The following is a 57671-nucleotide window of genomic DNA, read 5'->3' on the forward strand; positions in this document are numbered from 1 at the left end:
AACGATCATAAATGAATTGGTTCTATCTCATCATCGCAGGTTTATTTGAAGTAGGTTTTGCCACCTGCCTTGGAAAAGCTAAAGAAACCTCAGGAAGTCTCGCTTTTTGGTGGATGGTAGGATTTTTTGTTTGTCTCTCCATTAGTATGTCTCTGCTGTACAAGGCGACTCAAACTTTACCTATTGGCACTGCTTATGCCGTGTGGACGGGAATCGGCGCTTGCGGAACAGTATTGATCGGGATATTCCTTTTTAAGGAACCTGTGCATTTTTGGCGTTTGTTCTTCCTTTTTACCCTCATCGCATCGATCGTGGGGTTAAAATTTGTTTCAGCTTAAGCTATGGCTGTATCTCCTTTTTTGACGCTCGTAAGATGGCCTAACCTGTTGATGATCCTTCTTACCCAGGTGCTGGTAAAATATTTCCTTTTTGAACCCTTTGGAATAGCTACTGTTCTTTCCCATCTGGAATTTGCACTCCTGGTAATTTCCATGATGAGCCTGGCGGCTGCAGGAAATATCATAAATGATATTCATGACACGGTTGCAGATAAGATCAATAAACCGCACAAGCTTATCATCGGCACCACAATATCTGAGAAAACAGCCTGGAACTGGTTCATGGTCCTGAACATTATAGGTGTGGGAATCGGCTTTTATCTTAGTAATATTGTTGGAAAACCTTCTTTTGTAGCTTTGTTTATTCTGCCTTCAGCATTTCTGTATTTTTATGCGACCCAAATCAAAGGCACCCTGCTCGTGGGGAATCTTGTGGTGAGTATCATGGTAGCTATGATCATCGTAATGGTAGGTATCTTTGATCTCGTACCGGCAATTACCCCACAAAATTTACAGACGCAAAAAGTGATGTTTTCCATCCTCATTGACTATGCAGTTTTTGCCTTCCTGGTCAATTTTATAAGGGAAATGGTTAAAGATCAGGAAGATATAACAGGAGATTATAACGCCGGCTATAATACGCTTCCGGTTCTACTGGGGCGAAAAAGGACAAACATGATCATCTTTGCTGTTACCCTACTGCCGCTCGCGGGGGTTCTTTATTATATATATACGTACCTTTATGAAAGTCAGCCGGCGATGCTATATGTCTTGTTGCTGGTCATGGGACCTTTACTCTACTTCCTTGTGAGACTTACAGGAGCAGAGACCAAAAGGGATTTTCATAAACTGAGTCACATCCTCAAATTCGTTCTTGCTGCCGGAATTCTTTCTATTGGCCTTTATAAATTTGTATTGCTATAAGTATGCTACAGGAAAAATTAAAAGATCATCATATCATTCTTGCTTCAGGTTCTCCCAGGAGACAACAATTCTTCCGGGACCTGGGACTGGATTTTGAAATTAGACTAAAACCCATCGAAGAGAAATTTCCGTCGGAATTGAGAGGCGTAGAGATCACAAATTATCTTGCTGAATTAAAAGCAGCTGCTTTTGAAGGTGAACTTTCCACAGACGATATCTTAGTCACCAGCGACACTATTGTATGGCATGGAGGAAGAGCACTGGAAAAACCTGCAGACCCTGCACAGGCCCTTCAAATGCTAAAAGAACTTTCAGGTAAAACCCATGAGGTCATTACTTCCGTTTGTTTCATGACTTCAGAAAAGCTGCGCACTGTTCATGCTATTACCCGCGTCACTTTCAGCAGGCTTGAAGAAGATGAAATTCAGTTTTACATCGACAATTTCAGGCCGTTTGACAAAGCCGGAGCATATGGAATTCAGGAATGGATTGGCCTCATTGGGGTAGAACATATTGAAGGCAGTTATTTCAATGTTGTAGGGCTTCCCACCCATTTGGTATACCAAACATTAAGGGAAATTGCAGAATAAAACCTGAACCGAAGAACTATTCCTGCTGTAAAAATTATCTTTGTAAAAATTTAATTCCGGAATGACCGAACTGTTTCTTCTTAATAAAAATCAGATCCTTACTACCCTTGCCATAATGCTGGTACTATGGATCTTCCAGTTTATTCTTAAAAAAACAGCCAATCGTGTGGGCCACAACAGCGGGATCCACGTCACCCGTACCCGGTTGATGTTTAAGTATATCAACGTTTTGGTGACCATTCTGGCTATTTTCCTGCTCTCTCTCACCTGGGGTTATAATGCACAGGAGCTGGCACTCATCTTTTCTTCGGTCTTTGCGATAATTGGAGTTGCCATGTTCGCCATTTGGTCCATTCTTAGTAATATAACAGCCGGAATCATTCTTTTCTTCTCCTTTCCATACAAGATTGGAAGCCGCATTAAAATTCATGACAAGGATCTGCCAATAGAAGCAGTGATCGAGGATATAAAGGCCTTTCACCTGCACCTTCGCACGCTTGAAGGGGAATTGATCACTTATCCCAACAACCTTATTTTGCAAAAAGCGGTCTCTCTTATTGAAAAAGAATACCATGCCGATGAAGGGAAAGATGCCCTGTAACTTTGAATAGATAGGAATCTTGCTATATTTGAAAGCTTATCAAAAGAAAATCCTATGCGGAAGCTTTTTTGCCATATTCTCATACTTGTCACCACCCTTGCATATGCTCAAAAACCTGAAAAATTAAGTTCTTCTGAAATCTATTCAGAAATTGAAAAACTTAATTTCCTGGGTTCGGTTTTGTATATAGCGGCTCATCCCGATGATGAGAACACCAGGCTTATCTCCTATTTTAGCAACGAACTTAATGCCCGTACCGCCTATCTTTCTCTGACCCGCGGAGATGGGGGACAAAACCTTATAGGCCCTCAACTAAGGGAACTGTTGGGAGTAATTCGGACACAAGAGTTGCTCGCGGCCAGAAAAATTGATGGTGGCGAACAATTCTTCACCCGCGCAAATGATTTTGGCTACAGTAAAACGCCAGAGGAAACCCTCTCTATCTGGAATGAAGAGGAAGTTCTAAAGGATGTGGTGCGGGCGGTAAGGAAATTCAAACCCGATGTGATCATCAATCGGTTCGATGCAAATTCTGCCGGGGAAACTCACGGTCATCATACCTCATCGGCCATTTTAAGCAGCCGCGCATTTGATCTTGCCGGTGAAAAAGATAAATTTCCGCAACTTGCTGAGGAGTTGGGAACCTGGCAGCCAAAAAAGCTATTTTTCAACACCTCGCCCTGGTTCTATGAATCTCAGGAAGCCTTTGACGCGGCAGATAAATCAGGATTTGTAACTTTTGACACTGGTGTGTATTTTCCGTTAATGGGAATGTCAAACACCGAGATCGCCTCTCTAAGCCGCAGCCAGCATCAATCCCAGGGTTTTGGCAGCACCGGAACCCGCGGTAGTGCTGCCGAATATATTCAGCTGCTTAAGGGAGACCATCCAATGAACAATAATGATGTCTTCCACGGAATAAATACCGAATGGAGCCGCATCAAAGGCGGAAAGGAAATTGGAAAGTTGCTTCAAAAGGTACAGGAAAACTTCGATTTTAAGGATCCAGCCGCCAGTGTACCTCAATTAGTGAATGCATATCAATTGATCCTGAAGCTCGAAGATCAACACTGGAAAAAGGTAAAGTCCCAACAGATCAAAGATATCATCGCTGCTTCTCTTGGCTTATATCTGGAAGCGATTACCGGCTCTCCCCTGGCAACTCCGGGAGAGGTGATTAAACTGGACCTGGAAGCAATAAACCGTAGTGATATAAATGCAGAATTAGTTGCCGTAAAGATCTTTCCTGTAGAAAAGAATTTACCGGTAGATCTCAGCCTGGCCAACAATACCCCTTGCTTAAATAGTGTGGAGTACAAAATCCCCAAAAAAGTGGATTTTACAAGCCCTTATTGGCTCAACGAGCCGGGAAGCCTGGGGATGTACAAAGTTGAAAATTCAGAAAACATCGGTCTTCCTGAAACTCCGCGGGAGCTCAAGGCAGAATTTCGCATCAGGATCAATGGTGTGGAAATTCCTTTTCAACGGGAACTAAAGTACAAATACAACGATCCGGTTACCGGGGAAACCTATCTTCCGTTTGAGATAGTGCCGGCGCTTTCGGTCACAACTGAAGCCGATGTGCTGGTATTCGCCGATAATGCTCCCAAAACAATTCCGGTAACCATAAAGGCCATGAAGGACGGAATTTCCGGAACTCTGTTCCCGGGGAAACTGAACGGCTGGAAAATAACTCCGGAAAAACACCTTTTTGACAGTCTTCAAAAAGGAGAAGAAAAGACCTTCTATTTTGAAGTTTTTCCGCCTGAAGCTCAGGATACCTATATCTTCCATCCGGTTGCCCAGGTAGCAGGAGAAAAATATGATAAAACTGTGATGCAGATGGCTTACAGCCACATTCCGCTGCAAACTCTTGTGCTTCCCAATGAGACCCGTCTGGTAAAACTGGATATCCAAAAAAGAGGAAATCTAATAGGTTATATCCAGGGCGCCGGTGATGCGGTTCCACAGGGATTGTTGCAAATGGGCTATGAAGTGGAAAATATTGATTTGGAGAATATTTCCGCAGGAGCTCTTGAGAAATTCGATGCAGTGGTGATTGGAATAAGGGCGTACAATACCCTGGATATTCTAAAGTACAAACAGCCGGCTTTATTCGAATATGTCAATCGCGGCGGAAATCTCGTTATCCAGTACAACACCAGCCGGGGACTTGTCACTGACGAGCTTGCCCCATATAACCTGAAGCTGTCCCGTGACCGTGTTACAGATGAGCATTCAAAAATCACATTTTTGGCACCCGATCATCCGGTGCTTCATTACCCAAATAAAATTACCGCCAAAGATTTTGAAGGATGGGTGCAGGAACGGGGATTGTATTTTCCAGATGAATGGGCAAAGGAATTCACTCCTATTCTGGCGATGAACGACAAAGGAGAAACTCCAAAAAAGGGAAGTTTATTGATCGCTCCCTACGGAAAAGGAAATTATATTTACACCGGCTTAAGCTTTTTCAGGGAATTCCCTGCCGGGGTGCCGGGAGCTTTCAGGCTTTTTGCGAACATCCTTTCGCTGGGAAAAGAAACACCTTCCGCCGCTACAAACAATTCTAAATAATGGAACCTCCCAAGAAATATCAATGGAAAAGGTCTTACACGGCAGTTCTTATTGCCAATGCCGTTTACATCGTACTGTTCTATGTGCTAATGACAATCTTTTCCTGATATGCAATTACTCGACTGGATCGTACTGGCAGGAACTTTAGCTTTTATTGTAAGTTACGGAGTATGGAAAACCCGCGGCAGCAGGAATGTGCAGGATTATATTCGCGGAGGGAATGAAGCCAGGTGGTGGACGGTAGGATTGTCTGTCATGGCTACCCAGGCCAGTGCTATTACTTTCCTCTCTACTCCCGGCCAGGCTTTTCATGACGGAATGGGGTTCGTACAATTCTACTTTGGTTTACCCATTGCAATGATCATCATCTGCATGGTATTTATACCCATTTATTACCGGCTGGAGGTTTATACAGCCTACGAATACCTTGAATCCCGGTTTGATCTGAAAACCCGTACCCTTACTGCCTTTCTTTTTCTTATTCAGCGCGGGCTGGCTGCCGGAATTACCATCTTTGCCCCCGCTATTATTCTTTCGGCAGTACTGGGGTGGAATCTTACAACACTCAATATTATTATAGGAGTGCTGGTGACCATCTACACAGTTTCCGGCGGAACAAAGGCTGTGAACATCACTCAAAAACAGCAAATGGCGGTGATATTTTTTGGAATGGTGGTGGCGCTTCTGCTTATCATCCAATATCTGCCGGAAGAGATCAGCTTCACAAAAGCCCTGGAAATAGCCGGTGCCAGCGGAAAATTAGACATTATCGACTTTTCATTTGATCTTGATAACCGATATACCTTTTGGAGCGGATTGATTGGCGGGACTTTCCTCGCTCTCTCCTACTTTGGAACAGATCAAAGTCAGGTGCAGCGGTATCTTTCCGGAAAATCTGTGAAGCAGAGTCAATTGGGCCTCATCTTTAACGGGCTCCTTAAAGTTCCCATGCAGTTCTTTATTCTGCTGGTTGGGGTGATGGTTTTTGTGTTCTACCAGTTCAATTATTCCCCGCTTAACTTTAATCCCGCGGCAACCACTGCAGTGGAGAATTCTGAAATGGCTTCGGAATATAAGGCTTTGCAGCAGGAACTGGAGGACATCCAGGATCAAAAACAGGAAAAAAGTCTGGCTTATGCTAACGCCGGAAAATTTGCAGACAACGACCGAGACAGCTTTAAAAATGATCTTATTAAATTAAATGAAGCCGAACTCGCTACCCGCGCCCAGGCTTCAGAAATTATTTCGCAGGCAGATGCTACCGTAGAGACCAACGACAAGGATTATGTGTTCATTCATTTTATACTAAATAACCTTCCGCGGGGGCTAATAGGTCTATTGCTGGCGGTAATCCTTTCTGCAGCCATGTCTTCCACCGCCTCAGAATTGAATGCCCTGGCTTCTACCACCGTGATCGATCTTTACAAAAGAAACATAACAGGGGAGCGTTCGGAAAAGCATTTTGTAAAAGCGTCGAAATGGTTTACCCTGCTATGGGGATTAATAGCCATTGCAGTGGCCAGTATAGCCGATCTTTTTGATAACCTAATTCAACTCGTGAACATCATAGGTTCGATCTTCTACGGAAATGTATTGGGAATCTTTTTGCTCGCTTTCTTTATAAAGTTTGTAAAGAGCACTGCAGTTTTTATAGCCGCCATTATTACTCAAAGCATTATCATCAGCGTTTATTTTATGGACCTCCTGCCCTATCTATGGCTTAACCTGCTGGGTTGTGCTTTGGTAATAGGACTTGCTATGCTCTTCCAGATGTTTATGACTTCAGAACCTGACAGAATTGAAGCTGAATGAAACGGGAGAAGATAAAATGGGGAATTATTGGTCCGGGAAAAATCGCCCGCAAATTTGCAATTAGCCTAAAATTTGTAGAAGACGCTGAATTATATGCAATTGCCAGTAGAAATCCTGAAAGAGCAGCAGCTTTTGCAGAAGAAATGGGTACTATAAAATCCTATTCTTCTTATGAGACCATGCTGGAGGACCCTGCTATAGACATTATATATGTTGCTACTCCACATAGCTTTCATCATCCTCATACCCTGCTTTGCCTGAACGCGGGTAAACCGGTTCTATGTGAGAAACCTTTTGCCTTGAACCGGCAGGAAGTGGAAGAAATGATCCTTACATCCCATAAGAGAAATGTGTTTCTAATGGAAGCTATGTGGACCATTTTCCTGCCTCACATAGGGTACGTAAAGGAAATTATTGATTCCGGAAAATTCGGAAAAGTAAAGACCCTAAAAGCAGATTTTGGATTCGATACTCCTTTTGATGCAGAAGGCAGGCTCTTTTTGAAGAGTTTAGGAGGAGGAAGTCTTATGGATATAGGAATATATCCTGTATTCCTGGCGCTTCACCTGTTGGGAACCCCCAAGAAAATAAAGGCCACCGCCAAATTAGGTAAAACCGGAATAGACGAGCATTGTGACATCATCTTTAAATATTCCGGAGATACCACGGCACTTCTGCACAGCAGTATAATTGAAAAGACGCCAACGCTAGCCGTAATTGAGCTCGAAGCAGCCAGTATTAAAATTAGTCCAAATTGGTACGAACCTACTGCCGTATCCATCACTTCAAAAAAAGGAACTGAAACTAAGGTATTTGAGGCTGCATCTTTTGGTTATGAGTTTGAGGCAAGACATGTGCAGGAAATGCTAAGGCAGAATAAAACTGAAAGTGAGATAATGAGCTTTGATAAAAGCCTGGAGCTCATCTCCATACTTGACAAAATCAGGAAGCAAATTGGGCTTGAGTTCTAAAGAAAAAAGCGGCTAAAAAAGCCGCTTTTGACATAGTATTAAATGTTTGGGATTACATAGCACCCCACTCTTTCAAAGAGTCACGGTTCATCTTTACGTAATCCTTATTTCCGGCCTTTTCGGCGGCTGCTAAAGAAAGTTTTGCTGTTTCAATAGCTTCTTTTTTCATACCCAGATCTGCCTGGATAAGGGATTTCTTCCGTAGCACCCAAAAAGGAGCATTTTTGCCCTGCATTTCTAAAGCTTTATTGATCCATTCCAAGGCTTGTTTATTATCTTTTTTTGCATCATGATAATAAGTTGCAGCTGCGAAATAATCTGCGGCAGTTGGACCATTCATCACTCTATTGATGCTTGCCAGCGCCTGCTCATCTGTTGGCACTTCAAATTTTAAGGTTGCGACAGTGTCTTCCCAAATAAAATTAAGAGCTGCAGAGTCATTTTTAAGTTCGTCAATTAAAATGGTAAAAGTTTCCATTGGCATAGGCATCTCCTGTACCTGTGCAGTGGCTTTAAGAGCAACTTTGTTCTCATCCCATTGCTGTGGAAGCCCCCAGTTATTAGTGTCTTTATAGAAGATCACTTCCCACTTGTCTTTGTTGGGAATAGTAAAAATCGCATAAGAACCGGGTTCAAGTTCTTTACCTTCAATAGTAACTTTGGTGTCAAAAGCAATAGTGGTATTGTTGTTGGCTCCTGTACGCCATTTTTCGCCGTAGGGCACAAGATTTCCAAAAATGGTTCGCCCTCTCATGCCGGGGCGGGAATATTTTAAGGTAACATTGGTAAGGCCTACCTCCTGTTCAATGGTGGTAGAGGGACTTGGCTGTGGCACTTCGATCTGCGCCGAAGCAGCCCCGGAAATAAGTCCTGCAAAAAGGAATAAGATGATTTTTTTCATATTTTTTAGGTTAGTTTTCCCAAAGATAGAGAATTTCAGCATTAGCACTTTAGCAAAACAACCTTCCGGAATACGATTTTTCGAGAGAGTCACATTTAATAAGAAAAAGGAAGTAGGTCCTTATTATTTTTCCGCAGAAAGGATCTTTCTTGCCTCTTCAAGATCTTCGGGCGTATCTATACCCACACCTTTCACCGTGGTCTCCACCATTTTGATGTTCTTTCCGTATTCGAGATAACGGATGCATTCGATCTTTTCGGTTGCTTCCAGCTTCAGCATGGGCAGGCGGTAAAAATCCAGTAGAGCCTGTTTCCGGAAGGCATAAATTCCGATGTGTTTGTACCAGGTGACGCCTGTATTTTCATCCCGTGGGTATGGAATGGGAGATCTCGAAAAATAAAGGGCAAAATCTTCCTTATTGGTGATCACCTTTACATTATTAGGATTTTCAATATCCTTCTTTTCCTTAAGCGGCGCTTTTAATGAAGCCAGATCGATCCTGTTCGCGTCTTTTCCGCGGAAGACATTCAGCAGTAAAGAAAGGCTCTCGGTATCGATCATGGGCTCGTCACCCTGCACGTTCACCACAATATCTACTTTCATATTTTCGACGGCCTCGGCAATACGGTCACTGCCGCATTCGTGCTCCTTTTTGCTCATGATGGCATTTCCGCCGTTTTTAGTGATTTCAGAATAGATCACATCGCTGTCTGTAACCACATAAACCTCCTGAAAAAGGCCGGTATTCTTTGCCGCCTCATAAGTACGTAAAATGACAGTTTTGCCATGCAGGTCCTGCATTAATTTACCCGGAAAGCGTGTTGCGGCGTATCGTGCCGGGATCATAGCGATTATTTTAAGCGGCGTCTTTTCCAAAGCTGTAGTTTTAAAGATGTTGTAAAAATACCATTTTTGACTAGTCTGCCGGAGCAAAAAAGTCATCCTTGAACCCAATCAAATATAGTTTTTCCTGCGCCCGGGTAACTGCCGTATACAGCCAGCGCAGGTAATCCCTGTCTATTCCATTTGGGAGGTATGGCTGTTCCACAAAAACAGTATTCCATTGCCCACCCTGGGATTTATGGCAGGTCATGGCATAGGAAAATTTTATCTGTAAGGCGTTGAAATATTTGTTGTTCTTCACCTGCAGGAATTTCTTGTATTTAGTTCGCTCTTCTTCATAATCTTTCATCACTTCCTGGTACAGGCGGTTCGATTCTTCATAAGTAAGTGAAGGGTTATTGCTTTCCAAAGTATCCAGCAAGACCACCGTCTCTATGGGCTGCATATTTGGATAATCTACCATTTGAGCCTTTATTTCAGCAAACCTGAAACCGTAGAGTTCTTTTATTGCAAAGATCTCCAACACTTTTATAATATCCCCGTTGGCAATGAATCCTGCTTCGCTGTTTGGCTTTACCCAAAAGTAGTTGTTCTTCACTACCATAAGATAATCTCCCGAAGAGATCTCCTCTTCCTGAAAAAGGATCCGGTTCCTTATCTGTTGGTTATACAGATTTGCCCTTTTATTAGATCTTACGATAATAGTAGTATCCTCATGACCCAGGTTGCGGTAGGAATCTTCAATAGCTTCCATGATCTCATAGCCATCTACCAGCCTTATCACATCCTTTTTCTGGCTCAGCTCAAAACTGAAGGATTCATAGAACTCTTCTCTAAGTGCCTCTCTTATTAAGGTAGCATTATGCAAAATGTCACTTTCCTCACTTTGTCTTACTACTTCATCAAGTTCAATGTGCGTGACCTCCTTAAAATAATTATTCCGAAGCTTCTGTTCTTCCAGTGCCGGACTCACCTCCAGTTTTACCGGCGGCAGCTGAGCCGTGTCTCCTATTAATATTAGCTTGCAGTTGTGGCCGGAGTAAACGTATTCAATAAGGTCGTCGAGCAGAGAGCCATTCTCGAACATTTGAGCATCATTATTTACATCGGGGATCATGGAAGCTTCATCAACAATGAAGATGCTGTTTCGGTGTTTATTAGGTTGCAGTACAAAACTCACTCCGGCACCCGACTTTTTCTTGGGGAAATAGATCTTTTTATGGATGGTAAAGGCCTCCCTTCCGGAGTAATTAGCGATCACCTTTGCTGCGCGGCCTGTTGGTGCCAAAAGGATCCCACTTTTCTTTACCTGCCACAGGTTTTTTACAAGAGCACTTATTATTGTAGTCTTTCCTGTACCCGCAAATCCCTTAAGTAAAAAAAGAGAATCCTTATCTTCATTTACTACGAAGGAGGCAAGTTGTTGCAGTGCAATATCCTGTTTAACTTTTGCTTCAAATTTTAGGTCCTTAAGTAACAGGTTGTAAAAAGTTGCAACATTCATTTTCTCCATAAGCGATTTCCTCTAAGCCCAAAGATAACAAGGTTTTTTTCGGAAGAATCTTTTGTGAATAAAAAAAAATTGTAGATTTGCGTGGAACACTTAAATAAATCTTAATCTGCACCCACATGAAACTTGTAATTCAGTTAGTTCTTTGGATCGTAATTATCTTCCTTGGATATCTGGTTTTTAATTCAATTTATGAGCCTATTAAATTTAATGAAGTTAAGGAGGCAAGATATGCCAAAGTGATTAACAACCTCAAAGACATAAGGGATGCAGAACTTGCTCACCGTACTGTTACCGGAAAATTTGAAGGAGATTGGGACAAGCTGGTACGTTTCTTAGATACCGCTCAGTTCACCCTTACCCAAAGAAGAGATACTACAGTAATGGATGAGGAATATCGTAAGACCTATGGGGTAGATCGCAGAGTGGAGATTGTAGTGATCGACACCCTTGGATATAAATCTATCAAAGATTCTCTTTTCCAGGGAACAGATCGTTATAAGACCATGATGAACGTCCCGATACAAGGTGTTGACCAGAAATTCGAATTAAAAGCAGGTACTGTAAGTAAGAATGATACTCAAATCCCTGTATTTGAAGCTAAAATTCCAAAGGCTGTTGTGCTTTACGATCAGGACAAGGATCTTGTGAACCAGGCAGAAGAAATAGTTGGAGTTGACGAAGTTCCCGGACCATACATTTCTGTAGGTTCTATGGAAGAAGTTAAAACCAGCGGTAACTGGCCACTCAAGTATGGTGACGCCGAATAAGGAAATCGAAACTCAAAATATAAAGTTGTCCATTCAGGTTAGCCTGAATGGACTTTCTTTTTGCGCTCTATCCCGGGAAGAAAAGAGGATCGTATTTTTTAAAGATCTGCTCTTCCCGCGGAAGCTTAATCCGCAGCAGGTGCTTCAACAGATCGAAAAGATCTATGACGAAGAAGCCTTTTTAAAGGAGCAACAGGCAGAGGTTATCGTCTTATTTTCCAATGAACTTTACAGTCTTGTGCCTCAAGTTTATTTTAACGAAGAGAACGCTTCAGAATACCTTAAATACAACACCAGGATCCTGGAGACAGATTATGTGGCGCAGGATGAACTGGCTGAAGGTAAAATGGTCAATGTTTATATTCCGTACACCAACATCAACAACTTCTTTTTTGACAGGTATGGAGAATTTGAATATAGACATACCGTAAGTGTCCTGGCAGAAGAATTCCTGATCCAGAACCGGTTCCAGACCGAAGGCACCCGGGTATACCTCAATTGTTTCCCGGGAGGTTATGACCTGCTGGTCTTCCAAAAAGGGCAATTATTACTCGCTAATACTTTCAAATGTAGTACTAAGGAAGACTTTATCTACTACCTGTTGTTTACGGCTGAACAGCTGGACCTGGATCCTTCCCGTTTTGAATTGATCCTGCTTGGAAGGATCAAAGAACATTCAGATTATTATGATATCGCCTACACCTATGTTAAGGAGATAAAATTCCTGAACACTTCTTTTGGATACATTTTTTCAACCAGTGAGGAGCCCCCAAAAGGCTATATGCATTATTCACTTTTTAAAGTTCTGGTATGAGAATAGTTTCAGGAATACACAAAGGGAAAAGGATCACAGCTCCCAAGAAACTTCCGGTAAGACCTACTACAGATTTTGCCAAGGAAGCCCTTTTCAACATCCTCAATAATCAATATCACTTTTCAGCATTAAAGGTAATCGACCTTTTTAGCGGCACAGGCAATATCGCCTATGAATTTGCCTCGCGGGGAGCGCAGGAGATCATAGCTGTTGATGCACATTTTGAATGCGTCAAGTTCATCAATAAAATTTCCGAGGAGATGAATATGCCCATTCGTACTGTCAAAAGTGACGCTTTTAAATTCCTGAATGCTACAGGAGAAACAGCACATATTATTTTTGCCGATCCTCCATATAATTTTGAAGTAGATGTGCTTAAGGACCTGGCGGAAATTACCTTCTCCCGAAACCTGTTGGAAGACGGTGGCTCTTTGATCATCGAACATTCCAAAAAGATCGACCTTTCTCACCTGCCACATTTTTCTGAAGTGAGGAAGTACGGAAATTCTGTTTTCAGTTTTTTTGTATAAATTAGAGGATGGCAAGACCCCTTAAGACACTGGAACTGGAATTCACAGTCCTGGAATTCTTTGATAACTACGTCATCTCCCAGCCCCGGGAAGGAGAACTTCTTGCAGGCAAACAGGTTGCAGCCCTTGTAGAGGTTTGTTCTGATTTTTATGCTGAAAAGAACTTTGTCTATCTCTCTTACCGGGTCAACGATTACAATGTCAATCCTACAATCTACCTTAATCTTAATGAAGTACGCAATCTTGCAGGAATAGGTGTGGTAAGCCGTAAACCCTCATCCTTGAATATGGCTAGTTTTGAAAAGAGATTTTGTAAAATACCCTATGAGATCTTTCTTGATCTTGATAAAGCCCTATTGTGGACACAAGAGGTAATAGAAGAAAAGAATAAAAAAGCAGACCTGTAAGCCGGATTCTGTTCTCCAAAAGGAGCCCTTATCATTTATCTGAAACTTTTGTTACCAAAAGCCTTTAGCTGCCTACCCTCCGGCAACGGACGGGCAATCCTTAACAGCCGGTATACATGGCATTGCACCGCATAGAGTTTACCTGATTTCACTACAGCATTACCTGTACATCCTTTCTGTTGCACTGGTCCTGACCCTGATTTGCATCAGTGCCGGTGGGTGTTACCCACTATGCTGCCCTATGGTGTCCGGACTTTCCTCCACCCCGCGCTCCCGATTGTAACGGGACGGGGCAGCGATAAGGCGGTCTGCTTGCTGCAAAGATACATTTATAATGCCATTTTTGAGAGGGGTAAAATCAAGGAAAATATCATGAGTGTCAACAGGTTTTTGTGGATAAAAACACCGGGAATTACTCCGGCATCGGTTTTGTATTTTTATATTTGTCTTCTAAAGCATTTCAATGGAACATTTTGTAGTATCGGCGAGGAAATACCGCCCTCAAACTTTTAAAGACGTTGTGGGCCAGCAGGCTATCACGAACACGCTACTCAATGCCATTGAACATAATCACCTGGCCCAGGCCCTTCTTTTTACAGGTCCCAGAGGAGTTGGAAAGACCACCTGTGCCCGAATTCTGGCAAAAAAGATCAACCAGGACGGGGAACAGGATCCCAATGAAGATTTTGCTTTCAACATCTTTGAACTTGATGCCGCCTCTAATAACTCGGTTGATGATATAAGGAACCTTATCGACCAGGTTCGTATCCCGCCACAGGTTGGAAAGTATAAGGTCTATATTATTGATGAGGTGCACATGTTGTCTCAGGCTGCTTTTAATGCATTTTTAAAGACCCTGGAAGAGCCGCCAAAGCATGCGATCTTCATTCTTGCGACTACAGAGAAGCATAAGATCATCCCAACTATTCTTTCACGTTGCCAGATCTTCGATTTCAAGAGAATCACGGTAAAGGATGCTAAGGAGTATCTTGGCTATATAGCACAGCAGGAAGGTGTGGAAGCCGACGATGACGCCCTGCACATCATTGCTCAAAAGGCCGATGGTGCGATGAGGGACGCGCTTTCGATCTATGACAGGGTAGTAAGTTTTAGCGGAAAGAATCTTACAAGACAGGCAGTGACCGAAAATCTGAATGTACTTGATTATGATACCTATATCACTGCTACAGATCTCATCCTGAAAAATGATATTCCGCAGCTGCTTTTGCTGTTTAACGAGATCCTGTCTCACGGCTTTGACGGTCATCATTTTATAGCAGGACTAGCCTCCCACTTCAGGGACCTGCTGGTTTGTAAAGATCCCAAGACCATCAATCTTTTAGAAGTAGGCGATAACACCAAAGCCTTATATTACAAGCAGTCACAGCAAGCTTCTTCAGAATTTCTACTGAAGGGAATTGAACTCGCCAACGAATGCGACCTTCAATACAAAAGCAGCCGCAACCAAAGGCTTTTAGTAGAGCTGTGCCTGATGCAACTGGCTTCGGTCACTTTTGGTGACGAAAAAAAAAAGGATAACGCATATATAATTCCGCCAAATCATTTTACCGGGGCTCCTATTCCTGCGCCGGCTCTTAAGCTTTCGCCAAAGGAAAAGGAGGTCATCGTAAACAATGAATATGCCGAGGGAGATTCAGCCGCCCCGGCAGAGGCGCAACTTCCTAAACCTTCTGAAAAACCCGAGGACTGCACCCCGGCAGCTTCAGAACCTGCCCCCCAGGAAATAACAAAAAATGAGGAAGCTTCAGCAAAAGAATCAGTTGAGGAAAACACTTCAGATGGAAGAACAGCTTCGGTGGAAAATGACGCTTCAATAGAAGAAGGAAAATCTGCTTCAGAAGAAATTTCCACAGAAGAAATTTCCGCTGAAAATTTTCCGCAGAAGACACAGCCCTCGAATTCCCCTTCCGCAGAAACAAAACCTGAAGAAGACTCTGATGTCCTGACGGAAATTACCACTAAAAAGATCTCGGGTCTTTCGCTAAAGAGCATTCAGCAAAAAAAGGCTTTGGAAGCTCAAAAACGGGAAGCAAAGATCGAGGAGGAAGTGGTGAAAAACGGGAAATTTACCGAGGAACAAATGCAGGCAGCCTGGCAGGAATATACCGAAGAGCAGAATGAAAAAGGTGAAAAGATCCTTGCTTCTATCATGCAAACCGATACCCCGGCTCTAATTGGAAAAAATATTTGTGTTGAGTTGCCAAATGAAACCATGAAACTGGAGCTGGAAAAGGTACAGTATCATTTGATGGGCTTTCTTAAGGAAAAACTTCAAAATACCCACATTCAGCTGAAAGTAACGGTAAATGAAAAGGCAGAGAAAAAATTTGCCTTTACGCCTATTGAAAAATTTGAAAAATTAAGGGAGAAAAATCCTCTAATTGAAAAGCTACGTTCAACTTTTGATCTGGATATATAATGTTAGGTTTAAAATTACCCACAGACCCGCGATGGGTGAATATTGTAGAAAAAAATATTGAGGAGATCCTTACAGATCATGCGTTTTGTGAACAAAAGGCAGCTTCTACGGCTATTTCTTTTATAGTAACTTATCCTGAATATTCTGACCTGGTCACCGAAATGACTGCCCTTGCCAGAGAGGAAATGGCACATTTCAAGATGGTACATGACAGGATCCTGGAGCGGGGATTACAACTTGGCCGCGACAGGCGTGATGATTACGTGGTTAAATTGATGACCTTTTTCCCAAAGGGTGGCAGCAGGCTTACTAACCTCATTCACCGACTGCTATATGCAGCTTTGATCGAGGCACGTAGCTGTGAACGCTTTAGGCTGCTTTCTGAAAATCTTGAAGACAAGGAACTTGCTGAATTCTACCGGAGCCTCATGGTAAGTGAAGCCAATCATTACACAATGTTCCTCAACTTTGCCCGCAAATACGGGGACAGGAAAGAGGTGGATCAAAAATGGCAAAACTTACTCGCATTTGAGGCAGAGATCATGAAAGATCTTGGCACTTCAGAAACTATTCACGGGTAGCAGCTTCCAAAGTTTCCTGGTACAGCGACTTAATAATACCATCTGAAAGTCCGATTTTGGGCACATATATCCTGCGCGCCCTTGTCCATTTCATAGCAGACAGGTAAATCTTTGCAGCGGGCACAATTACGTCTGCCCTATCCTGGTTAAGATTAAGTTCTGTGATACGCTCTTCATAAGTAAAAGATTGCAGCAACTGATAGTAGGAACTCAGGTAAAGAAAACTGAGAGGTTTTCCATTTGCCTTACCGCTGCTCTTGAAAATGTTATTGATGTTTCCACCTGATCCTATAAGATCGATCTTGCTGTAGTTCCTGGTCACCTTTTTGATCCATGTCTCTGTTTCCTCCCACACTTCAGGAGGGACCATATCTTCCAGCAATCTCACTGTCCCCAATTTAAAGGACCGAGATGCAACGGTTTTTCCGGAAGAGTACAGAGTAAACTCAGTACTACCACCACCCACGTCTACGTAGAGATAGGTTTTATCGGTTTGAATGAGTGCATGCAAATCGGTCGCGGCGATAATTGCAGCCTCATCATTCCCGTCAATAATGTTGATCTTTACTCCTGTTTTTTCTTCAATGACGGCAGCAACTTCATCTCCATTATGTGATTCTCTCATGGCAGAAGTTGCACAGGCTTTGTATTTTTCGATCTTGTGTGACTTCATGAGTAGTTTAAATGCCTGCATGGTGTCGATCATGCGCACTATATTTTCTTCAGAAATTCTTTTGGTAAGAAAAACATCTGCTCCCAAACGAATGGGCACCCTCACCAGGGAAGTCTTTTTAAAGATTGGCTCCCTGTCCTCCTGTTCTGTTATGGTCATGATCAAAAGCCTCACGGCATTAGATCCAATATCTATAGCTGCATATTTCTTTTGAACGATCAAACCTTTTCTTTTTCTAATTCTAACTTATTCATGTAGTAATCATAAAGTGCGAACTGCGAGCGTAATGGTGGCTTGTTATTGCGCCTGTATGCATTATCCTGTTTGGCAGAGATCACCCTCGCCTTCACATTATCACTCCAGCAGATCTCAAAGGTCTCCATTAATTCCTTCTGAATGCTGCTGTCATAAATTGGACAGGTAATCTCGACACGGTAATCCATGTTCCGAGTCATCCAATCTGCTGAAGAGATATACACCTTAGGTTTCCCTTCATTTTCAAAAATGTAAATTCTTGGATGTTCCAGGTACTTATCGACTATACTTATTACCTGTATATTTTCACTCATACCTTCCACTCCCGGGACCAAACAACAAATCCCTCGGACTATCAGTTTCATCTTCACTCCTGCTCTGCTGGCTTCGTAAAGCTTGTCAATAAGGGAATAATCTGAAAGGCTGTTAAGCTTCAGCCGAATTCCTGAAGGTTTTCCTGCCTTAGCGTTATCAATTTCGGTTTGGACCAATTTTATCAGTCCGGCGCGGGTGTAGTGAGGAGAAACGATCAAATGTTTGTAGCGACTCACCTTATAGTTCACTTCAAAGAAATCAAAGACTTTATTAACCTCTTTCAAAATATTTTGATCACTTGTGAACAAGGTAAGATCCGAGTAAACCCGTGCTGTAGATTCATTAAGATTCCCTGTACTTACGAAGCCATACCGTACCAGTTTTTCATTTTCCTGTCGCTCTATTACACAGGCTTTGGAATGAACCTTAAGCCCTTTCACTCCAAAAATGAGGTTTACTCCTTCCTGCTGCATTTGCTCTGCGTAATTGATATTGGCCACCTCATCAAAACGGGCTCGTAATTCTATTTGCACGGTTACTTTTTTTCCATTTTTCACCGCATTAATAAGGGAACTGGCAATATGAGAGACCTTTGCTAACCTGTAAATTGTAATTTTTATTGACTTCACTGCCGGGTCCAGGGCAGCTTCTCTAAGGAATTTTACTGTATAGGAAAATGTTTGATAAGGCGTGTGCAGTAAATAATCCTTTTTGGCGAGCTCTTTAAAAAGGCTTCCCTGAAGGATCATTCCGGGAATTGGCAGGGGTTCATAAACCTTATACTGCAGTTCTTCGCTTCCCAGGCTTGGGAAATTCATATAATCCCTACGGTTATGGTACCGGCCACCGGGGATGATACTGTCTGTAGCATCAATTCCCATCTTGCTCATCAAATACTGCAGCGTATCCTGCTCAATATTCATATCATAGACAAATCTTACAGGCTCGCCTTCTATTCTTTCTTTAACACTGGCAGAGATTTTCTCAATAAAGGATTTACTAAGGTCACTGTCTATATCCAGCTCGGCATCCCTGGTAATTTTGATCATATGAGCAGTAACGCTTTCATATTCAAAAATGTTGAAAATGGAATGAAGATGGTACCTAATTAGATCATCAAGAAGGATCACGTATTGCTTCTCCCCTTCCTTAGGCAAAACCACAAATCTTTCAATGCTCCTCGGAATCTCAATCAGAACATATTTCTTTTCCTTTATTTGCCGGTTAACCACCCTTTTATTTTCCTTTTTTGGAGCCGCATCTTTCATCACCATTTTCACGGCCAGGTAAGCGGCGCTATCCTTGAGACGGGGTAGTTCGTCCAGATCATTCAGCACAATGGTCACCAATGCGGGACTTACCTTTTGAAGAAAGAAATTCTTTAAAAAAGCCTGCTGATGTTTCTTTACCTGTTTTTCATTAATGATAAAAATATTATGCTCCTTCAATTTATTCTGAATGCTGTCCAGGATCTTTAAGCTCTCACTCTGCTGGTCAATAACAATTTGGGTGATCTCTTCTAACAACTTATTGGCTTTGATCCCCCCCAGCACACTTTTTCCTCCTTTTCCTGCCATGTCAATTCGCTTAATGGTGGCATAGCGCACTTTAAAGAACTCATCCAGGTTGTTTGAAAATATCCCGAGGAATCTGAGCCTTTCAATAAGGGGGACAGTTTTATCTGCCGCTTCCTGTAATACCCGCGCATTGAACTGCAGCCAGCTTAGCTCCCTGTTGATGTACCGGTTGTTCTCCATTATTTTAAATTCTTCGGAAATAAATACAGCAGCGTTTTCCCATTTTTGAGACCTTTCCAGCTGTTGGTTTCGAATTCTATCATTGTTAGGCCGGTTGTAGGGATGTTATCAAAATCCTGATCTCCCAATCTGTTCACAACTGAAGTCATTGAAGGATTATGACCAAATATCATTAATGTCTGTATGTCATCATTACAACTTTCAATGACCTTTAGAAGTTGGCTGCCATTAAAAGTGTATAAATCATCTTTAACTTCAAATCGGCTGTCGGGAATATTCAATCCTTCTTTAAAAAGTTTCGCAGTTGTTAATGCTCTTACTGCATAGCTGCTCCAGATGGTCATTTGATCATCTTTAAAACCGGAGAAGGCTTTGATCACCAGGTCTGCATCTTTATAAGCTCTCTTTTTTAAGGGACGTTCATCATCGGGCAGATCCTCTTTCCAGGAGGATTTACCGTGCCTTACCAGGATTAATTTCTTCATAGTTATGGTGCTAACCGGTCCATTTTCCATCCTGAATCTTCTTTGCAATAGTAGATCCTGTCGTGAAGCCTGCTGGGTCTGCCCTGCCAGAATTCAAATTGTGATGGAATGACCTTATATCCTCCCCAATATACGGGTTTTGGAATTTCTTTTCCTTCGAACTCCTTTTCAAGTGACCGCATTTTCTCCTCCAGATATTCCCTGGAAGGTATGATCGAGCTTTGAGCGGAAGCCCAAGCGCCCAATTGGCTGCCTCTGGGTCGGGATCTAAAATAATCCACAGACTCCTCTTCAGAAGTCTTTTGAGCCATTCCCTTTATTAAAACCTGTCGCTCGGAGTCTGGCCAAAAGAAAGATAAACATACCCGTGGATCTTTTGCTATGGCCTGAGCCTTTTCAGATTCATAGTTCGTATAAAAAACGAAACCTTCTGTGTCGTATTCCTTTAATAAGACTACTCGGGTCTTTGGAAAGCCATCTAGCCCGATTGTAGAAAGGTTCATGGTATTTATCTCCTCCACCTCCCTGCTTTCTTCTACTGCTTTCAACCAGGTGTGGAATAAATCGAAAGGATCCTGCGGAATTTCCTCTTCCAGAAGCTCATGTTTCTGATAGAGTTTACGGTAATCGTGAAGCTTATTTTTCATCTAGCCAATTTACAAAATCCTGATCTCAATGCGATAAAAAAACCTGTCTGTCTCCAACAAAATTTTGTAAGAAATCGGAAGATGATTATTAAGGCCTTATGGTCCTGATTAACAGAATTAACCAACAAAACGGGCAATAAAACTTAATAAAAATTTAAGACCAAAATTCTCACATTTTTCACGCTTTCAATCAGTAAAAATTAATTCATAGAAGCTGATAAATATCATTTTTTCTCTTGTATAATTTACTGTTTGTGTGTCGTTTGTCCGTAAAACCCCACACTACATCTAAAAGATTTGAAATTTCTTTTTTTAACAGGAAATCGCTTTAATTTTACCTCAGAATAAGATTGAAAAATGCCCCAAATTGATCTGATTTACCCCCCCAACGAATCAGAAAAATTGTAAGAAAAAATTGAGCATACATTCGCTTTGTCCTTCCCTAGAGGATGATTTGAACTTAACCGCAAACCAACGAATAAAACATAAAAAAAGTAACCCAACAGGAATTGATTCATTGAATCAATGCCCAAGTAGGTCACAATAATTCAAACATTACGACTATGATTTGGAAAACTACTCTAACTAAAATTTTCCTGCCTGCCGAAAACGTGAAAAAAGAATTTCACGCTCTTCCTCTTTTGGAGAATTCCGGAAATGCATTGACAAGGTTGACCCTTGTAATGGCATTTCTTTTTTTCGCGCCTCTTGTTGCTCAGGCTCAAAACTCCGGCAGCAATGGAAACAATGTGAACACCATTATTACCGGGGATGATTGCATCGACTTTGGAGAAAAAATTCCCCAGGACCAGGTAGTTTGTGCTACAGATGTGGTTAATGGAGTGGCAGGAGCTTATATTGATTGGATCACTCCTAACATTTCTCAATCCTGTACGGGATCTGATAATGCTGGAAGTTTCCAAATGCAGTTTGAACTTAACGAATCCCTTCTGGCAAAAGATTGCTGGAATTTCACTTTTGTACAACGCGTGGGAATCAATGGTGGTTATGTGAAACTATTTTCAAGCAATAACAACAATGCAGATAATGGAAATAAATCGGTAATTACTACACCTTATCTGGTAGTGGAAGCTGGTTCTAAGACTACTATCCAGTTAGAATATGGAGATGGAGATTATAATTTACAGTTATTTCTCGTTCCTGAAAATGGTACTCCTATCCCAAGTGGCGATCCACAGCAAGTGGATCATTCCGGTGTTTATGAATTTACCATTGGACAAACGGGAGTTTATAGACTTCAATATGTATTTACATACACTGGTACCAGACCTCCTAAGGCTAACACAGGAGACACAATTATTGCTATTCAGGGTATTTTATACGACACCGGATGTAGCGGAGGTGTGGATTTTGTAGTTACAGGACCTGAAAAGGGTTTCTATCCTGTAGGTTCTCATGATCTCGAATATGTTGCCACCTATACTGCACCGGATGGGGTTACACAACAAACCAAAACCCTGAGCTTTAATGTTACAGTGGTTGGTGTGGATGCTCCTGTAAGTTCAGGCAATATAACTGAATGTGAAGCTTCTCCTTTACAAACCTTAGATGCGAACAATGCCTTAGGTTCGACTACTGGAATTACCTGGTATACTGCAGCGACTGAAGGAACTGTTGTAGAAGATCCAATATTAAATGCTATAGGTGAGGTAACCTACTATGCGGAATATAACGACGGAACTTGCGCAAGCCTGGAAAGAACTCCTGTAAAACTTACCATTTTAGAGAACCCTGTTGCCGCGATCGAGAACAATAACGGACTTGCTCTTAGCTGTAATGTTCCTTCAACTACCCTTACGGCTACCGGCGGAACAAGTTACTTATGGTCTACCGGAGAGACTACTCCCTCAATAACCGTGAGCACGGCGGGAACTTTCACTGTGACTGTAACAGGTGCTAACGGATGTACGAGCACGGCTTCAGTAACTACAACTTTAGATAATACTCAGCCAGCTGCTGCGATCAGCAATAATAACGGACTTGCACTTAGCTGTAATGTTCCTTCCACTACCCTTACTGCTACTGGCGGAACAAGCTACTCCTGGTCTACCGGAGAAACTACTCCTTCAATAACCGTAAGCGCAGCAGGAACTTTTACTGTCACTGTAACGGGTGCTAACGGATGTACCAGTACTGCTTCAGTAACTACAACTCTTGATAACACGCTTCCGGATGCAGAAATCAGCAGCGATAACGGAACTTTACTGACTTGTGCCAATCCATCAACTACGTTTACTGCTACAGGCGGAACCAGCTATTCATGGTCGAACGGATCTGAGGAAGTGAGCACTAGTGCTACTTTAGAAGTGAACACTGCAGGAACTTTCACTGTGACTGTAACGGGTGCCAACGGATGTACCAGCACGGCTTCAGTAACTACAACTCTTGATAATACCCAACCAACTGCTGCCATCAGCAGCAATAACGGAACTGAACTGACTTGTGCCAATCCTTCAACTACTTTTACTGCTACGGGCGGAACCAGCTACACATGGTCTACCGGAGAATCTACTCCGTCTATAACCGTAAATGTTGCAGGAACTTTTACTGTGACTGTAACAGGTGCTAACGGATGTACCAGCACGGCTTCTGTAACTACAACTCTGGATAATACTCAACCAACTGCGGCAATCAGCAACAGTAACGGACTTGCCCTTAATTGTAATGTTCCTTCAACTACGCTAACTGCTACAGGAGGAACAAGCTACTCATGGTCGAACGGATCTGAGGAAGTGAGCACTAGTGCTACTTTAGAAGTGAGCACCGCAGGAACTTTTACTGTTACTGTAACGGGTGCTAATGGATGTACCAGTACTGCCTCAGTAACTACAACTCTTGATAATACTCAGCCAACTGCTGCTATCAGCAGCGATAATGGTATTGCATTGACTTGTGCCAATCCTTCAACCACACTTACTGCTACAGGCGGAACAAGCTACTCATGGTCTACCGGAGAGACTACTCCATCTATAACCGTGAGCACTGCAGGAACTTTTACTGTGACTGTAACAGGTGCTAACGGATGTACCAGCACGGCTTCAGTAACTACCACTCTTGATAGTACACTGCCAACTGCTGCCATCAGCAACAATAACGGAACTGCACTGACTTGTACCACTCCTTCAACTACTTTTACTGCTACAGGCGGAACCAGTTACTTATGGTCTACCGGAGAGACTACTCCTTCTATAACCGTAAGTACTGCGGGAACTTTCACAGTGACTGTAACAGGTGCCAACGGATGTACCAGCACGGCTTCAGTAACTACAACTCTAGATAATACTCAGCCAACTGCTGAGATCAGCAACAATAACGGACTTGCACTTAGCTGTAATAATCCTTCAACTACGCTTAATGCTACGGGCGGAACCAGTTACTTATGGTCTACCGGAGAGACTACTCCTTCAATAATCGTTAGCACTGCGGGAACTTTTACTGTGACTGTAACGGGTGCCAATGGATGTACCAGCACCTCCTCAGTAACTACAACTTTAGACAATACTCAGCCAGTGGCTGCGATCAGCAACAATAACGGACTTTCACTTAGCTGTAATGTACCTTCAACCACGCTTACTGCTACAGGCGGAACAAGCTACTCCTGGTCTACCGGAGCAACTACGCCATCTATTGCGGTAAGCACTGCAGGAATTTTCACAGTAACTGTAACAGGTACTAACGGATGTATTGACACTGAAACAGTGGAGGTTCTGTTTATTGAAGATACTACCGCTCCTGAGTCCATTACGCTTGCTGATGTTACAGGGGAATGTTCTGCAACAGTGATTGCTCCTACTACTACAGACAATTGTGCCGGAACTATCACTGCTACTACCGATGCTCCCCTTACTTATAACGAGCAAGGTGAGTACACAGTAACCTGGACTTTCAATGATGGAAACGGAAACATTACATCTGTTGATCAAAAAGTAATTGTAAAAGACACCAATGCTCCTGAAGCTATCACTCTTGCTGATGTAACAGGGGAATGTGAAGCTTCTGTTGTTGCTCCAACAACTACAGACAACTGTGCCGGAACGATTACTGCAACCACTGAAGATGCTCTTACCTATAACGGGCAGGGAGAATATATGGTTACCTGGATTTTCAATGACGGGAATGGGAATACTACTTCTGTCGACCAGAAGGTAATTGTAAAGGACACTACCGCTCCTGAAGCTATTACTCTTCAAACCGTCACCGGAAACTGTGAGGTAACTGTAACTGCTCCATCCACTAATGACAACTGCTCCGGAACTATTACCGGAACTACCTCCGACCCTCTTACCTATACCGAGCTTGGAAATTACGAAATCACATGGACCTTTGATGATGGTAACGGCAATACCACCACTGCAACTCAGCAGGTAGTTGTTGAAAACAATACTGCTCCCGTTGCACCGGTTCTTGAAGATGCCGTTGCAGAATGTGAAATCACTGTACCCGTACCTTCAACTACAAATGCCTGTACCGGTGAGACTATTCAGGCAACAACCAACGCTCCTCTGACTTATAGTGAACAGGGAGAATATTTCATCACCTGGACGTTTGACGATGAAGATGGAAATGTTGTAAGCAGCGTTCAGAAAGTTATCGTAAAAGACAATACTGCTCCCGAAAGCATCACTCTTGCTGATGTAACAGGTGAATGTTCTGCAACTGTGACTGCTCCAACAACTACAGACAATTGTGCGGGAACAATCACTGCAACTACTGAAGATGCACTTACTTATACTGAGCAGGGTGAATATGTAGTTACCTGGACCTTCAATGATGGAAACGGAAACATCACTACTGTTGATCAGAATGTGATCGTAAAAGATACTACTGCCCCTCAAGCAATCACTCTGGCTGATGTCACCGGTGAATGTTCTGCAACTGTGATTGCTCCTACAACTACAGACAATTGTGCCGGAACTATCACTGCCACTACTGAAGATGCTCTGACTTATACTGAGCAGGGTGAATACGTGATTACCTGGACCTTCAACGATGGAAATGGCAACATCACTACTGTAGATCAGAATGTGATCGTAAAAGATTCTACTGCTCCTGAAGCCATCACTCTGGCTGATGTAACTGGTGAATGTTCTGCAACTGTTGTTGCTCCAACAACTACAGACAACTGTGCCGAAACAATCACTGCAACTACTGATGACGCACTGACTTACACTGAGCAGGGTGAATACGTGGTTACCTGGACCTTCAATGATGGAAATGGAAACATCACTACTGTGGATCAAAATGTGATCGTAAAAGACACTACAGCTCCTGAAGCCATCACTTTGGCTGATGTAACAGGTGAATGTGAAGCTACTGTGACTGCACCAACAACTACAGACAGTTGTGCCGGAACAATCACAGCAACTACTAATGATGCACTGACTTATACTGAGCAGGGTGAATATGTTGTTACCTGGACTTTCAATGATGGAAACGGAAATATCACTACTGTTGATCAAAACGTGATCGTAAAAGACACTACCGCGCCTGAAGCTATTACTTTAGCCGATGTAACCGGTAATTGTGAAGTGACTGTGACCGCTCCTACAACCACAGACAACTGTGCAGGAACAATTACAGGTACTACTAATGATCCTCTTACTTACTCCGAACTGGGAACTTACCAGATCACCTGGACCTTCAATGATGGCAATGGAAATACCACCACTGCAAGACAACAAGTGATTGTAAGTAATAACACAGCTCCGGTTGCACCAATACTGGCAGACGCTGTATCTCAGTGTGAGATCACCATCCCTGCCCCAACGACTACAAATGCCTGTACAGGAGAAACCATTACCGGAACAACTAACGATGCAGTTTCATACTCTGAACAGGGTAACTATACAATTAGCTGGACCTTTGACGACGGAGATGGAAATGTTGTTAGCAGCACCCAGAATGTAATTATAAATGATACTACTGCTCCTGAAGCCATTACTCTTGCTGATGTAACACTTGAATGTTCTGCAACTGTAACTGCTCCAACAACTACAGACAATTGTGCCGGAACTATTACTGCAACTACTGATGCTCCTCTTACTTATACTGAGCAGGGTGAATACGTAGTTACCTGGACCTTCAATGATGGAAACGGAAACATCACTACTGTAGATCAAAAAGTGATCGTAAATGACACTACTGCTCCTGAAATTATTACTCTTGCTGATGTAACCGGGGAATGTTCTGCAACTGTGACTGCTCCAACAACTACAGACAATTGTGCGGGAACCATCACTGCAACTACTGATGCTCCTCTTACTTATACTGAGCAGGGTGAATACGTAGTTACCTGGACTTTCAATGATGGAAACGGAAACATTACTACAGTAGAGCAAAATGTGATCGTAAAAGACACTACTGCTCCTGAAGCGATTACTCTTGCTGATGTAACAGGAGAATGTGAAGCTACTGTTGTTGCTCCAACAACTACCGACAATTGTGCCGGAACTATTACTGCAACTACTGAAGATGCACTTACTTATAACGAGCAGGGAGAATATGTGGTAACATGGACCTTTAACGATGGGAATGGAAATGTTACTACTGTAGAGCAAAATGTGATCGTAAAAGATACTACTGCTCCTGATGCAATCACTCTTGCTGATGTTACCGGTGAATGTGAAGCAACTGTAACTGCTCCTACAACTACTGACAATTGTGCCGGAACAATCACTGCAACTACTGAAGATGCACTAACTTATACTGAGCAGGGTAAATACGTTGTTACCTGGACTTTCAATGATGGAAACGGTAACATGACTAGTGTAGATCAGAATGTGATCGTAAAAGATACTACTGCTCCTGATGCTATCACTCTTGCTGATGTAACAGGAGAATGTTCTGCAACAGTGACTGCTCCAACAACTATAGACAATTGTGCCGGAACAATCACTGCAACTACTGATGATGCACTGACTTATACTGAGCAGGGAGAGTATGTGGTTACCTGGACCTTCAATGATGGAAACGGAAACATTACTACTGTAGAGCAAAACGTGATCGTAAAAGACACTACCGCTCCTGATGCAATCACTCTTGCTGATGTAACAGGAGAATGTGAAGCTACTGTTGTTGCTCCAACAACTACGGACAATTGTGCCGGAACGATCACTGCAACTACCGATGTTCCTCTTACTTATACTGAGCAGGGTGAATATGTAGTTATCTGGACCTTCAATGATGGAAACGGTAACATCACTACTGTTAATCAAAAGGTGATCGTAAAAGACACTACCGCTCCTGATGCTATCACTCTTGCTGAGGTAACAGGAGAATGTGAAGCTACTGTTGTTGCTCCAACAACTACAGACAATTGTGCCGGAACGATCACTGCAACTACCGATGCTCCTCTTACTTATACTGAACAGGGAGAGTATGTGGTTACCTGGACCTTCAATGATGGAAACGGAAACATTACTACTGTTGAGCAAAACGTGATCGTAAAAGACACTACCGCTCCTGATGCTATCTCTCTTGCTGATGTAACAGGAGAATGTGAAGCTACTGTTGTTGCTCCAACAACTACAGACAATTGTGCCGGAACTATCACAGCAACTACTAATGATGCACTGACTTACACTGAGAAGGGTGAATACATGGTTACCTGGACTTTCAATGATGGAAACGGAAACATCACTACTGCTGATCAAAAGGTGACTATAACAGGAATAGAAAAACCAGCACTAGGACAAATCATCCAGCCTTCATGTGCGAATCCATCCGGTTCCTTCAGCATCACTGCTGTGGCCGGAATGACCTACAGCTTAAATGGAGGTGAGTTTGGACCTGCTACAACTTTTGAAGGACTTTCGTCCGGAACATATACAGTGACTGCAAAAAGCGCACAGGGATGTATTTCCGAAGCAGTTTCAGTAACCATTAATGAAACTCCCGATGCTCCGGCAGCTCCGGTAGTTGAAGAACTGATGCAGGCAACTTGCGAAGATCCTTCAGGATTCCTGGTACTGACAATTGTAGAAGGTGTTAGTTTCACCCTTACTGATGCAAATGGAAATACCTTCACAGATGAAGATGCCGATGGAATATTTGAAGATCTTACTCCGGGAAGTTACTCCGTAACCGCACAGAATGCCGATGGATGTGTGTCAAATGCAATTACAGTTACCATTGAGGAGCCTCAGGGGAATGTTTCTATAACTAATCCTACCAGCCCAATATGTGATGATGCAGAAGAAATGTTTGACCTTAACAGCCTGCTAAGCGCAGATACTTCGGCCGGTACATGGGTGGATACAGATCAAACAGGAGCGCTTTCAGGAAGCATGCTTAATCCAGACATGGCAGCCGGTTTCTACACCTTCACTTATGTTGTGGAAGGAGCCTGTCCATCAAGTACAGAGGTTACTATTGAGATCGAAGACTGTGGGGAAGAACTTCCATGTCAAATTTCAGATATCAGGAACAGCATTTCTAAAGTTGTAACTCCAAATAATGATCAAATCAATGACAAATTTGAAGTAGGAATCGGGATTGACTGTGGATTTACTTACACCTTAAAAGTATTCAACCGTTGGGGGAATGAAGTTTTCAGCTCAAACAACTACAGTGATGAATGGGATGGAAACTCCAGCAATTCTGTAACGGGAGATCAACTACCATCAGGAACCTACTTCTATATTGTTGAAATTAAACAAAGTGGCTTTGAACCAATCCAGGGTTACATCTATCTAGGAACAAAATAATTTAATGAACATGAAAAAAATCTACCCAATAATAATCCTTCTGTTTATTAGTGTATGTGCCAATGCGCAACAGCTGCCCCAGTTTACGCAATACATGTACAACACCATTTCCATCAATCCGGCATATGCGGGGAACCGCGACGCAATTTCGGTGGTAGGATTACACAGGAGTCAGTGGGCAGGAATTGACGGTGCTCCCGAAACGCAAACATTATCCATTCATTCTCCTTTACGGAATGAAAAGATAGGTTTGGGAGTCTCTGTGATTAATGACCAAATAGGTTATGAAAATTACACTTATGCTTATGCAGATTTTTCATACACTATTGACCTTAGCCCTTCCACTACCCTATCGATGGGTTTAAAAGGGGGTATGAGTTATTATAACCTGGAAGAAGAGTTAATGACCAATGTTCCCAACAATGATCCTTTTTTCAATGGGGATACTTTTAATCGCTGGACACCTAATTTTGGTGCGGGATTATTCCTTTCTTCACAGGATTGGTATGTTGGTCTTTCTGCTCCAAAGTTCATCAATAATGACAATAATGACCAGGAAGGCAGCGAATATGTGGCTTTGGAACAGGTTCATTATTATTTGACGGGAGGTTATGTTTTTGACCTTAGTGACAATGTAAAACTAAGGCCCACTACCCTTTTTAAAATGACCAATGGAGCACCGCTTTCCGTAGATGTTTCAGGAACGGTGATCTTCAACGAAAAACTATATCTGGGTGCAAACTATCGTTTTGATGATGCTATTGGAGGATTTGTTGATTTCCAGGTCCTTCCAAGTTTTAGAGTTGGATACGGCTATGAATATTCGGTTTCAGACTTGCAACCTTATACTTCCGGCTCACACGAGATCCTGTTGATCTATGAACTTAGATTAGGAAATACTAAATACAAATCCCCAAGGTTCTTCTAATAAAAAATTAAGGATTATGAACAAAAATTACTTATTTATACTGTTGCTCATTTTTCCGGCCATTCTTTTTGCGCAATCGTCGAAACAGAAAAAAGCCGATCGTTATTATGACAACTTTGCCTACACAAAGGCTATTGAGGAATATAAAGACCTGCTGGAGGACGAATACAATACTGCTTACAATCAGCAGCAACTGGCAAACAGCTACTACAAGTTAAGAGATCCCGAAAATGCAGTGACTTATTATGCTATGGTGGTGGAGCAACCCGAAATTTCTCCTGAAGTTTACTACAATTACGCTCAAATGTTGCGCGGTGTTAGGGAATATGAAAAGTCCAGGGAATGGTTGAAGAAATACCAGGAAGAAGCCCGCAATCCGCAGGGAGTGGAGCAACTGCTGAAGTCTGATGAAATTGCCGTCTACGACGGACTGGAAAGCTTCAGGGTAAACCCCGCACCTTTCAACTCGCAGTTTAGTGACTTCGGAAGTTTTGAGAACAACGGCACCATTTACTTTACTTCCGCCAGAGGTGAAGCTGATACAAAAACTAAAATTTACGACTGGACCGGGGAGCCATTTTTAGATATCTATAAAACTACCACTGCAAGCACCAATGTTACCCCTGTTGAAGGCGATGTAAATACGGTACGCCATGAAGGTCCTGTAACACTTTCTGCCGACGGGCGAACCATGTATTTTACCCGGAACAATTACCTGAAGCGGGATGGAAAAAAAGATGATGAGGGTGTAAACCACCTCAAGATCTATAAAGCATCTCTTGAAAACGGCGAATGGACTAACATAGAAGAGTTACCTTTTAGCAACAACGAATACTCTGTAGGACATCCAAGCCTTTCAGCAGATGGTAAAACGCTTTATTTTGTTTCTGAAGCTCCCGGAGGAATGGGTGGGTCTGACATATATAAAGTTAGTGTTGAAAATGGCACTTTTGGAACCCCTCAAAATTTAGGAGCACCTATTAATACTCCCGGAAATGAGGTCTTTCCATTTATAGCTGAAAACGGGAATTTCTACTTCTCTTCAGACGGTCATAAAGGCTACGGATTACTGGATGTTTTTGTGGTTACTGCTGATGCACCCGGAAAAGTTCAGAATTTGGGAGAGCCGGTGAACAGCAATATGGATGACTTTTCCTTTTCCTATTCCGGAAATGATAATTCCAAAGGTTTTGTTTCATCAAATCGTGAAGGAGGTCAGGGAAATGATGACATTTACCAATTAAACATTCTTGCTCCTCTTGTCCTTAAAGGAAAGGTAACAGATTCTATTAACGACAAGCCAATAGCAAATGCATCTTTAAGGTTGTTGGGAGAAGACGGTCGCCAGATCGCATTTTTGGAAACCGATTCATTAGGAAATTATCAAACAGTAGTTGCCAGGGACAAAAATTTAGCTCTGGAAGCAAAGCACATCAAGTACAACACAAAAAATGAGCAGGTAAGTACTGCCAACATGGATGACAGGAAAGAGTTTGTTTATGACATTGAACTCTCTCCAATCAATGACGTGGAATACCTGGCTGAGATCAATAAGATCTATTTTGATTTTGACAAATCGAATATCCGTCCGGATGCTGCACAGGAACTTGATAAGCTGGTAAATTTAATGGCCAACGAATATCCTGAGCTTGTGATAGAAATTGGATCCCATACAGATCGCAGAGGTTCTGCAGAATACAACCGCCGCTTAGCTGAAAGAAGAGCTCAGGCAACACGGGATTACCTTGTAGAAAACGGAATAGCCGCAGAAAGGATTGTAACCTATAAAGGGTATGGAGAAGAGCAGCCGGAAGTGAAATGCACCAATTGTAACGAACAACAACATCAGCTTAACAGAAGATCCATTTTCAAGGTAGTTAAAATGGAATAAAGAACCCTACATTACTAACCAACCCGGGAGAGGAGGCTTTTTGAGCCTCCTTTCTTTTTGCCCTTTTTTGAAGATGCAGGGCTTAGAATTCAAGTCTTACTTTCTAATGAAGATAAGGGTGACATAGGTCTTATCCTCTGCCTGGATAGCCGAAATTCCGAAATGTGTATTTTCCTCTTCCATGATCTTTTTGTGGTGAGGACTATTCAACCAGGCCTTAAAGAATGCTTCGGAAGTTCTATAACCTTGAGCCACATTTTCTCCCATTGCCTTTGCTCCTACCTGCTCTTTTAAAGCTTTAAGCCGGCTTCCAAAATTGTGATGGCAAATTTCCTTAGCTCCTGCCATATGAAGACTATGAAGTTGCGCCTGTTGAGAGATCTCCTGGAGCCGACCCAATTCGGCCATTCCATGATCTTTTCTATAATTATTTACCAGGCCCAACAGTTCCACCTCGAGTAGAGAGTACTCTGAAACAGGCGGTAAGAATGAATCCTCTTCAATCGCATCTTCTGAACAAGCCATTAAATAACAGAAGATGATTAAAATTAACAGCAGCCTTCCTCTAGAGATAAATATTCCAACCTTCCCGCTCATTACCGCACCATTGAGAATCAACAATAAACCAAGCCCCGAAAAGGGTTAGTTAAAATTTGATAAAGGGGAAAAAATGGGGAAGAGAGCCTTTTATTAGCTCCTCCTGAAGATAATGCTAAAAGATTAAATGGCAGCCCGACATTGCAATTTTTAACTTAATAAGCTTAATAAGGACCAAATAAAAAGAGGCTTATAAAAGCCTCTTTTTAACCTTAAATAATTATGAAAAAAGTGGAATTCCTAATTGATTATTTCTTTACAAAAATGTTAGTGAAATATAATTTTCCATCACTACTCTCTTTTACCGATATTCCAAAATGAGTATGATCGCCTTCTAAATTCTTCCGGTGGCCGTCGCTCTTGATCCAGGCATTTACTACAGCATCGGCTGTACGGTAGCCGGCAGCAACATTTTCACTAACTGCTTTTGCATTAACAGATTTTACTAGTGCTTCATAGCGGCTTCCGAAGAAGTCATGGCAAATCTCATTATTTTCGATCATGTGCCGGTTATGAGCAGCTGCCTGTACAGAGCTTTCATCTAAAAATTGAAGTTGGGACAATCCCTTATCGGAGCGATATTCATTTACAAGTTCCAGAATATCGAGTTCAATATTAGTGTATGCGACAGGAGGAGTGGGGGCAGTAAGATTGGCTGTATCGAAGTCCTCAATACTATCTTTCGAACAAGATGTAAGAGAAAACGCACAAATTGCCATCATCCACACAAGGGAAGTAAAGTTCTTCATAATGTCGGTCAGTAGGTTTGGGATAGGAAAAGTAGTAATTATTTCCGATAAACAAACAATATAATCGATGAACGACACACTTTAAATAAAATTTAACATATTTTATGCTCTCTTCCTACGAAAAGTGGCCAAAATTATAGATAGATTAATGGTAATTATGTACGACGAACGGTAATTTAAAAATTGAATGACTTTCCGTCATCTGCCAGTTGGACGGGAGAAAATATTTTTTCAGCTTCAGCCTTAAAAGGGAGAATCGTCTCATAACGTGTAGAGAAGTGGCCAAGTACAAGATGTTCCACGCTTGCTTCTCTGGCAATTGCGGCTGCTTCCCTGGCGGTAGAATGGCCTGTTGGAGCAGCGAGGTATGCGTGCTCCTCAAGAAAGGTGGCTTCGTGGTAGAGGGCGGTAACCTTATGCAGTTGATCAACCATTCCGGGATGATATGCGGTATCACTGCAAAAAGCATAACTTTTAGGAGGATCGGGATCTGCGGTAAGTTTTTCATTCGGAATTACATTACCATCAGCAAGTACTGCATCTTTACCCTTTTTGATTCCCTTATAATATGCCACATCAATGTCATACTTCTCTACTTCTTCCATTAGCAACTTTCTTGGCTTAGGCTGCTCCCTAAAAAGATAACCATTGCAATAGATGCGATGTTTAAGAGGTATGGTCTCTACGGTAACTTTTCTGGTGGTTAAAATTACTTCGGGTTCATGGGAAGACAATTCGTGAAAATAAAGAGGATAACCGGTCCATGAATTAGAAAATTTTAGCTGCAGGGTTATGATCTCTTTTATTCCTTTGGGCCCATAGATGTGCAATTCCGTCTTTCGGTTAAGCAGCATAAAAGTGGAGATAAGCCCAATCAATCCGTAGAAATGGTCACCATGTAAATGGGAGATAAAGATATGTTTGATCTTACCGAACTTAACTTTGTTCCGGCGCAGCTCTACCTGGGTACCTTCCCCGCAATCAATAAGCAAAACTTCATTATTGATCTCCAGGACCTGAGAGGTAGGATTGGTAAAAGTACGCGGAGTGGCGGCATAGCAGCCAAGAACAGTAAGCTTCATCTATCTCTCATTTTTAGAAGAAGATCTGTTTTAAAAGCCCAGGTCTCTTTCTATTTCTTCCATTTGAATTATATCCCCGGCCTCCTCGAGGGTAGGAACCACAATTAGTTCTTCGGGCACCTGGTCAATGTTGATGGTATCATTGGCAAGAACAAAAGATCTTTTCCCCTGTCGATGTCTGTTAGAGAGCTCAAGGAAATTCAATAACTCCTGAAGGCTCAGCTCTCCGTACTTCAGAATATCAACAACCACATTGTCATTTTTGAAACTTTTGTGATGAGCTTCAAGGAAAGAAGCATATTCGGTGACATCATCTTTTTCATCTTTCAGGATCTTATATCCTTCCTTTTCGATTACAATCATACTTGTTTGATTTTTGAAGCCAGGAGGTAGATCACGGCCATTCGTATTGCAACCCCGTTTTGCACCTGATCCAGGATTATTGCCTGGTCTGAATCTGCCACGTCACTTGTGATCTCCACTCCTCTGTTTATAGGTCCGGGATGCATCACCACGATCTTTTTGTTCAACGAGTCCAGAAGTTGCCGGTTCAATCCAAAAAGCTGGACATATTCTCTGGTACTGGGAAAATAACTGATATCCATGCGCTCATGCTGCACCCGCAACATATTGGCCACATCACACCATTCCAGGGCATTCTTTAGGTTGGGTTCTACTTCCACTCCCAAAGATCTAATATGCTTTGGGATCAAAGTATAAGGTCCACAAACTTTTACCTGCGCACCCAGTAATTTTAGAGCGAAGATGTTTGAGAGAGCCACCCTGCTGTGTAGAATATCACCCACGATCACTACTTTTTTTCCTTCAATTTCTCCAAGTTTTTCCCTTATGGAATAACAATCCAGGAGAGCCTGTGTGGGGTGTTCATGAGCTCCGTCGCCGGCGTTAATGATACTTGCATTCACATGCCGCGAAAGAAAAATTCCTGCCCCGGGATTTGGATGTCGCATTACCACCATATCCACCTTCATAGACAGGATGTTATTTACAGTATCAATGAGCGTCTCTCCTTTGGTCACCGAAGAGGAGGAAGCAGAAAAATTTACCACATCTGCACTCAATCTCTTTTCGGCAAGTTCAAAAGAAAGCCGGGTCCTGGTGCTATTTTCAAAAAAGAGGTTAGCAATGGTAATATCTCTAAGAGAAGGAACCTTTTTAATCGGCCGGTTGATCACTTCCTTAAAATGATCGGCAGTTTGGAAAATGAGGGCGATATCTTCTTTTGTCAGATATTTAATTCCCAGTAAATGGTCAACACTTAACTCACTCATGTTATTCTTTGCTTATTAGGTAAACCGCATCTTCCCCCTCATTTTCCTTCCAATTTACCTTTACTTTTTCCTGATTTACTGCATCCACCTGCCTCCCGTTATAGTCGGGCTGAATGGGTAAATGCCTGCTGAATCTTCGGTCGATCAAGGTAAGAAGTTCAATTTCGCTGGGCCTCCCAAACGATTGTATGGCAGTAAGTGCTGCCCTTATACTTCTTCCGGTATACAGCACATCATCAATAAAGATCACCCGCTTATCTTCAACAACAAAATTGATATTTGTTTTATTGGCCTCTAGAGGTTTTTCACCTCTTCTAAAATCATCCCTGTAAAAGGTGATATCCAGTTGACCCATTTTTATTTGGGAAATACCATATTCCTCTTTAAGGATCTTATAGATGCGGTTCGCCAGAAATGCGCCCCTTGGCTGGATCCCAATTAGAACAGAATTTTCAAAAGTAGTGTGATTTTCAATCAACTGGCAGGCCAAGCGGTGTAAAATGATGTTCATTTCTTTGGAAGCAAGCAACACTTTTTGGCTCATAATTTTCGAAATTAGCTTAACAAAAGTAAGATTTTTTTCCTGAGATGGACAGCCTGCACCGGCTTTTTAAAAGAAGCCGACTCTCAATATTTAAGGGCAATTTAACCAGAAACTCCTTTAGAAAAAGAGAATTTATGAAGTATCTTGCAGTAAAATTACTTTCATGCTCTACCTTTTACATGATCCTGCAGAAATTGATACTGTAAAAGAAAAGATTCTCCCCCTTTTGGCGAATATTAAGCATGAACTCATATCTTTTCCGCTGGATAAAGAGTTTGATCTTGATACCGAATCCTCTCTCCTCCTGTATTTGTCTGATGAATCCCTAAGAAAGGTGATCCCTGTTGCGGCAAGAAATAAGTGGCCTGTTGCCATCCTGCCTCATCCGGAAAATAAATTCACCTCTAAAGGACTGGGGATTTCGAACGATCTTGATGAAGTGATCACAGAATTTTCTGAATGTGAATCTCCTCATGAAATTGATCTTCTCTTTTGTAATGAAATTCCTGTCTTTAGCTCGGTAAATATTGGAGACATCTTCCTGCTTTCTGAAGGCAACGGGAAAAAGAGCTTCTTTTCTCAGGTAATGAACATTATCCGGAATATTCGCCGGGCATCCTCTCTTTCTCATCACCCATACCAACTTAGCAGTGATGAAGATAAGATCATTAATACTTCTGCCCTGGGAATAGTGGTGGTTGAACACGCATCCAGTTCTCTGATTTCGAAACGCCTGCTGCAGGACAGCTCCATTAGTGACGGTTCATTTCAGGCCTTCATTCTTTCTCCTCAAAATCTTCTGGTACTTCTTTGGTTCTTTATAAGAAGTCTTTGGCCACAAAAGAAGCCTATCGAGAAAACTCCGGCATTTATTGGTCACATAAAAGCCAGCAAACTGAAGGTAAAGTCTGAAAGAATGGAATTTTCTATTGATGGCGTAAAACATGAGGCTGAAGAAATTGACCTAGAGGTACAAAAACAGGCAATTATCCTGAAGCAGATAAGTATTTACAGCCATAGTGGTGACAATGGAAACACTAAAAAAACACTTAAGATCGAGGGCCTTCCCAAAGGAGAAACCCGAAAAGAATTGATCAAACGCAGTTTACCCATCTTACCACGTGCCAATGCCGAGCAATTTGAAGACCTTTTTAAAGTCTTAAGGGTAAATTCCGAAATCTCCACCCCTTTTATGGTGATGATGGTATTATCCACCCTAATTGCCACTTTTGGATTATTTGCTAATTCATCTCCTGTAATTATCGGGGCTATGATCCTGGCTCCTATCATTTCTCCCATAGTTTCTTTTGCTATGGGGATGGTGCGCTATGATGTCACCATGCTCAAAAAGGGGTTTGTGACTATTACTGCAGGAACCCTTATGTCTTTGGCTTTTGCAGCATTTATCGCGCTGATTATTCCCCTTAAGATCCTGACTTTTGAAATAGAAGCCCGTTTGTCTCCTACCCTGCTCGATATGGGCATAGCGGTTACCTCGGGGATAGCTGCCGCCTATGCACATTCTAAAGAAAGTATAGCAAAAAGTCTGGCAGGTGTGGCTATTGCAGTTGCCCTTGTGCCTCCTCTCTCTGTAGCGGGAATAGGAATTGGATGGTGGGACTGGCAGGTGTTTTCGGGAGCTATTCTACTTTATGCTACCAACCTTGCAGGAATTATACTCTTTGCCGGCCTTACCTTTTTGCTCCTTGGTTTTGCACCTTTTAAAAGGGCAAAAATGGGTTTGGTTTACACTTTTATTATAGTGATACTTGTCACAGTGCCTCTTTCCCTCTCATTTAACAGGATCATGCAGGAGGCCAGTATAACAAAAGCACTTGAAGGCACCACCATTCATAACGTGGTGTTGAGGGATGTAAAAATAAGGTTTGGCCCACAAATAGTGGTTTCATTAAGGCTTGTTGGACCCGAAGCCGTAGATCCTGACCGTATCCAAAGTATAAAAGAAGAAATAGAAAAAAAGATCAATCAACCCGTTGTTCTTGAAGTAGTGTCGGCAATTGAATTTTAATACCTCTTAAAAGTACCTTTTTTAAATCCTTCTTCTGAAAAATTTTCCTGAAGCAGTTACAACCGATTTTTCTTTTTCTTAAATTTATTCAGCTCTCCTTTATCTTAATTAATTCTTTATGAAAGTAGCTGTTATTGGCACCGGCGCTGTGGGGCAGGCCATGTCAAAAAAATTTCTGGAACTGGGCCATAAGGTCTTTATGGGCACCAGAGATCCTCAACAAAGTATGAACCGAAAAGATTCCGATCAATGGGGCACCCCGGGAATAGGAGCCTGGATAGAAGATCATCCGCAGGTTCAATTAAAGAGCTTTAAGGAATCCGTTAAGAGTGGTAGTGACCTCATTATTTTTGCCATGAATGGAATGGCCGCACTTGATGTGCTTAAAAAAATTGGCAGCGAAATTTTGGGAGACAAGCTGATGATCGATATTTCTAATCCGCTGGATTTTAGCCAGGGGTTTCCTCCTACCCTCAGTGTTTGCAATACTGAAAGCCTGGGTGAACAAATTCAGGAGGCTTTTCCGAAGTTGAAGGTGGTAAAAGCACTAAATACTCTAAGTCATCCTTTAATGGGTAATCCAGGGGCAATAGAAGGGGACCACAACCTTTTTATCTGCGGAAATGATGCTGCGGCAAAAGAAAAGGTAACCGGGCTTCTCGGGGATTTTGATGGAAAAAGGAAAACATCATCGATCTAGGAGATATTTCCAATGCCCGGGGTACAGAAATGCTTTTACCTTTATGGGTAAGGCTTATGGGTAAGTTTCAATCTCCAATGTTTAATTTTCATGTGGTAAAGGCAAAAGAAATTTCAGCTTAGAATTACTTTTAGGTTGAGTTTGTATATTAAGAAAGTAAAATTTTATACTTTTTGCGGCAGAACCTACCTTTTTCATGAAGAAACTTTTACTATTTATCTTTATCTGCCTGATCGTCTTTTTCGGTCTCACCTACTGGTCACTTTCGGTGGGACCTTCAGAAATTTATATATCCAGGATCATAGGATCTAAAGAGATCACTCCCCAAGGTGTAAAAATTGAAAATACGGTACAGGTTTCTGCTACCAATCAGTATAGAGGCAATGCTTTAAAAAGATTTATGCAGGGAGTGAATTACCGGAAAGCCTGGGAAACACCAGTCACGGCAGAAATTCTTTACCTCGACTCCTTTGAGGTACTGGAAGAAGGAGGCGGAAACCAGACAAATTCCCTGAAAGTGCTGGGTCATGAAGGAGCACTTTACAGTCTTAGAAGCGTCAATAAAGATCCTACCCCGCTTATTCCTGAAGCTGCAAAAATCTTAAAGCTGGAGAACATTGTAAGAGACGGTATCTCTGCCCAGCACCCATATGGGGCCCTCCTTGCGGCATCCCTCGCAGATGCCGCCGGAGTTCTTCATACCCACCCTCAATTGGTGTATGTGCCTCAACAGGAAAAGCTGGCGAAGTTTTCTAAAACCTACGGGGACAGATTATATTTACTGGAATATGAAACAGAGGGAGATATAAACTGGACCGGCAGGTCTAATGTTGTGGAGATCGTTGAGACAGATGATCTTCAAGAATTGAAACTGGAGATGGGAGATGCGCTTCAGGTGGACGTCAGGGAACTGGTGAGAGCAAGATTATTTGATCTGATCATAGGAGATTGGGACCGGCATTCAAAACAATGGGGATGGGCACTTCAGAAAAAGGGCAATCGTTTGGTTGCCATCCCTGTTCCCGGAGACCGGGATAATGCTTTTTTCAGGATAGATGGCGTCATTCCTACCATTCTCACTAATGAACTAGTGCAGCCAATGGTGAGGCCTTTTGAAAAAGATATCAGTTATATTTCCGGTTATGTATATCCATTTGACCGGTACTTCCTGAAAAATGTTCCCGAAGAAATATTTATTGAGGAAGCAAAAGCCCTTCAGGCAATCCTAACTGATGAGAAAATGAAGAAGGCAATGCAGCAGTGGCCTCAGGAACTTCAGCAATTGAACGGAAATGAAATTCTGGAGAAACTAAAAAATCGTCGGGATAAACTTCAGAAGTATGCAGTAAAATTTCAGAAAGAGATCGAACGATCAGATTTTCTTGAAGCACCCTTAAAAGGATCAGAAGACCTTGCGCTGCCTTCAGGATTGGAAAGGTGCTTTGAATGTGATTAATTCTTTCTACAATGCATCCAAGATCACATTCCTTATCGCTTTCTTCGGTAACAGCTTAGGAATGAATTTCAATAGAAAAAACTCTTAAAGCACAGTACATGTTACCATAAATAATAGTAAATTTAATAAGAGAAGTCTTCCCCCCTTTACTTTTATCTGATGAGGAATTTCATGAAGATTTTCGTCCTTATTTTTACTCTGCAATCCTGCAGCAGTGTTACCTTTACAACACATCAACCCGAAAATGCGCAGGTACTAAAGGAGTTTCCGGCAAAGATCCAGGGAATTTTTACTAATAGTGAAGATACTCTCATAGTAGAACAAACTTCCTTTATTTATAACGGCGGAGAAATGATCAGTTTATCCGGAGATATTACACCCCCCGATGTAGTTCTGAAAAAAATGGATAATTGGTATTTTCTTAATATTAGGGACGAGGGGGAATGGTGGATCTATCCTTTTCAAATTTCAGGTAATAACAGAATCACTGTATTTTATTCAAACATGGAGGAAAACGAGCAAAGGATAATTGAGGAGTTCGACGAAGATCTTAAAGTTCAAAAGGTCTTTAAGGAAGGAAAGTTTCACCATTACCTGCTTAACCCTACACAATCCCAGTTTAAAAAGATTTTAAAGAAAAAACTCTTTTCTGAAAATTTGATCTTTACAAGGATCAGGTAAAATCAGGCCTTCATTCTGCGGCTTTCTGTAGACATCCATTTATCCCAAAATGTGAAATAAAGTCCGTAATTGGTCATATACTCCGTATGATGATGATGGTGGTGGGTAGCGCCTATAAAGAGCTTTCCAAATTTGCTTTTTTGAAACCAGACAGGATAAACCTCGATATCCAGGTGATTAATTACACTGCTTATGGTCATTACCAGAAGATAAAAACCAAGTACATAAATATTGACCGGTAAAAAGATCAGGATCAATGGCAATATAACGGCTTCGATCAAACTCTCCCATGGATGAAAGGAAAAGGCAGTCCAGGGTGTGGGAATCCGGCTGTCGTGATGTACCTTGTGAACGATCCTAAATACCCTGGGATGATGCATCCACCGATGAACCCAGTAATAATAAGTTTCATGAAGCAGCAGGATGATCAAAAGACTTACCGGTAGATACCACAGCCCGTAAGCTGAAGGATCAAGATAAACCGCTGTGTAGCCTTTTAACCACAACCAGTATGTGCCGGCTCCTACAAGTGCAAATATCGCAGAAGATTTAATGCTCCACACGATCTCTTTTTTCAGCTGGGCTTTATTTGCAAGCCTTTTACTTAGGCGCCGTTCATCATATTTCCTAAAGTTCCTTATGTAATAATAATAGTAAAAGATTCCGGCGGCAACAAAATATCTAAAGAGAATGGCAAAGAAAAATATAGCAGCATAGACCAGGAGAATTCCGGGGTTATTTGCTTCAATATCAATAAATTCAGTCATAGCTCTAAAATTAGTGATTTCAATCTTAATTTTTTCTCAAATTAGATCTCTAATATTTGTAGCTCTCCCGGTGGTCCTGCTTTTATTAATTCTTTAATTTTACTACTCAGCAAATTTGCCTATGACCAACACTAATAATTTCCCGAAGGATTTTCAGAATTACCTCAACCGCCACACGCTTATTGGAATCAAAGCCGGGGTGGACAGAGAAAGCTTTTTAAATATCTGGATGGTGCAGGTTGGGGACCGTTTTTTTTCAAGAAGCTGGAACAAGAGTCCCAACAGCTGGTTTACAAGTTTTATTACTTCCGGAGTAGGCCAGATCAAATATGGAGAATCCATTATTAATGTCCTGGGAAAAAAGGTCCTGCCAGATGACCCGGTCCATGAATCGATTAATATGGCTTATCTTCAAAAATATGATCAGCCGGAAAATCTTGTCTATTCCCGCGGAATTACCCAACCGGAATACGCAGACTACACCATGGAATTTCTAATTGACCCAAATCAATATTAAAATGAACACTATCGCCCTTATCGCACACAACAGCCGAAAAACTGACCTTCTCAACTGGGCAAAAGTACACAGAGAAGCTCTTATTAAATACAATCTCATTGGTACTACCAACACTTCAAAGCTTCTAAGTGAAATGCTTGATATTGAAGTTAAAGGATTTGGCCATGGTCCCAGTGGTGGAGATATTCTTTTAGCCGCAAAAATCCTTCAGGGAGAGGTGCAAATGATCATCTTCTTTATTGATGCCGAGACTCCTCACGGCCACGAACATGACATCCAGACGCTTATTCGTACCGCTGTGATCAACAATATCCCAATAGCTCTTAACCGGGCTTCAGCAGATCTGCTTATCCTGGATGAAAAAGTTCAGAAGAAATAGCCCCTAAAACATGAGCATCAAAAAAGCCATTTTTTACACTCTTTTAATTTCAGGTTTATTACCGGCCTGTAACTCCTCCCGGGAGCAGGCAGATGTGATCATCCTTAATGCTACCATTTTGGATATAGAATCGGGGGAAGAAGTTCCCGGAAAAATGATCGCAATTTCGGGAGATACGTTACAGGCGGTGCTGGACATGGACGAAAAGGATAGTTTTAAAGCTGCCAAAATTATAGATGCTAAAAATAAATATGTCATGCCCGGTCTATGGGACATGCATGTGCATTTTAGAGGCGGTGATACCCTCGCGGTAGAAAATAAAGATCTCCTGCCGCTTTTCCTGGCTTATGGGGTAACTACCGTAAGAGATGCAGGAGGTGATATTACTAATAATATTCTCAACTGGAGAAAAAAGATCGGGACCGGGGAACTCACCGGCCCCACAATATTTACTTCCGGCCCAAAATTAGACGGTCCCAAACCTGCATGGCCTGGGTCTATTCAGGTTGCAACTCTTGATGATATTCCAGGTGCACTGGATTCTCTAGAAAAACTGGGAGTAGATTATGTAAAGATGTATGACGGCAGCCTGACCGATGAAGTTTTTTACGGGATTATCGCCGCAGCCCAGGAGAGAGGTTTTAAATCCACAGGCCATATGCCAATGTCGGCAGATATTTTAGAAGGTGTGGACTTAGGATTAGACGGTTCAGAACATCTTTATTACGTGATGAAAGCCTGCTCCCCAAAAGCCGACAGCCTTACCCGCGTCAATCCCGGCTACGGAATGATGGATGAGATCATCGCTACTTACGATAAGGACCTGGCTCAAAAGGTTTTCAAAAAGCTTAAAGAACAGCAGGTCTACATTACGCCTACTCTCCATATTGGCAAAACCCTTGCAGAAGTTTTAAAAGTTGACCACAGTACAGATTCACTGCTCCCTTACATAGGCGATGGAATTATAGATACCTATCGCGGTAGGATCTTAAATGCCAAAAGAGCCAAATCTGCGGGAAATTCCATGAGGAATAAAATGGAGCAGAAATCTATGGAAATGATCCGGCCAATGTATGACGCCGGAGTTCCGCTTTTGGCAGGATCAGACTGCGGCCCCTATAATTCCTTTGTGTATCCGGGGGAATCTTTACATAGCGAGCTTGAAAGATTGGTAGCTTCAGGTTTAGATCCCCGGGAAGCTTTAAAGACTTCTATCATTAATGGCCCCGCATTTTTTGACCTTGAGAATTCTTACGGCAGCATCAAAAAAGGCAAAAAAGCTGACCTATTAATTTTGAACGAAAATCCGTTAAGGGACATAAAAAATTTAAAAGAAATTTCGGTTGTAATGGCTCAAGGTCAGGTTTTTTCCAAGGAAGATCTGCAGGAAATCCTGGAAGAAGTGAACCAGTAGAAACTCTCTATTCCTCTATTGGCTTTAGCTTTGAAGTTTTAAATAAGTCTTCATTATCTTTTCCTATCTTTCTGAAAGCAGTAGATCCTTTCATCACTGCTCAAAAACAGGAATTTATGAAGATCCTTCTTACAGGAGCTACCGGATATATTGGAAAACGCCTGCTCCCGGTTTTACTTGAGCAGGGGCATGAAATTGTATGTTGCGTAAGGGACAGGAACCGGTTTCCTACGGAAGGTGTGTACGCCAATCCTAAGATCTCCATCCTGGAAGTAGATTTTTTAAAGGACCTGCCATCTCCTGAAGCTATAAAAGACATTGATGTTGCATACTATCTCATCCATTCCATGAGTGCAGGTACCGGAGATTTTGCTGAAATGGAAGCCACTTCAGCAGAAAATTTTCTAAAGCTGGTGAAGCCAACAGCGATAAAACAGATCATTTACCTTACCGGAATTACCAACGAAAAAGAACTCTCGAAGCACTTATCCTCCCGAAAGAATGTCGAAGAGATTCTGGGTCGCAGCAGTATTCCCCTTACCGCTTTAAAAGCAGGGATTATTGTAGGTTCCGGAAGTGCATCCTTCGAAATAATTCGTGACCTGGTGGAGAAATTACCCGTAATGATCACTCCAAAATGGGTGGAGACTAAAAGTCAGCCAATTGCAATAAGAAATGTTCTTGAATTTTTGACAGGAGTCCTTTTGCGCGAGGAAACCTTCAACAAAGCCTATGATATTGGAGGACCCGATGTTCTTACCTACAAAGAAATGCTTCTGCAATTTGCAGCAGTGAGAGGCTTTAAGCGCAGGATCTATACCGTGCCGGTAATGACACCCAGGCTTTCCTCCTACTGGCTTTATTTTGTTACCTCAACTTCTTACAAACTGGCCATTAATCTTGTAGACAGCATGAAGATCGAGGTGATTGCCCGGGAGAATGACCTGGCAGAAATGTTGAAAATTGATCCCATTCCCTATAACAAAGCCGTTGAACTGGCCTTCCAGAAAATTGAGCAGAACTCTGTGATCTCCAGCTGGAAAGATTCCTTAGCGTCGAGTTATGCCGATAACTCCCTGCTTGAGCACATTCATGTGCCTACAGATGGATGTTTTATTGATAAAAGGGAGAAGAAAATTACCGGAGATCCAGATCTTGTCCTGGCAAACATTTGGTCAATTGGTGGAAAAAAAGGCTGGTACTATGGCAGCTGGCTATGGAAGATTCGCGGATTCATGGATAAGATGGTTGGAGGCGTTGGGCTAAGGCGCGGGCGTACTCATCCTCATTACATCAATACCGGGGATACCCTCGACTTTTGGCGGGTACTTGCCGCCGACAAAAAAAACCGGCGCCTGCTGCTTTATGCCGAAATGAAACTACCGGGTGAAGCCTGGCTCGAGTTCAATATTATCGAAAGAAAAGGAGAATATTTTCTTCAGCAAACCGCCACATTTCGTCCTGAAGGCCTTGCCGGCAGAATATACTGGTACACCGTACTCCCCTTTCACTTCTTCGTTTTTGACGGAATGGCCGGAAATCTTTTGAAGACTCCTACTACTATTGAAAAAATAAACTCTTAGATTTTCACTTCCGAAAAATGTGCTATTTTCGGAGCTTTTTACAACTATCTCCTGATGAGTACCTCTATTCAACTATCTGAAATCGGCTCTACGCCTTTTGAAAAATTAATAGGGCACAACAGTGCAATCCTGGAAAAATGGAATGAACTGGAAACCACTCTTTTCCACCACACTACCCTAGACCCTAATCTTTTGGAACAGGTAAGAAGGACACTCGCCTATGGTAATGGTTGTGAATATTGTATGGTCAAAGCAGGAAGGCCTTCTTTTGACGCTAAAGATGAACGTATCACTAATGCTACTGCCTTTGCAGAATTATTTGCCATTGATCATACTTCCATTCAGGAAGCTCATTTTTCCCTATTGAGAGATGTCTTCACCGAGAAAGAAATTTCCGAATTATGCACCTTTATCACCTTCATAACGGCTTCTCAAAGATTTGGAAAGATCATGAATCTTACCGAAGATCTTCAACCCAACCGGGATAAGGGTTTTGAGAAAGTGGACAGGACTTAAGGATCTTCAACTTTCTCCTGCGAATTCTTCAGAAAAATCGTTGAACCACAAATTTTTGATGTCCAGGGTTTTGTAATTATTGGTTATATTAGAACTACCAACCGGGCTCCTTTTCTCCCCCTGCCCGAATAAAACCGTATTTCTAATCAAGCCAAAGTGATGAAACCATTTATTCTGCTCTTTATGCTCTTCGGAGTTACAGCATTCTCCCAGGACTCTACTTCCGTAGAAAACTACACCATTGAACAATTTTATGGTAATACCCGTGTGGGTGGTGGTGAATTTTCCAATGATGAAACAAAGCTCCTCATTAGCAGTGACGAATCAGGAATTTTCAATGTTTACGAAATCGACCTTAAAGACGGCTCTAAAAAACAGGTCACTCATTCAAAAGAAGATTCGTTCTTTGCCGAAGATTACGTGCCCGGAACAGGGGAAATAATATATTCTGCGGACAAGGGTGGCAACGAAATAAGCCAGCTCTATCTGCTCAAAAAGAATGGAGAAGTAAAAAACCTTACCCCGGAAGAAAACGAAAAAGCAAACTTTATTCGATGGAGCGAGGACAATAAATCGTTGATCTATATTTCCAACAAAAGGGATCCAAAATTCTTTGATGTATACAAAATGGTCATTGGTTCATGGGAGCCCAAAATGTTGTACCAGAATGACGAAGGATATCAATTAGAAGGTCTGTCGCACGATGAAAAGTTGATCGCTCTTTCCCAGCCAATTACAACCAGTGAAAATAAATTGTTCATTTACGATCGTGAGAAAGACCAGCTAAAAGAGATCTCTGAGGAAAAGGGTAGTTATTCAGCTTCAGGTTTTAGTAAAGACGATCAAAAGTTCTATTACATCACAGATGTAGGCAAGGAATTCTCTTATTTGGTAGAGTATGACCTTGAATCCGGAGAAACCACCCCTGTTTATGAAACCAATTGGGATGTGATGTACAGCTACCTCAGCAAAAATGATATGTATCGGGTTATAGGTATCAATGAAGACGGCAAGAACAAAATACTGGTCATTGATACACAAAGTCAGGAACAAGTAGACTTACCTTCTGTGCCCGATGGAGATATAAAAGAAGTAAATTTCTCTGAAAGTGAAAACCTAATGAGGCTAACCATTGGAACTTCCAAAACTCCAAACAACCTGTATGTGTATGATTTTGGAACCAATAAGATCAGGAAACTCACCAATACCCTTAATCCTGAAATTGATCCCGACGATCTGGTTGCTTCAGAAGTAGTTCGGTATGAATCTTTTGACGGCCTGGAAATTCCGGCAATTTTTTATAAACCGCATCAGGCCTCTGAAGACAATAAGGTACCTGCACTTGTTTGGGTTCACGGAGGACCGGGAGGCCAATCGCGAACCGGTTATTCTGCCCTAATACAATACTTGGTCAATCATGGGTACGCAGTGTTGGCTGTGAATAACCGCGGAAGCAGTGGTTACGGTAAGACCTTTTATAAAATGGACGATAAGAAACATGGGGAGGAAGATTTGAAAGATGTTATTTGGGGTAAAAAGTGGTTACAGGAGCAGGAATACATTGATGATGAAAACATTGGGATCATTGGAGGAAGTTATGGCGGCTATATGACCATGGCAGCAATGACTTTTAATCCTGAAGAATTCGATGCGGGAGTCAATCTTTTTGGCGTTACCAATTGGCTTAGAACTCTAAAATCCATCCCACCTTATTGGGAAGCTTTTAAAACAGCTTTGTATGAAGAAATGGGAGATCCCACAACCAAAGATTCCATAGCACTCTATAACAAATCACCTTTGTTTCATGCGGACAAGGTCAAGAATCCGGTGATGGTACTTCAGGGAGCGAATGATCCCAGGGTACTGCAGGTGGAATCTGATGAGATCGTATCTGAACTAAAGAAAAATAATGTGCCGGTTGAATATGTCATTTTTGAAGACGAAGGCCACGGATTCATAAAAAAAGAAAATGAAATAAAGGGTTATAAACAAATTCTCGCATTTTTAGATAAATACCTTAAAGACGAAGAGATGTAAAGGAAAAAGGCATTTTTTCAAGATCCCTTTATTTTAGGAAGTTAAAAATTAAATTTGAAAACTTTCTTCATAAAAAGGAGTAAGCCGGGATGATATTTTTTTCATCTTAGCATCTCCAAATAGTTTTGATGCCACAGGAAAAACATATCCTGCCCATTATCGTCTTTGCACAATTCTGCTGTACTTCTCTTTGGTTTGCAGGAAACGGAGTAATGGATGACCTGCTTAAGGTTTTTCATCTTGAAATTACTGCCCTGGGGCATCTCACCTCTGCAGTACAGGTAGGTTTTATCACCGGCACCTTAGTCTTTGCACTTTTGACCATTGCAGACCGCTTCTCCCCTTCAAAAGTATTCTTTTATTGCGCTGTAATTGGTGCTATGGTCAACCTGGGAATGACCCGGCAGGCGAATAGCCTGGAAAGTCTTCTTTTGATAAGGTTTTTTACAGGCGTGGCTCTCGCGGGAATTTATCCGGTGGGAATGAAGATCGCATCAGATTATTACCGCAAAGGACTGGGCACTTCTCTTGGCTTCCTGGTAGGAGCTCTTGTTCTGGGAACGGCTTTTCCGCATCTGCTCAAGACCTTTGCGGGTACCGGGAACCTACCCTGGAAAGCTGTAGTGCTTTGCACTTCTTTACTTGCCGCAGCCGGAGGTTTAATGATCCTCTTCCTGGTGCCCGATGGTCCTTACCGGCGCCCCATGTTGAAAAAGGACTTTTCGGCGTTTTTCTCGGTCTTTAGGCTGAAGGCGTTTCGTGCTGCAGCCTTTGGATATTTCGGGCATATGTGGGAACTCTATGCTTTTTGGGCATTTGTTCCTTTGGTTTTGGCAGTTTATCAACAGGTACATCCTCAACTGAATCTCAATATCCCGCTCCTATCTTTTCTGATCATAGGTTCGGGAGGGGTGGCTTGCGTTGCAGGAGGATACCTTTCCCAAAGATTGGGCACAAAACGAACAGCTGCAACAGCCTTATTGCTCTCCGGCTTGTGCTGTTTATTTTCTCCCATTTTCCTGCTCCAGGATTCGGAAATTTTACTGCTCTTTTTCCTTATTTTCTGGGGTTTAATGGTCGTTGCCGATTCGCCCCTGTTCTCCACTCTGGTTGCACAAAATGCACCTGAAGAAGCAAGAGGCACAGCTTTAACCATTGTGAATTCCATCGGTTTCACCATAACCATCTTCAGTATACAGCTACTCAATTTTCTTGCGCTGCATTTTGCTCCGTTTTACCTCTTTCTCTTTCTCGCCCCCGGGCCTGCTTTTGGCCTTTATTTCCTTTTCGGAAGGAAAAGAAGAAGCTCTGCGACCTAAGCTCTCCCGAGATCATTATTAAATCTCCCGACAAGAAACCTTCTTTTCAAAAAAGATGATTAAACAATTCCTGCGAAAAAGAAGATTTTAGAAGCCTCAGGGAATTAGAAGCGTCGGAAATTACTCTCTTGTAATTTACTATGCACTCATAATAAAATTCAATGGGTTTCTGATTATCAGCAATCTATCTCAGAATATATTTGCATTAGAATCCTTCTGAATAGAGTGCCCCCTACAGCTCTGTTCGTTGGATTTTTTTTATTCCTGTCTACCCTTCTTATTCAGGTAATTTTGGTACTTTGAAATCTGCTACATAAGATCTCTTTAAACCCATGGAACCTCAGTACGATTACATTATAATTGGCAGCGGCTTTGGCGGATCTGTAAGTGCCTTGCGGCTTTCAGAAAAAAGATATAAGGTCCTGGTCATTGAGAAGGGAAAATGGTTTGAACCCAAAGACTTTCCAAAAACGAACTGGAACCTCAGGAAATGGCTATGGATGCCGGCATTAAGGTTCTTTGGGATCATGAAGCTAAGCATCTTCAGGCATGTCGCAGTGATCTCCGGCACAGGAGTGGGTGGTGGTTCCCTGGTTTACGCCAACACCTTACCGGTTCCTAAAAAGGCATTTTATACCTCCGGTTCCTGGGGCAAGCTTGAAAACTGGGAAATGGAATTAAAACCTTTTTATGCCACCGCACTTAAAATGCTGGGCGCTGTTCCCAATCCAAGACTTTTTGATGGGGACAAAGCTTTAGAACAACTTGCTGAAGAGCTTGGACGAAAAGAGCATTTTGAGCACCCAAATGTGGCTGTTTACTTCGGAAAAGAAAATGAAACTGTAAAAGATCCCTACTTTAACGGAAAGGGCCCCAGCCGCACCGGATGCAATTTCTGCGGGGGCTGTATGACCGGGTGCAGGTATAACGCCAAAAACACCCTGGACAAAAATTACCTTTGGCTGGCACAACAGCATGGGGCGGAGATCCTGGCAGAACATGAAGTAATAAATATAATTCCTAAAGAAAAAAACGGAAGCGGAGGCTACACCGTGATCACCAAAAGCAGCACAAATTTCTTCCGCAGAAAGAAAATCTTTAGCAGCAAAGGAGTCATCTTCGCCGGCGGAGTCCTGGGATCCGTCAAGCTGATGCTTAAACTGAAAGAAACTACCCTACCGAATCTTTCTGACCAGTTAGGAGAAAATATTCGCACCAATAATGAGACGCTGATAAGCGTTTCTACTGCAGACAAGGACAAGGATCTATCGAAAGGCGTGGCAATCGGAAGTCTGTTACATACCGATGACAACAGCCATCTGGAAATAGTGCGTTATTCAAAAGGTTCAGGTTTTTGGAAGCTTTTGCACCTGCCATTGGTTTCAGGAAAAAACCCTGTTCAACGGATCTTTAATGTAGGAGACCAATTTCTCAGATCACCCCTGGGCTGGTTCAAAACTTACTTCGTAAACAGTTGGTCGCGTAGTACGACTGTGCTGCTGTTCATGCAAAGTGTTGACAGTACGCTCAGGCTCAAAAAAGGCATTTTCGGGATGCTTACCACCGGAGTAAGTGCCGGCAAAAAACCCACTTCAGATATTCCCGAATCCAGGGAACTTACCCAAAAATACAGTGAGATCATTAATGGCAGGGCCACCTCATTTGCACTGGAAAGCCTGGCCGGAATTCCTACAACCGCTCATATCCTTGGAGGTGCGGTCATGGGAAAGGATTCTACTGCAGGAGTGATCAACAGCAAAAACCAGGTTTTTGGTTATGAGCAGATGTATGTGGTAGACGGCTCAATGATCTCGGCCAATCCCGGAGTGAACCCCAGTTTGTCCATTACTGCAATTGCTGAAAGAGCCATGAGTTTTTTCCCGGAGAAATCTGCTGTTCTAGCTTCGGCTTCAGAAAGATCGGCTTCAATGAAAGTTTGAATAATTAGAGGCTTTAATATCGGATCTCAAAAATTGCCTTTTTGGAAGGTTTTTTTAGAAATCGATCGCTTTTAATCTGTTTTAATAGCCTTGAAAATTTTAGGAACCAGAAGCTTTAAAAAATTACTTCGGCATAAAAACAGGCAGAGTTTTTGCTGTAGATAATATACCCCCTACACCGGAAATCCCGCGGGAAGAGCAATTTTTCTTCTGCGGGATTTTCTTTTTCTCCCAATTAGTTTTTACTGTACATTTGAGAAGAGCTTCTTGAAAATGGGCGCAAAATCTGTCACCACTCCTAATTGTGATGTTCCCGCATTATGGCTGGAGCATAAAAATGCTCTTAGAAATTACATTTATAAGAGAGTAAAAGATGAAGAAATCACCAATGATATCCTGCAGGATGTTTTACTGAAAGTGTATACTTTTTGCCTCTCCAAATCGGGTGTGCTGAGCCTCAAGAGCTGGTTATATCAAATTGCCCACAACACCATCATTGACTACTACAGAAAAAATTCTGGCCCAACATCTTTGGCAAAAGATATTCAAATAGCCGAAGAGGAGGAAAATTTTGCTTTTAAGGAGGCCGTGGAATATATTGAACCTCTTCTGAATTTCCTTCCAAAGGAATATGCGGAACCTCTAAGAATGGCCGATCTTGAAGGCCTGAAACAAGCCGAAATTGCACAAAAACTGAATCTTTCGCTTTCGGCTACAAAATCCCGAATCCAGCGTGGTCGCACTCTCCTGAAAGCCGAATTCATCACCTGCTGCCACCTGGAAACCGATACTTCCGGCGGAATTATCTCCTTCCAGATAAAAGACTCCTGTACCCCTTTGCAGGCACTAAAGAAAAAAAATTAAAATTTTTTGCGTCTTTTTTCCAACTCCTGCGTCTTGAGTGTAAATTTTAAAACTTTTCAAGATGAAAACATTCCACGTACACGTAAGAGTAAAAGATCTTCAGGAGAGCATAGACTTTTATACTGCCCTGTTTAATACCCGACCAGCTCTGGTAAAATCCGATTATGCGAAATGGATGCTGGAAGATCCCAGAATCAACTATGCAATCTCAACCGGTCATACAGAAAACGGCATTGAACACCTTGGGCTACAAACCGATAATGAGATAGAACTAAAAGAGATCTATAGCAATATGCAACGCGCCAAAGGAACAGTTAGAGAAGAAGGCGACTGTACCTGCTGCTATTCAAAATCACAAAAAAGCTGGATTACAGATCCACAGGGTGTAGACTGGGAAGCTTTTTACACCTATGGAAGCGCTACGATCTATGGCGAAGGAATTAATGCCAGGCCCGCTCCCTCCATAATGAAACGATGGCAGGGTAATGATGCAAAAGAGGTGCCGACAGCTATTGATGAAAAAAAGATTGAAAATATTTCCAATTGTGCAGATACCAACTGTAACAAATAGAAACTTCAACAGTCTTTGTGTCATCATTCAATCAAAATCAAAAGGCCTCATGAAAGTGAGGCTTAATTTAAAAAACAGTTTTACCAATATATACCACATGAAAAAGATCATTTTAATCCTTGCCTGTTTAGCCATAAGTTTCGGAGTGAAAGCCGGCGAAAAAAAGATCACCACCACAGACGGGGTTGAACTTTATGTAAAAGTGGCCGGCAGTGGCACACCTCTTTTGTATCTCCATGGCGGGCCGGGTTCGGGCAGTTACTGGTTTGAAAGACTTACCGGAGAATTTATGGAACAGCATTTTACTGTAATTTATCTCGACCAGCGAGGAGTGGGAAGGTCTGGCAGTCCCGCCAACGAGGACTATTCCCTTGAGCGAATGACGCTGGATTTTGAAGAAGTAAGAAAGGCGTTAGGTTATGAAAACTGGATCACCCTTGGCCATTCCTTTGGTGGAATATTGCAAATGGGGTATGCACAAAGATATCCGGAAGCTATTAAAGGAATGATCATGCTAAACTGCACAATTGATCTCAATGGTTCTGCCTGCGAAAGCTGGATCCCCAAAGCGGCTGAAATCGTGGGAGAATCTTATACCTGTGAAGGAGATACTGTACCGCTCACCCAAAGAATGAATGAATTTGGAGGAAAATTAAGAGAGCAGGGATTGTTCTGGAAAATGGGTTCCAGGGAATCTGAAACTTTCGGAAAACTTGATGAGATTTCTGCCGAAATCCCTGATTTCAATTATGACCTCGGAAATTATGTTTGGAATTACCCGGAGTACTGGAATAATTTTAAACCCCTTACGGCGAAAATGTCCATGCCGGTCCTTTACTTCTATGGAAAAAATGATTTTATGGTAGGACCAAAACATTTTAATGGAATAGATTTTCCAAATTTGATGCTATGGGAAAATAACGGCGGCCATATCCCGTTCATTGAAGATAAAGCCGACCTTGAAAAGGCAATCCTGGCTTATGCTGAAAGATCTCAGTTCTAAAATTTAATTGTTTGAGGAAAAGGTTGTCAAAAAAATGTTTTTTGGCAACCTTTTATAATTTTATCTTATCGTCTCAAGGCCTTCTTTAGGGGCAACCGAAAGAATTTTTTCTGAAGATGCCGGCGGCGCAAAATTCCTGTTATCTTTAAAGTACAATTCCACATAGCCTTTTAAAATCCCCATTTCTTCTGCAGTGAGGTAGTTTGAATTGTAATTCTCTGCCAAACCTAACCAGGGTGCAGATTTTTCAAAATCGTAATCTCCGAAGACCATAAAAGGCGTTCCGTTTCTGGTAATCTCTCTGCCTCCCGATTCCAGTTGCCACTGTTCTGCCCAATTGTATATAAAATAGGCATCGTCGTGATAAAGCCTCACACAGGCATGGCTGGCGGGATAACCCGGCATAGCATACTGGTGCACACCCACCCCGTAATAGTTCATGAAATTGAAGTAGTAAGGCATGATCCATGAACCGTTTACCGTACTAATTTTCCTTTTTGCTTTATAGTTTCCATAAAAAAGTCCGGCCGGAGTTGGAGTAGATCTTTTTCCCGAACTCACCGGTCCCCACCGCACCAGCCTACCTTCTTCATATAATCCAAATGCCTGCACTCTTCTCGAAATAAGCACTGTCTTAGGAATCTTTTCAAGCATTTCAAAGTTTGAGGGAAATGGGGAATAATCTAAAAAGTTAGCAGTAATCGTATCGGGAATGACAAGTTTAATTCCCGCTTTAAGTCTTTCAGGGTCCATACGGTTAAGTGCAAAAATGATCTTTTTGGCATCTTCTGAGAATTTCTGCTGAAATGTATCTACCCCTTCGGAAGTGGTGATACTGTCCAGATGGTAAGTGATGATCACCGGTAATTTTTGTGGATGTGCAGGCAGTTCTTCCTGAAGCATAGGCTCTTCCATAGCCACGTTGGAAGCAAGACTATCAGGTTGGTCACAGGATACCAGCAACAAAATGCACAGACCTGTTAACAATGCCAAAACGAAACCATGTTCAGAAATAAACTTCATGTGTTTTCAATTAATCTCTTTGTCTTCGAAGACCAATAACCTGTGGAAAATTTCATGGCCAAAAGCGTGAAAAAATCGACTTATAACCAACAGGAATTCTTCCAATAAAATTACAGTAATTCAGGCTTTCTCAACTCTAATTACTACAAATATAAGTCAAGAATTCTGCCAAAATTTTCAATAAAAAGTTGATGGCAGTTAACAGAAAATTAATACCTTGTGCTCGTCTCAAAGATTAAGATCATGAAAATTTTTGTTTTGCTTTTTGTAATGTTCCTTGGTGTTGAAGTGATGGCACAGGAAGCTCCCGTGACCTTTGAAAGCAAAGATGTATTCTTCTCGGGCGACCAGAGTGTGGTGAGAAGCGACAAGCAAATCGTAGAATTTAAAGGCAATGTACATTTCACCACTTCAATTGTGGAAATTGAAAAAGCCGATAAGATCGTGTACGACAAGAAGACCAGGACTTTTACTATCAGCGGCTTTAATGAGCTGGTGCTTAACGGAAAAAAACGCCTGGCTTCAGACTTTGGCTCTACCACTCTTAAGATCGACCTTGGCGGTAGCATCGCCTACCTGGTTGCAGAATCTAAAAACTGCAAAGACGGAAAAGGGAAAGGCTGCTAATACATGTCCGACGCATTATTCCAGGACCGGGAATTTATATCCATAGATTATTCAACTGCAGACTTGCCTCAAGGGGAATATGAAAATTGCCTTTTCAGGAAGTGTAGCTTTTCCGGCACTAAGTTCTCAAAAATGACCTTTTCGGAATGTTCTTTTGAACACTGTGAGTTAAGTAATGCAGATCTTACCGGATGCAGTTTGCGTGAAGTTACCTTCACAGATTGTAAAATGCTTGGCTTAAGCTTTGATAAATGCAGCAGTTTTCTCCTTTCATTCTTTTTTGAAAACTGTATACTTAATTATTCTTCATTTTTTAAACTGAAGCTAAAAAATACCTTTTTTAAAAGCTGCAGATTACAGGAAGTAGATCTTTCTGACGCAGACCTTACTGGCGCAACCTTTGACCACAGTGACCTAAGCGGGACTATCTTCTATAACACCCGGCTGGAAAAAGCCGATTTCAGCACTGCAGAACACTTCAGCATAGATCCTGAAAACAACATCATTACAGGAGCAAAGTTTTCCACACATAACCTGCAGGGACTGCTCAATAAATACAAGATCGAGATCATTTAGTTCATGCAGGTATTCGGCCCGGTTATTGCCTTTTGTAATACCGGCAGATAAAAAGCTTATCTTTGCCAACTTCTTTACATGAAAACACGGCAGGTTGTAAGCCGGTTCAGAATGAAAAAAATAAACAGCTGTTTATAGAAAATGCAACGTCTTTTCCAGCATTTCACATAATATACATTAATGTCTTTTAAAAAATTAGATTTAGATGAGGTCCTTTTGAAGGCACTCGACACTCAGGGATATACTACTCCCACTCCCATTCAAACACAAGCAATTCCAGTAGTACTTTCAGGTAAAGACTTACTGGGCGTTGCCCAAACCGGAACAGGAAAAACAGCTGCCTTTGGCTTGCCAATACTTCAGCTCTTAAGTGAAAAGAACGCTTCCCACAGAGGGATCAAGGCTCTTATTCTTACACCAACCCGCGAACTCGCAATCCAGATTGACGAAAGCCTTGCGGCCTACGGAAAACATACCAAATTAAGCCATGCAGTCATTTTTGGCGGAGTATCACAGAATTCCCAGACTCAACAGCTAAAACGCGGAGTGGACATTCTTGTTGCCACCCCGGGACGACTGCTTGACCTTATGAACCAGGGCTTCATTAACCTGAAGCAACTGCAGATCTTCGTTCTTGACGAGGCCGATAGGATGTTGGATATGGGCTTTATTCATGACGTAAAAAAGGTGATCAAAAGCATTCCGGAGAAGAGGCAAACGCTTTTCTTTTCGGCTACCATGCCCGAAGAAATTCAGGAGCTGGCTAAAATGATGCTGAAGAACCCTGTTAAGATCGAGGTTACTCCCCCGTCCTCAACGGTTGATAAAATTCAGCAACGGGTTTACTTCACCAATAAGCCGGACAAAAGGAAACTTTTGCTTCATTTACTGCAAACCAATGGAATTGACAACGCACTTGTCTTTACCCGCACCAAACACGGTGCCGATAAGGTTGCGCGATTCTTAGATAAAGCCAAGATTAGTTCTGCAGCAATTCATGGTAATAAAAGTCAGAATGCACGTCAAAACGCTCTTAAGAACTTTAAGAACGGAAATCTGAATGTTCTTGTAGCTACAGATATTGCCGCCCGCGGAATTGATATAGATGAACTTACGCAC

Annotated in this window: 49 protein-coding genes and 1 other RNA gene (2 of these 50 only partly in view); 34 read left to right on the forward strand and 16 right to left on the reverse strand. The window is 42.1% G+C overall.

The window, feature by feature from the left end:
• From CRO16_RS13685 to CRO16_RS13720, 8 genes are all read left to right on the forward strand, one after another.
• Positions 1–15 carry the final stretch of a KdsC family phosphatase gene (locus CRO16_RS13685; protein WP_097056958.1) on the forward strand. It extends 498 nt beyond the left edge of the window, so the window shows 15 of its 513 coding nt (coding positions 499–513); the start codon falls outside the window, past its left edge; its stop codon occupies positions 13–15.
• Positions 12–338: a DMT family transporter gene (locus CRO16_RS13690; RefSeq protein WP_097056959.1), complete on the forward strand. Its 327-nt coding sequence runs from the start codon at positions 12–14 to the stop codon at positions 336–338. Before CRO16_RS13685 ends, CRO16_RS13690 begins: the two co-directional genes overlap by 4 nt.
• 3 nt (positions 339–341) lie before the next feature.
• The gene (locus CRO16_RS13695; RefSeq protein WP_097056960.1) at positions 342–1262 is read left to right on the forward strand and encodes a geranylgeranylglycerol-phosphate geranylgeranyltransferase; all 921 of its coding nucleotides are present in this window, start codon (positions 342–344) and stop codon (positions 1260–1262) included.
• Between the two features lie 2 nt (positions 1263–1264).
• Entirely contained in the window at positions 1265–1852 is a 588-nt protein-coding gene (locus tag CRO16_RS13700) for a Maf-like protein (protein ID WP_097056961.1), read from the forward strand.
• A 61-nt stretch (positions 1853–1913) separates the two neighbouring features.
• A complete protein-coding gene (locus CRO16_RS13705; protein WP_097056962.1) occupies positions 1914–2453 on the forward strand; it encodes a mechanosensitive ion channel domain-containing protein in 540 nt (179 codons plus the stop codon).
• Positions 2454–2507: 54 nt separating this feature from the next.
• Complete coding sequence (locus CRO16_RS13710) at positions 2508–5030, forward strand: PIG-L family deacetylase (protein ID WP_097056963.1); 2523 nt, start codon at positions 2508–2510, stop codon at positions 5028–5030.
• Between the two features lie 108 nt (positions 5031–5138).
• The gene (locus CRO16_RS13715) at positions 5139–6842 is read left to right on the forward strand and encodes a sodium:solute symporter (RefSeq protein ID WP_097056964.1); all 1704 of its coding nucleotides are present in this window, start codon (positions 5139–5141) and stop codon (positions 6840–6842) included.
• The gene (locus CRO16_RS13720; protein WP_097056965.1) at positions 6839–7813 is read left to right on the forward strand and encodes a Gfo/Idh/MocA family protein; all 975 of its coding nucleotides are present in this window, start codon (positions 6839–6841) and stop codon (positions 7811–7813) included. The genes CRO16_RS13715 and CRO16_RS13720 overlap by 4 nt, the downstream gene beginning before the upstream one ends.
• 52 nt (positions 7814–7865) lie before the next feature.
• Here CRO16_RS13720 and CRO16_RS13725 read toward each other — a convergent pair whose 3' ends face one another.
• The 3 genes from CRO16_RS13725 to CRO16_RS13735 all read right to left on the reverse strand — a co-directional run bounded on the left by CRO16_RS13725 (position 7866) and on the right by CRO16_RS13735 (position 11061).
• On the reverse strand, positions 7866–8714 hold the full coding sequence (locus CRO16_RS13725) for a DUF2911 domain-containing protein (protein ID WP_097057150.1): 849 nt from the start codon (positions 8712–8714) through the stop codon (positions 7866–7868).
• A gap of 123 nt (positions 8715–8837) precedes the next feature.
• A complete protein-coding gene (kdsB, locus tag CRO16_RS13730; RefSeq protein WP_097057151.1) occupies positions 8838–9560 on the reverse strand; it encodes a 3-deoxy-manno-octulosonate cytidylyltransferase in 723 nt (240 codons plus the stop codon).
• 70 nt (positions 9561–9630) lie between these two features.
• Positions 9631–11061, reverse strand: a complete 1431-nt coding sequence (locus CRO16_RS13735; RefSeq protein ID WP_179670556.1) for an ATP-dependent DNA helicase — start codon at positions 11059–11061, stop codon at positions 9631–9633.
• A 125-nt stretch (positions 11062–11186) separates the two neighbouring features.
• Between CRO16_RS13735 and CRO16_RS13740 the strand changes: the two genes are divergently transcribed.
• The 3 genes from CRO16_RS13740 to CRO16_RS13750 are packed head-to-tail and all read left to right on the forward strand — an operon-like array spanning position 11187 to position 13181.
• Positions 11187–11837: a hypothetical protein gene (locus CRO16_RS13740; protein ID WP_097056967.1), complete on the forward strand. Its 651-nt coding sequence runs from the start codon at positions 11187–11189 to the stop codon at positions 11835–11837.
• Positions 11821–12651: a DUF3822 family protein gene (locus CRO16_RS13745; protein ID WP_097056968.1), complete on the forward strand. Its 831-nt coding sequence runs from the start codon at positions 11821–11823 to the stop codon at positions 12649–12651. The genes CRO16_RS13740 and CRO16_RS13745 overlap by 17 nt, the downstream gene beginning before the upstream one ends.
• Positions 12648–13181, forward strand: coding sequence for an RsmD family RNA methyltransferase (locus CRO16_RS13750; RefSeq protein WP_097056969.1), 534 nt, complete (start codon positions 12648–12650; stop codon positions 13179–13181). Before CRO16_RS13745 ends, CRO16_RS13750 begins: the two co-directional genes overlap by 4 nt.
• Positions 13182–13569: 388 nt before the next feature.
• Here the strand turns inward: CRO16_RS13750 and rnpB are convergent.
• Positions 13570–13903: RNase P RNA component class A (gene rnpB / locus CRO16_RS13760), an RNA gene on the reverse strand.
• 148 nt (positions 13904–14051) lie between these two features.
• On the opposite strand from rnpB, the gene CRO16_RS13765 reads away from it, so the two are divergent.
• Positions 14052–16028: a DNA polymerase III subunit gamma/tau gene (locus CRO16_RS13765; RefSeq protein WP_097056970.1), complete on the forward strand. Its 1977-nt coding sequence runs from the start codon at positions 14052–14054 to the stop codon at positions 16026–16028.
• Positions 16028–16609, forward strand: coding sequence for a tRNA-(ms[2]io[6]A)-hydroxylase (gene miaE, locus CRO16_RS13770; protein ID WP_097056971.1), 582 nt, complete (start codon positions 16028–16030; stop codon positions 16607–16609). Before CRO16_RS13765 ends, miaE begins: the two co-directional genes overlap by 1 nt.
• On the opposite strand, the gene CRO16_RS13775 is transcribed toward miaE, so the two are convergent.
• Genes CRO16_RS13775 through pdxH form a run of 4 tightly spaced genes read right to left on the reverse strand, consistent with a single transcriptional unit; the run spans position 16596 to position 20741 of the window.
• Complete coding sequence (locus CRO16_RS13775; RefSeq protein ID WP_097056972.1) at positions 16596–17504, reverse strand: Ppx/GppA phosphatase family protein; 909 nt, start codon at positions 17502–17504, stop codon at positions 16596–16598. The two genes, miaE and CRO16_RS13775, sit on opposite strands and share 14 nt — an antisense overlap.
• Entirely contained in the window at positions 17501–19609 is a 2109-nt protein-coding gene (gene ppk1 / locus CRO16_RS13780) for a polyphosphate kinase 1 (RefSeq protein WP_097056973.1), read from the reverse strand. Before ppk1 ends, CRO16_RS13775 begins: the two co-directional genes overlap by 4 nt.
• The gene (locus CRO16_RS13785; RefSeq protein ID WP_097056974.1) at positions 19609–20094 is read right to left on the reverse strand and encodes a SixA phosphatase family protein; all 486 of its coding nucleotides are present in this window, start codon (positions 20092–20094) and stop codon (positions 19609–19611) included. Before CRO16_RS13785 ends, ppk1 begins: the two co-directional genes overlap by 1 nt.
• Before the next feature lie 2 nt (positions 20095–20096).
• Positions 20097–20741, reverse strand: a complete 645-nt coding sequence (pdxH, locus tag CRO16_RS13790; RefSeq protein ID WP_097056975.1) for a pyridoxamine 5'-phosphate oxidase — start codon at positions 20739–20741, stop codon at positions 20097–20099.
• A gap of 563 nt (positions 20742–21304) precedes the next feature.
• Between pdxH and CRO16_RS13795 the strand changes: the two genes are divergently transcribed.
• From CRO16_RS13795 to CRO16_RS13805, 3 genes are read left to right on the forward strand one after another with little or no spacing between them, the layout of a single operon-like run.
• The gene (locus CRO16_RS13795; protein WP_097056976.1) at positions 21305–29467 is read left to right on the forward strand and encodes a T9SS type B sorting domain-containing protein; all 8163 of its coding nucleotides are present in this window, start codon (positions 21305–21307) and stop codon (positions 29465–29467) included.
• A 10-nt stretch (positions 29468–29477) separates the two neighbouring features.
• A complete protein-coding gene (locus tag CRO16_RS13800; protein ID WP_097056977.1) occupies positions 29478–30395 on the forward strand; it encodes a PorP/SprF family type IX secretion system membrane protein in 918 nt (305 codons plus the stop codon).
• 16 nt (positions 30396–30411) lie between these two features.
• Positions 30412–32286: an OmpA family protein gene (locus CRO16_RS13805; protein WP_097056978.1), complete on the forward strand. Its 1875-nt coding sequence runs from the start codon at positions 30412–30414 to the stop codon at positions 32284–32286.
• 96 nt (positions 32287–32382) lie between these two features.
• On the opposite strand, the gene CRO16_RS13810 is transcribed toward CRO16_RS13805, so the two are convergent.
• The 6 genes from CRO16_RS13810 to pyrR all read right to left on the reverse strand — a co-directional run bounded on the left by CRO16_RS13810 (position 32383) and on the right by pyrR (position 36550).
• Positions 32383–32883 carry a CAP domain-containing protein gene (locus CRO16_RS13810; RefSeq protein ID WP_143544551.1) on the reverse strand — a complete coding sequence of 167 codons (501 nt, stop codon included), beginning with the start codon at positions 32881–32883 and terminating at the stop codon, positions 32383–32385.
• Positions 32884–33131: 248 nt separating this feature from the next.
• On the reverse strand, positions 33132–33632 hold the full coding sequence (locus tag CRO16_RS13815; RefSeq protein WP_097056980.1) for a CAP domain-containing protein: 501 nt from the start codon (positions 33630–33632) through the stop codon (positions 33132–33134).
• Between the two features lie 176 nt (positions 33633–33808).
• Positions 33809–34714, reverse strand: a complete 906-nt coding sequence (locus CRO16_RS13820) for a ribonuclease Z (protein WP_097056981.1) — start codon at positions 34712–34714, stop codon at positions 33809–33811.
• Positions 34715–34744: 30 nt separating this feature from the next.
• Positions 34745–35077, reverse strand: coding sequence for a ribonuclease Z (locus tag CRO16_RS13825; protein WP_097056982.1), 333 nt, complete (start codon positions 35075–35077; stop codon positions 34745–34747).
• Positions 35074–36006, reverse strand: coding sequence for an aspartate carbamoyltransferase catalytic subunit (locus CRO16_RS13830; protein ID WP_097056983.1), 933 nt, complete (start codon positions 36004–36006; stop codon positions 35074–35076). The genes CRO16_RS13825 and CRO16_RS13830 overlap by 4 nt, the downstream gene beginning before the upstream one ends.
• Position 36007: 1 nt before the next feature.
• Positions 36008–36550: a bifunctional pyr operon transcriptional regulator/uracil phosphoribosyltransferase PyrR gene (pyrR, locus tag CRO16_RS13835; RefSeq protein ID WP_097056984.1), complete on the reverse strand. Its 543-nt coding sequence runs from the start codon at positions 36548–36550 to the stop codon at positions 36008–36010.
• A gap of 163 nt (positions 36551–36713) precedes the next feature.
• On the opposite strand from pyrR, the gene CRO16_RS13840 reads away from it, so the two are divergent.
• The 4 genes from CRO16_RS13840 to CRO16_RS13855 all read left to right on the forward strand — a co-directional run bounded on the left by CRO16_RS13840 (position 36714) and on the right by CRO16_RS13855 (position 41416).
• Positions 36714–38579 carry a DUF389 domain-containing protein gene (locus CRO16_RS13840; protein WP_097056985.1) on the forward strand — a complete coding sequence of 622 codons (1866 nt, stop codon included), beginning with the start codon at positions 36714–36716 and terminating at the stop codon, positions 38577–38579.
• A 118-nt stretch (positions 38580–38697) separates the two neighbouring features.
• Positions 38698–39279: an NADPH-dependent F420 reductase gene (locus CRO16_RS13845; protein ID WP_218839742.1), complete on the forward strand. Its 582-nt coding sequence runs from the start codon at positions 38698–38700 to the stop codon at positions 39277–39279.
• A 196-nt stretch (positions 39280–39475) separates the two neighbouring features.
• Positions 39476–40735, forward strand: a complete 1260-nt coding sequence (locus tag CRO16_RS13850) for a hypothetical protein (RefSeq protein ID WP_097056986.1) — start codon at positions 39476–39478, stop codon at positions 40733–40735.
• Between the two features lie 171 nt (positions 40736–40906).
• Positions 40907–41416: a hypothetical protein gene (locus tag CRO16_RS13855; protein WP_097056987.1), complete on the forward strand. Its 510-nt coding sequence runs from the start codon at positions 40907–40909 to the stop codon at positions 41414–41416.
• A 2-nt stretch (positions 41417–41418) separates the two neighbouring features.
• Here the strand turns inward: CRO16_RS13855 and CRO16_RS13860 are convergent, their stop codons facing one another.
• Positions 41419–42183, reverse strand: coding sequence for a sterol desaturase family protein (locus CRO16_RS13860; RefSeq protein WP_097056988.1), 765 nt, complete (start codon positions 42181–42183; stop codon positions 41419–41421).
• Between the two features lie 121 nt (positions 42184–42304).
• On the opposite strand from CRO16_RS13860, the gene CRO16_RS13865 reads away from it, so the two are divergent.
• From CRO16_RS13865 to CRO16_RS13915, 11 genes are all read left to right on the forward strand, one after another.
• Entirely contained in the window at positions 42305–42700 is a 396-nt protein-coding gene (locus CRO16_RS13865; RefSeq protein WP_097056989.1) for a DUF2255 family protein, read from the forward strand.
• A 1-nt stretch (position 42701) separates the two neighbouring features.
• Entirely contained in the window at positions 42702–43079 is a 378-nt protein-coding gene (locus CRO16_RS13870) for a methylglyoxal synthase (protein ID WP_097056990.1), read from the forward strand.
• A gap of 10 nt (positions 43080–43089) precedes the next feature.
• Entirely contained in the window at positions 43090–44493 is a 1404-nt protein-coding gene (locus CRO16_RS13875) for an amidohydrolase family protein (protein ID WP_097056991.1), read from the forward strand.
• 116 nt (positions 44494–44609) lie between these two features.
• A complete protein-coding gene (locus CRO16_RS13880; protein WP_097056992.1) occupies positions 44610–46076 on the forward strand; it encodes an SDR family oxidoreductase in 1467 nt (488 codons plus the stop codon).
• Between the two features lie 54 nt (positions 46077–46130).
• Positions 46131–46592 (forward strand): carboxymuconolactone decarboxylase family protein, encoded by a 462-nt coding sequence (locus tag CRO16_RS13885; RefSeq protein ID WP_097056993.1) that lies wholly within the window; start codon positions 46131–46133, stop codon positions 46590–46592.
• A gap of 159 nt (positions 46593–46751) precedes the next feature.
• Positions 46752–48629 carry an alpha/beta hydrolase family protein gene (locus tag CRO16_RS13890; protein ID WP_097056994.1) on the forward strand — a complete coding sequence of 626 codons (1878 nt, stop codon included), beginning with the start codon at positions 46752–46754 and terminating at the stop codon, positions 48627–48629.
• Positions 48630–48757: 128 nt separating this feature from the next.
• A complete protein-coding gene (locus CRO16_RS13895; RefSeq protein ID WP_097056995.1) occupies positions 48758–49948 on the forward strand; it encodes an MFS transporter in 1191 nt (396 codons plus the stop codon).
• A gap of 332 nt (positions 49949–50280) precedes the next feature.
• Positions 50281–51888 (forward strand): GMC oxidoreductase, encoded by a 1608-nt coding sequence (locus CRO16_RS13900; protein ID WP_097056996.1) that lies wholly within the window; start codon positions 50281–50283, stop codon positions 51886–51888.
• 273 nt (positions 51889–52161) lie between these two features.
• A complete protein-coding gene (gene sigZ / locus CRO16_RS13905; protein ID WP_097056997.1) occupies positions 52162–52752 on the forward strand; it encodes an RNA polymerase sigma factor SigZ in 591 nt (196 codons plus the stop codon).
• A gap of 61 nt (positions 52753–52813) precedes the next feature.
• A complete protein-coding gene (locus CRO16_RS13910) occupies positions 52814–53323 on the forward strand; it encodes a VOC family protein (RefSeq protein WP_097056998.1) in 510 nt (169 codons plus the stop codon).
• 97 nt (positions 53324–53420) lie between these two features.
• Positions 53421–54326, forward strand: a complete 906-nt coding sequence (locus CRO16_RS13915; protein ID WP_179670551.1) for an alpha/beta fold hydrolase — start codon at positions 53421–53423, stop codon at positions 54324–54326.
• Positions 54327–54386: 60 nt separating this feature from the next.
• Here the strand turns inward: CRO16_RS13915 and CRO16_RS13920 are convergent, their stop codons facing one another.
• The gene (locus tag CRO16_RS13920; RefSeq protein WP_097057000.1) at positions 54387–55349 is read right to left on the reverse strand and encodes a L,D-transpeptidase; all 963 of its coding nucleotides are present in this window, start codon (positions 55347–55349) and stop codon (positions 54387–54389) included.
• 243 nt (positions 55350–55592) lie between these two features.
• Here CRO16_RS13920 and CRO16_RS13925 point away from each other — a divergent pair, with 243 nt between their 5' ends.
• The 3 genes from CRO16_RS13925 to CRO16_RS13935 all read left to right on the forward strand — a co-directional run.
• Positions 55593–55976: a hypothetical protein gene (locus tag CRO16_RS13925; protein ID WP_097057001.1), complete on the forward strand. Its 384-nt coding sequence runs from the start codon at positions 55593–55595 to the stop codon at positions 55974–55976.
• Between the two features lie 3 nt (positions 55977–55979).
• Complete coding sequence (locus CRO16_RS13930; protein WP_097057002.1) at positions 55980–56552, forward strand: pentapeptide repeat-containing protein; 573 nt, start codon at positions 55980–55982, stop codon at positions 56550–56552.
• A 180-nt stretch (positions 56553–56732) separates the two neighbouring features.
• A protein-coding gene (locus CRO16_RS13935; protein WP_097057003.1) for a DEAD/DEAH box helicase crosses the window boundary here: on the forward strand, positions 56733–57671 show its 5' portion. 264 nt of this gene lie beyond the right edge of the window; only the first 939 of its 1203 coding nucleotides appear in the window; the start codon lies at positions 56733–56735; its stop codon lies beyond the right edge, outside the window.

Origin of the sequence: Salinimicrobium sediminis (genome assembly GCF_900215295.1) — a bacterium.
Classification (GTDB): Bacteria; Bacteroidota; Bacteroidia; order Flavobacteriales; family Flavobacteriaceae; genus Salinimicrobium; species Salinimicrobium sediminis.

What these genes read in the sequence shown, in the direction of transcription:
- CRO16_RS13690 (WP_097056959.1), top strand. Translation starts at nt 12, where the DNA reads ATGAATTGGTTCTATCTCATCATCGCAGGTTTATTTGAAGTAGGTTTT.
- CRO16_RS13695 (WP_097056960.1), top strand. Translation starts at nt 342, where the DNA reads ATGGCTGTATCTCCTTTTTTGACGCTCGTAAGATGGCCTAACCTGTTG.
- CRO16_RS13700 (WP_097056961.1), top strand. Translation starts at nt 1,265, where the DNA reads ATGCTACAGGAAAAATTAAAAGATCATCATATCATTCTTGCTTCAGGT.
- CRO16_RS13705 (WP_097056962.1), top strand. Translation starts at nt 1,914, where the DNA reads ATGACCGAACTGTTTCTTCTTAATAAAAATCAGATCCTTACTACCCTT.
- CRO16_RS13710 (WP_097056963.1), top strand. Translation starts at nt 2,508, where the DNA reads ATGCGGAAGCTTTTTTGCCATATTCTCATACTTGTCACCACCCTTGCA.
- CRO16_RS13715 (WP_097056964.1), top strand. Translation starts at nt 5,139, where the DNA reads ATGCAATTACTCGACTGGATCGTACTGGCAGGAACTTTAGCTTTTATT.
- CRO16_RS13720 (WP_097056965.1), top strand. Translation starts at nt 6,839, where the DNA reads ATGAAACGGGAGAAGATAAAATGGGGAATTATTGGTCCGGGAAAAATC.
- CRO16_RS13725 (WP_097057150.1), bottom strand. Translation starts at nt 8,714, where the DNA reads ATGAAAAAAATCATCTTATTCCTTTTTGCAGGACTTATTTCCGGGGCT.
- kdsB (WP_097057151.1), bottom strand. Translation starts at nt 9,560, where the DNA reads ATGATCCCGGCACGATACGCCGCAACACGCTTTCCGGGTAAATTAATG.
- CRO16_RS13735 (WP_179670556.1), bottom strand. Translation starts at nt 11,061, where the DNA reads ATGAATGTTGCAACTTTTTACAACCTGTTACTTAAGGACCTAAAATTT.
- CRO16_RS13740 (WP_097056967.1), top strand. Translation starts at nt 11,187, where the DNA reads ATGAAACTTGTAATTCAGTTAGTTCTTTGGATCGTAATTATCTTCCTT.
- CRO16_RS13745 (WP_097056968.1), top strand. Translation starts at nt 11,821, where the DNA reads ATGGTGACGCCGAATAAGGAAATCGAAACTCAAAATATAAAGTTGTCC.
- CRO16_RS13750 (WP_097056969.1), top strand. Translation starts at nt 12,648, where the DNA reads ATGAGAATAGTTTCAGGAATACACAAAGGGAAAAGGATCACAGCTCCC.
- CRO16_RS13765 (WP_097056970.1), top strand. Translation starts at nt 14,052, where the DNA reads ATGGAACATTTTGTAGTATCGGCGAGGAAATACCGCCCTCAAACTTTT.
- miaE (WP_097056971.1), top strand. Translation starts at nt 16,028, where the DNA reads ATGTTAGGTTTAAAATTACCCACAGACCCGCGATGGGTGAATATTGTA.
- ppk1 (WP_097056973.1), bottom strand. Translation starts at nt 19,609, where the DNA reads ATGGAGAACAACCGGTACATCAACAGGGAGCTAAGCTGGCTGCAGTTC.
- CRO16_RS13785 (WP_097056974.1), bottom strand. Translation starts at nt 20,094, where the DNA reads ATGAAGAAATTAATCCTGGTAAGGCACGGTAAATCCTCCTGGAAAGAG.
- pdxH (WP_097056975.1), bottom strand. Translation starts at nt 20,741, where the DNA reads ATGAAAAATAAGCTTCACGATTACCGTAAACTCTATCAGAAACATGAG.
- CRO16_RS13795 (WP_097056976.1), top strand. Translation starts at nt 21,305, where the DNA reads ATGATTTGGAAAACTACTCTAACTAAAATTTTCCTGCCTGCCGAAAAC.
- CRO16_RS13800 (WP_097056977.1), top strand. Translation starts at nt 29,478, where the DNA reads ATGAAAAAAATCTACCCAATAATAATCCTTCTGTTTATTAGTGTATGT.
- CRO16_RS13805 (WP_097056978.1), top strand. Translation starts at nt 30,412, where the DNA reads ATGAACAAAAATTACTTATTTATACTGTTGCTCATTTTTCCGGCCATT.
- CRO16_RS13810 (WP_143544551.1), bottom strand. Translation starts at nt 32,883, where the DNA reads ATGAGCGGGAAGGTTGGAATATTTATCTCTAGAGGAAGGCTGCTGTTA.
- CRO16_RS13815 (WP_097056980.1), bottom strand. Translation starts at nt 33,632, where the DNA reads ATGAAGAACTTTACTTCCCTTGTGTGGATGATGGCAATTTGTGCGTTT.
- CRO16_RS13820 (WP_097056981.1), bottom strand. Translation starts at nt 34,714, where the DNA reads ATGAAGCTTACTGTTCTTGGCTGCTATGCCGCCACTCCGCGTACTTTT.
- CRO16_RS13825 (WP_097056982.1), bottom strand. Translation starts at nt 35,077, where the DNA reads ATGATTGTAATCGAAAAGGAAGGATATAAGATCCTGAAAGATGAAAAA.
- CRO16_RS13830 (WP_097056983.1), bottom strand. Translation starts at nt 36,006, where the DNA reads ATGAGTGAGTTAAGTGTTGACCATTTACTGGGAATTAAATATCTGACA.
- pyrR (WP_097056984.1), bottom strand. Translation starts at nt 36,550, where the DNA reads ATGAGCCAAAAAGTGTTGCTTGCTTCCAAAGAAATGAACATCATTTTA.
- CRO16_RS13840 (WP_097056985.1), top strand. Translation starts at nt 36,714, where the DNA reads ATGCTCTACCTTTTACATGATCCTGCAGAAATTGATACTGTAAAAGAA.
- CRO16_RS13845 (WP_218839742.1), top strand. Translation starts at nt 38,698, where the DNA reads ATGAAAGTAGCTGTTATTGGCACCGGCGCTGTGGGGCAGGCCATGTCA.
- CRO16_RS13850 (WP_097056986.1), top strand. Translation starts at nt 39,476, where the DNA reads ATGAAGAAACTTTTACTATTTATCTTTATCTGCCTGATCGTCTTTTTC.
- CRO16_RS13855 (WP_097056987.1), top strand. Translation starts at nt 40,907, where the DNA reads ATGAAGATTTTCGTCCTTATTTTTACTCTGCAATCCTGCAGCAGTGTT.
- CRO16_RS13860 (WP_097056988.1), bottom strand. Translation starts at nt 42,183, where the DNA reads ATGACTGAATTTATTGATATTGAAGCAAATAACCCCGGAATTCTCCTG.
- CRO16_RS13865 (WP_097056989.1), top strand. Translation starts at nt 42,305, where the DNA reads ATGACCAACACTAATAATTTCCCGAAGGATTTTCAGAATTACCTCAAC.
- CRO16_RS13870 (WP_097056990.1), top strand. Translation starts at nt 42,702, where the DNA reads ATGAACACTATCGCCCTTATCGCACACAACAGCCGAAAAACTGACCTT.
- CRO16_RS13875 (WP_097056991.1), top strand. Translation starts at nt 43,090, where the DNA reads ATGAGCATCAAAAAAGCCATTTTTTACACTCTTTTAATTTCAGGTTTA.
- CRO16_RS13880 (WP_097056992.1), top strand. Translation starts at nt 44,610, where the DNA reads ATGAAGATCCTTCTTACAGGAGCTACCGGATATATTGGAAAACGCCTG.
- CRO16_RS13885 (WP_097056993.1), top strand. Translation starts at nt 46,131, where the DNA reads ATGAGTACCTCTATTCAACTATCTGAAATCGGCTCTACGCCTTTTGAA.
- CRO16_RS13890 (WP_097056994.1), top strand. Translation starts at nt 46,752, where the DNA reads ATGAAACCATTTATTCTGCTCTTTATGCTCTTCGGAGTTACAGCATTC.
- CRO16_RS13895 (WP_097056995.1), top strand. Translation starts at nt 48,758, where the DNA reads ATGCCACAGGAAAAACATATCCTGCCCATTATCGTCTTTGCACAATTC.
- CRO16_RS13900 (WP_097056996.1), top strand. Translation starts at nt 50,281, where the DNA reads ATGGAACCTCAGTACGATTACATTATAATTGGCAGCGGCTTTGGCGGA.
- sigZ (WP_097056997.1), top strand. Translation starts at nt 52,162, where the DNA reads ATGGGCGCAAAATCTGTCACCACTCCTAATTGTGATGTTCCCGCATTA.
- CRO16_RS13910 (WP_097056998.1), top strand. Translation starts at nt 52,814, where the DNA reads ATGAAAACATTCCACGTACACGTAAGAGTAAAAGATCTTCAGGAGAGC.
- CRO16_RS13915 (WP_179670551.1), top strand. Translation starts at nt 53,421, where the DNA reads ATGAAAAAGATCATTTTAATCCTTGCCTGTTTAGCCATAAGTTTCGGA.
- CRO16_RS13920 (WP_097057000.1), bottom strand. Translation starts at nt 55,349, where the DNA reads ATGAAGTTTATTTCTGAACATGGTTTCGTTTTGGCATTGTTAACAGGT.
- CRO16_RS13925 (WP_097057001.1), top strand. Translation starts at nt 55,593, where the DNA reads ATGAAAATTTTTGTTTTGCTTTTTGTAATGTTCCTTGGTGTTGAAGTG.
- CRO16_RS13930 (WP_097057002.1), top strand. Translation starts at nt 55,980, where the DNA reads ATGTCCGACGCATTATTCCAGGACCGGGAATTTATATCCATAGATTAT.